This window comes from Polaribacter sp. ALD11 (assembly GCF_002831685.1).
Taxonomy (GTDB): Bacteria; Bacteroidota; Bacteroidia; order Flavobacteriales; family Flavobacteriaceae; genus Polaribacter.
In genome coordinates this window covers 554044-611714 of the sequence record NZ_CP025119.1, presented here as the reverse complement: position 1 = coordinate 611714, position 57671 = coordinate 554044, and the positions used below count along the sequence as shown (strand labels likewise).

The window sequence follows — 57671 nt, the reverse complement described above, 5'->3', positions numbered from 1 at the left end:
ATAGTGTAGAAAACAACAAAGAGGGATCTCTTAAAGGGTCCCCAATTATTTTTTGTTCCTTGTTTTTAAAAATTGAAGCTCCTGGTAAAAAACGTTGCAATTCTAACGATTTAAAATCGAGGTATTTTTGAGCTGCAGGATAAGCTGTTAATAAAACCTGAAAGCCATGATCTAATTGAAATCCGTTAACAATATCGGTTTTCACTCTTCCCCCAACAGTATCTGTAGCTTCTATAATAACTGATGAAAACCCATTATTTTCTAAAACTCTAGCAGCTACAAGTCCGCTAACACCAGCACCAATTATATGTATTCTATGCTCTTTATTCGTCATTCTTTTTCTTTTGACAATTTAGAAATAGTCAGTATTTTCTTTACTTTTAATTACCTGTAAAACAAACGTTAAACACCTCGAAAAAGAAACTACAATACCCCCATCATTCCTTCTTTTACAATAGCAATGTTTCTTTCTTTATTCGAATTTGTACTTTTTTCTTGGTCTTTAATCATTGTTCTCATTAAGTTGATAACCACTTTATCGAAACTAAATTTTTTGTACTGATTTCCTTTCGCAACCATGTCTAGAACCAAATTCTGAATAGCTTCTATGTTATTACTCTTAGAAATCATTTTAAAAGCTTTTTCATACAATACTTTTGTAGTATCATCTCCGGCTAAAAACATTCCTGAAACTACACTTTTAGCAATAAAAGGCAGTTCTGTTTCGTCATTAGATTCTATAAAAATCTTAGTTAATGGTGTAGCTAAAATTTTTCTTACTTCGTCTGGTAGTTCTTTTGAATTTTTCAAGGCCAAATCTTTGTCTATATAATACATTGCAACTAAAGACTTTCCTAAAACAGCATAGGATTCACTTTTTAAACCTTTTAGAAATATTTGTTTTAATTCTGGGTCTGTTAATTTACCTAAAGTTTCAATTGCAGCAGCTTGTACCAATGTTTTCTTATCTAAATTTGCTACTTGCATTATTTTTTGAATGGCATCTTTCTTAGAAAATTTATTAATTAAATCGATCTTTTCAAGTGCTAAAATTCTAATTTCATGCGAAGAATCATCTAAAGCACTTACAACTGCGTTAAAAGCATCTTTATCATCTTGTTTTTTTGAAACTTCTAACAAAGCCTCTCTTCTATGTGCATAGTTTTGGGCATTTTTCAATTGAAAAATATAATCGCTTAAGACTTTGTTTTCATTGATTTCACACAATAAAACGCCGTCTGCATTTATTTGAATTAATGTAGGCTGAGTTTTAAAATCAAACGTAAAAGAAGCATCATTATTTTCGATAAATACAGTTTCTCTCCTTCGTTTATTTCCTTCAAAAATATCTAAAGTTAAAGGAAACTGAAAATTTTGTGCTTGTAATTGTTGAATATTTACAGTTACCGTTTTTCTTAATTTATTATAATCGTAAGAAACATCTAATTTTGGATGATTTGCGCCAAAGTACCACTGATTGAAAAACCAGTTTAAATCTTTGCCTGTTACTTTTTCAAAAACCAAACGCAATTGATGTGCTTCTGCAGCTTGGTATTTGTATTCATTTAGATACATTTTTAGACTTGTAAAAAAAGCTTCATCGCCTACATAACTCCGCAACATGTGTAAAATAGCGCCTCCTTTATTATAGCTCACTAAATCGAACATGTCTTCTTTGTCTAGGTAATTAAAACGGACCAACTTTTTGTCAGCTTCTTGTCCGTCTAAATAAAGTTTTTTATTTCCAAACATGTGCATTTCAGCTGCTTCTTGTCCGTATTTATATTCTTGCCATAAATATTCGCTGTAGTTTGCGAAAGACTCATTTAAAGTAAGATTAGACCAACTTTCTGAAGTTACTAAATCTCCAAACCAATGATGAAAAAGTTCATGGGCAATCGTGTTTTCATGTTTGTTTCCATCAATTAATTGCCCTTTTGTTTGGTAGGCTTGTTCTCCATGAACCACGGCTGTCGTATTTTCCATTGCACCAGAAACATAGTCTCTTACTACAATCTGACTATATTTATTCCAAGGGAATGCTACCCCTAACTTCTCTGAGAAAAACTGCATCATTTCTGGTGTGTTTCCAAAAATATCTTTGGCATATTTTGCATATTCCTTTTCTACATAATAATCTACATCAATGTTTTTATATTTGTCTTTTATAATTTCAAACTCACCAACTCCTAAAAAGAATAAATAAGGTGCGTGTTTTAGATCCATTTTCCAGTAATCTGTTCTGTTTCCTCCGTTTTTAGTCTGACTAATTAATTCTCCATTAGAAAGTGTTATATATTTATTAGGAACAGTAATGTAAATTTCTTGCGTTGTTTTCTGGTTCGGAGCATCAATTGTAGGAAACCAACAGCTACTTCCTTCGGTTTCTCCTTGCGTCCATATTTGTGTCGGCTTATTTTTATCTGTGCCATCTGCGTTTATAAAGTACAAACCTTTTGCTGCAGTAATTGCAGCACTCCCCTTCTCTTTTACTTTTTCGGGTCTTGCTGTGTATTTTATATAAATGGTAAATTCTTCTTCTTTGGTATATTTCTTCGGAAGTTTTACTGTAATTTCATAATCGTCATAATCATAGTCTAATTTTTTGCCATTCAACGAAACTTCATGAATCAACATTGCTTTTGCATCTAAAACAAACTGATTGCTTGCGTAAAAATGAGGCTTTGCAGTAACCCAAGCCTCTCCATTTAATTGTTTTTCTACAAAATTGAAATCAACTTTTAATTTTGTGTGAATTAAATTGTATGTTTTTTCTCTTTCAGCTTTATAAATTGAGTTGTTTTGAGAAAAACCAATGGAGGTAATTGCGATAAAAATAATTAGGAACCAATATTTAATCTTCATAAGTAATATTTTCTTCTGACTTCAAAAATACTAAATATGAAGATAGAACGTGTTAATGAGCAGTTAAAAATAGTTAACAGTATTTAGTGGCAGTTTTATGGGTATTGTTTTTATTAAAATAAGATAATTTTAATAAAAAAAGCCTCAATTTCTTTTAGAGTTGAGGCTTCTTATAGGTGAAAAAATGAATGTATTACTACTTGTTAAACATTTTAGATAACTGCTTTAAAGAAGCACTATCTCCATCAACATCTACATTATTTAACATTTGTATTATTTGTGCAGGATTCATGTTTTCTCCTAATAACCTTGCAACTCCTACTCCTGCTTCATCTCCATATCCAAAAGCAATAACTTCATCTATAGCGTCTGTATCTCCAGAATAAAAAACTTTTACATTCATTCCTTTTGCTTTCATAGACATTAAACTCTTGTAGGTATTGTTGTCTGCAAAAATATTTTTAAGTTTCGCTTTTTCTAATTCATAAACAGCTGTGTTTTCTGCTGTTTTAGGTAAAAAAGCGACATTTATTTTCTTAATACTTTTAATGGTTTTCTTTACTTCTTCAGAAACATCTGCTTTTGCAGAAAGTACAGAACTTACTGGCAAATCGCCCGTATAAAAACCTTCTTTACCACTGGTATCTACTAAATAGCTTTGTAATGATTTTTCGTTTTTACACGAAGTTATCATTAAAACTAAAGTTAATATCGAAAGTATTTTGGTTATATTTTTCATTTGAATGGTTTTAAAAAAGTAAAGTCAGGTTTTTAAAAGCCTGACTTTACACGTTATACTTATTATTTTTTGGTAAAAGTATCTGCTAAATCAGACATTTTATTAATGTCGATATTCCCTGTTAAAGAAACAATCATAGCTTCAGACATTCCGTTTGTTCTTTTATCAATTCCTTTGATAAACATTAAAACTTCACTTACAAAATCTTTGTTTTTTGTAGATTTTACATAGATCTTAACACGCGTATCATCTTCTTTAATTCGCATTAATTGTGTTAAGTTTTGTTTTTTTATAGAAGAACTTACCATGGTCTCCATTTTGTCTGCTATTGCTTTGTCTTCCGTAGAAAACATTTTAAATTCTTTTAAATCTTTTACCATTTCAAAGACTTTCATTTCTTCGCTATCTTTAAATTTTTCTGGACTAAATTTAGATAATAATTCGAAGGCATCTTTGGTAACAACTACCATATCTACGCCATCTAAATCTTCTAAAGAATCGAATAAAGACTGTGCGCTAGTTACCATCGGAGCAACAATAAACGCTATTAATAGGATTATTTTTTTCATAATTTCTTTGTTTACTTGGTTTTACTATTTTTTACTTGGTTTTATTTTAATATCTTATTTACTGTGTTTTCATAAGTATATAAAGTGGCTACAGCCAGTTCTCCTTTTTTTAAGTTTTTAGACAACAATTCTAAGCCTTTACTTACTTGCGCATAAATTCTTTGCGCTTCTTTTCTTTGTTGATTTTTATCATATTGCTGTTTACCAACAAATACGCTTAACAACAACACTACCGATGCTGCTACAGACAACCATTTAAAGTTTCTCTTTTTAGATTTCTTAGGTTCTAACTTTAAGGTTTTTGTAAACGTTTCATCTTTAGCAATAGTAAAATAATTAAACATACTTTCATATTCTTGCAAATGTGGTGCAACATTACCTTCTGTGAAATAGTTTTTCAAGGTTGTTTCTTCTTGCAAAGAAGTTTCTGCGTTTAAATATTTTTCTACTAATTTTTCTATGTTAGCTAACTCCATAGTTGTGTTTTTTAGTTAATTCTTCTCTTATTGTTTTTCTTGCTCTAGATAATGCAACTCTTACTGCTGTTGGTTTCATATCTACCATTTTACAGATTTCTTCAAAATCATATTGTTCAATATCTCTTAATTGAATAATAATTTTTTGTTGCTCTGGCAGCTTTTCAATCAATTGGTGTACTTGGTTTACACTGTCTCGATATTCAAGCTTCTTGTCTAAAGACGTTTCTTTTTCTTGATAATTACTGTGTACTAATGTTAAATTACTTGCTTGCTTCGATTTTAATCTGTCATAACAATAATTTTTAGTCATTGTCATTGCAAATGCTTCCACATTTTTATAATCAGCAATTTTTTCTTTGCTTCTCCACAATTTAAAAATCAGTTCTTGAGTAGCATCTTCAGCTTCCTCTGTAGAAACTAATAATCTTTTTGCTAATCTAAAGACCTTATCTTTAAATGGTAAAACAACTTTTAAAAAGTCTGACTGGTTCATTTAGGTTTGGTTGATTAATTGTAAACCTCTTAATTATAACCTATATATTATCGGGTTTACATCTTTACGACGAGTTACAATTTAATTTGTTACACAAGAATTTAAAAATAATACTAATTCTATTTATATTGCGTTAGATTTACGAAACAATTTATATTCTTTTTAAATGAAAAACCTTTTAAAAGCTACTTATTTATTAATAATTACTATTTTTTTTACGCAATGCTCTAAAGAATACCAATTACCAGAAAATTTGGTTGTACAAGATTTTGTTTGGAAAGGATTAAACGCATACTACTTGCACCAAGATGAAATTGCAGATTTATCTGACAGACGTTTTAGTTCAGATCAAGAGTTAAACGCATATCTAAGTGGTTTTACAGATTATAATACTTTATTTTCTAGCTTATTAATTACTGCGGATGCAAAATCGTCTTTATTAGAAAATTATTCAGACTTAAATATCGAAATACCTAGAAGTGGTTTTTTAAATGGAATGGAGTTTGGCATTATTGAAGAACCTAATAATACCGAAAATGTAATCGGTTATGTAACTCATACTTTACCAAGTTCTGATGCGGCAACAAAAAATATACTTCGTGGTGAATTTTTTAATGCTGTGGATGGTATTCAATTAACACAAACAAATTTTGAAAGTTTATTAATAAATGGTGCAGACACTTTTAATCTAACAATGGTAAATTTTGATGGAGTAACAGTAACTCCAAATGGTAATATTATTGCTTTACAAAAACAAAATTACGACTATGATACGGTATTTTTAGAAAAAAACTTTACCATTGGCACAGATAATATTGGTTATTTAATGTATAATAATGGCTTTTCTAAAAATTCAATAAACGATCTAAATAACACCTTTTTAAACTTTAAAAATCAAGCTACTAACAAACTTGTTTTAGATTTACGTTATAATATTTCTGGCGGTAGTTTTGCTAAAAACATCACCAACTTAGCAACCATGATTACTGGGCAATTTGCAAACAAAGTTTTTATAAAAGAACAGTGGAATTCGAAAGCACAAACTTGGTTTGAAGCAAATCAACCAGACTCTTTATTAACTAAGTTTCCTGCTAAATTAAATTCCACAACAGCATTTAATAGTTTAGAAGTAACAGATCTTTATATTATTTTAAATGGAGAACATTTTTCTGGCTCTTCTGCTATCGAATTATTCATTAACAGTTTAAATCCGCATATAAACGTACATATTATTGGTACAGAAACTGCTGGTAATAATACGGGAGCGATTACTCTATATAATTCTGAAGATTATGATTTTCCTTTAAGAAATGAAACACATACAGTAGCTTTACAGCCAGTTGTGTTAAGTTTCTTAAATAAAGACGACCAAACCTATAAAAACGGATTTACACCAAACATTACACTTTGTGCTAATGAAGATATTATAAATTTAGGAGAATTAGGAACACGCTCAGAACCTATTTTAGATCGAGTTTTAGAATATGTTTCTACAGGAAATACTGGTACAAATGTTGTATGTAACTCTAATAATTTAACATTCTTATACAATTCTATCGATTCTCAAAGAGAAATTGATAAAGGCGTATTTATAAAACAAGATTTACCTAACACTAATTAATATGAAGAAATATATTTTAGCAAGTTTACTTTCAATCTTATTTTTAACAGTTTCTTGTGCTAAAGAAGAAGATGGTCTAAGTGAAGAATTTGAAGTTACTACAGGTGATGAAATTAATGATTTTATATGGAAAGGTCTCAATCTTTATTATTTATGGCAAGAAGATGTACCCAATTTAGCTGATAATAGATTTAGTAATTTAGAAGAAATTTATACTTTTTTTAGAAGAAATGAAACGCCAGATGATACTTTTAACAGTTTATTAAATCAGCCAGGTACAATAGATCGTTTTTCTTGGATTGTTGATGATTATGTAGCTTTAGAAAATTCTTTTCAAGGAATCAATTTAAGCACTGGAATGGAGTTTGGCTTGGTAAGATATACAAAAAGTAATACTAATATTTATGGTTATGTACGCTATGTAATACCTAATTCTAGCGCAGCAACACTAGGTATTACACGAGGAATGTACTTTAATTCTGTAAACGGAACACAACTTACAGATTCTAATTATAGAACTTTATTATTTAGTAACGCGACTTCTTTTTCAATAGGACTAGCAGATTATAATTTTGGAAACCCGACTGCAAATAATACAACAGTTTCTTTAGACAAAACAGAAATTCAAGAAAATCCAATTGCAGATTCTAGAGTAATTGAAGATGGTACAAAGAAAATAGGTTATTTAATGTACAATCAATTTGCAAGTTCTTATGACCAAGATTTAAATGCCGTTTTTAATACTTTTAAGTCAGCAGCTGTAGACGATTTAATTATCGATTTACGATACAACGGAGGTGGCTCTACAAATACCGCAGGTTTTTTAGGAAGCATGGTAACGGGGCAGTTTTCAGATGAAATATATTCTAAAGAAATTTGGAACAAAAAATATACAAATGCTTTTCCTGCAGATAACTTTATCAATAATTTTCCTACAAGAATTAGAAAAACAGATCGTAATAATAACGTGGTTGTAGATGAAGCTATTAATAGTTTAAATTTACAAAGAGTCTATTTTATCGTTACAGGAAGTTCTGCTTCAGCATCTGAATTGGTTATTAATGCTCTAGATGCACATATAGAAGTAAAAGTAATTGGTACCACAACTGTTGGTAAACAAGTTGGTTCTGTTACCTTATATGATTCAGACAATTTACAAAGAAACGGAGCAAATTTAAACTCTAAACATACCTATGCAATGCAACCACTGGTCTTAGAAATTAAAAATAAAGATGATAAAAATTACCCAAACGGAATTATTCCTGGAACAAACTTCACAGGAATTAACTTAGCTGAAAATATTGGTAATTTAGGTGTTTTGGGAGAACGTTCAGATCCTTTGCTAGATAGAACTCTAAAGTATATTTCTACAGGATCTAAAACATTTTCTAAAAAAGACAATTTTGTAAAAACAGAAGAAGTTTTCAATTCTAAATTAGCGACTCCTGCTGGTAATAATATGTATTCTGATTTAACTAAATATTAAGAAGAATAAGATATTCTTGTGGTTTCAATTAAAAATTGATTTCAAATTGTATTTTTACGTGAGCAATCACAAGAAAGATGCAGAAAGTAATAACCCTACATAAGTTGTGAATTGATTTCAAATTGTATTTTTACGTGAGCAATCACAAGACAATTGTTTCTTCTGGAGATGATGAATTTGTTGTGAATTGATTTCAAATTGTATTTTTACGTGAGCAATCACAAGTGCATTAAAAAATTTGTTAGAATTGCGTTAGTTGTGAATTGATTTCAAATTGTATTTTTACGTGAGCAATCACAAGGTTTCGGGTAAAACAGAAGCAGCGAAATGGGTTGTGAATTGATTTCAAATTGTATTTTTACGTGAGCAATCACAAGTTTAACACCATTAACATCAACAACAGTAGAGTTGTGAATTGATTTCAAATTGTATTTTTACGTGAGCAATCACAAGAGACATATTACTCTTATGAACTTCATCGTAGTTGTGAATTGATTTCAAATTGTATTTTTACGTGAGCAATCACAAGTTACAGACGCTACTGGTAAGCCTTTAAATAGTTGTGAATTGATTTCAAATTGTATTTTTACGTGAGCAATCACAAGTAATATTTGTTTTTAATTATACTTCAAAGAGTTGTGAATTGATTTCAAATTGTATTTTTACGTGAGCAATCACAAGTTTAAAAACAATTGGGTTTCTGTTAAATCTGTTGTGAATTGATTTCAAATTGTATTTTTACGTGAGCAATCACAAGTTTTTCTTTTGAATTTACAGGTAGAAGATTGTTGTGAATTGATTTCAAATTGTATTTTTACGTGAGCAATCACAAGTTCTGAATCTTCTTTAAATAAAGACGTATTGTTGTGAATTGATTTCAAATTGTATTTTTACGTGAGCAATCACAAGAACAACACTGTTTAAAGAAAATAACTCATTGTTGTGAATTGATTTCAAATTGTATTTTTACGTGAGCAATCACAAGAAATGGAAAGTTTTAAATGGTGGTATATACGTTGTGAATTGATTTCAAATTGTATTTTTACGTGAGCAATCACAAGGCTATTACGTCTTGCATTTCTGCGGTTGTCGTTGTGAATTGATTTCAAATTGTATTTTTACGTGAGCAATCACAAGTTATCTTCAATGGATAGTTATTTTATAGGTGTTGTGAATTGATTTCAAATTGTATTTTTACGTGAGCAATCACAAGGACATCTCCTCAAGGGGTTGACAAGTATTTGTTGTGAATTGATTTCAAATTGTATTTTTACGTGAGCAATCACAAGCATATAAATATTTTGGTATTTCTTCAAACTGTTGTGAATTGATTTCAAATTGTATTTTTACGTGAGCAATCACAAGCTGACATTATAGCAACTTAACAATATAACAGTTGTGAATTGATTTCAAATTGTATTTTTACGTGAGCAATCACAAGTTTAAAGTAGACGCAAAGTGAAAATATTCCGTTGTGAATTGATTTCAAATTGTATTTTTACGTGAGCAATCACAAGTTATGTCCTTGTTTACTTTTGGTTCGTACCGTTGTGAATTGATTTCAAATTGTATTTTTACGTGAGCAATCACAAGCTGTTAATTTTTTATCATTAACTCTAATAAGTTGTGAATTGATTTCAAATTGTATTTTTACGTGAGCAATCACAAGATAGGGTTAATATCTAAAGATGCAGGGATAGTTGTGAATTGATTTCAAATTGTATTTTTACGTGAGCAATCACAAGAACTAAAGGTGTTGCTACAAACAAAAAAACGTTGTGAATTGATTTCAAATTGTATTTTTACGTGAGCAATCACAAGGAACGATTTTCAACTCCTTTTATCTCCCATGTTGTGAATTGATTTCAAATTGTATTTTTACGTGAGCAATCACAAGAAAGATGGAATATATATTCCTTTAAACTTGTTGTGAATTGATTTCAAATTGTATTTTTACGTGAGCAATCACAAGAAATGCTTTTTGAGCAGTTCTGGCATTGGTGTTGTGAATTGATTTCAAATTGTATTTTTACGTGAGCAATCACAAGAAAACCACCGGCATCTTCTCCTGCTCCTTTGTTGTGAATTGATTTCAAATTGTATTTTTACGTGAGCAATCACAAGTCAACACCAAAACGAGCCCAACGTTCCGCCGTTGTGAATTGATTTCAAATTGTATTTTTACGTGAGCAATCACAAGTAAAGGTGATGGTAATGCCAGGGGTCATATGTTGTGAATTGATTTCAAATTGTATTTTTACGTGAGCAATCACAAGATTATGAGATAACAAATACTTACCCGCTACGTTGTGAATTGATTTCAAATTGTATTTTTACGTGAGCAATCACAAGTGGAGATACTCCAAGATTTATAGATTTACCGTTGTGAATTGATTTCAAATTGTATTTTTACGTGAGCAATCACAAGTGTGAGCACATCTCGCCCAGAATCCATCTTGTTGTGAATTGATTTCAAATTGTATTTTTACGTGAGCAATCACAAGTTAACTTTGCAGTTTGATTACCTGTTGATCGTTGTGAATTGATTTCAAATTGTATTTTTACGTGAGCAATCACAAGCTTCTTCATCGTCACCTTCATGCATATTGCGTTGTGAATTGATTTCAAATTGTATTTTTACGTGAGCAATCACAAGGAAATAAAAGAAACAATTAAGCTTAGAGATGTTGTGAATTGATTTCAAATTGTATTTTTACGTGAGCAATCACAAGTCCTGATAAATTCGAATGCTTGCATCAGGGGTTGTGAATTGATTTCAAATTGTATTTTTACGTGAGCAATCACAAGTTCTAAAGATTCAAGTGTTTTTACTCTTTTGTTGTGAATTGATTTCAAATTGTATTTTTACGTGAGCAATCACAAGTTTAATCCTAGCTTCTGCTTGCAGTGTTGCGTTGTGAATTGATTTCAAATTGTATTTTTACGTGAGCAATCACAAGAAGCGTCAACTACGTCCATTGTTTCTAATAGTTGTGAATTGATTTCAAATTGTATTTTTACGTGAGCAATCACAAGAATTCTATTATTTTTAATGAATACTTCTATGTTGTGAATTGATTTCAAATTGTATTTTTACGTGAGCAATCACAAGTGCAGACTCAAAATGCATAAGTCTAACTAAGTTGTGAATTGATTTCAAATTGTATTTTTACGTGAGCAATCACAAGTGAATTGAGTAGAATATGGAGTTCCATATCGTTGTGAATTGATTTCAAATTGTATTTTTACGTGAGCAATCACAAGTTAACTTTGCAGTTTGATTACCTGTTGATCGTTGTGAATTGATTTCAAATTGTATTTTTACGTGAGCAATCACAAGTACCAATCTAACGATTCCTTCTGCATCTGTGTTGTGAATTGATTTCAAATTGTATTTTTACGTGAGCAATCACAAGGTCAATCCCAAAATGTTGAGTAAAATCAATACTTTGGGATTCCTTTTTTGAATTAGAAAAACCTATTTTTTGAAGTGAATAAATTTATTTTACCAATACTTTTTAAATCCTACTTTAAAATAATTGCAATTGCTGTGTAGGTTGCGGTAAGTCCATTTCTTTTATTCCATGAAACAATTCCATATTGCCAAATTGCTTATCTGTAATTTCTAAAATACAGACTTTACCATGTTTTGGTAAACTCATTTTCACTCTTTTGGTATGTACTTTCGCATTTTCTCTGCTCGGGCAATGTCTCAAATAGATAGAAAATTGAAACATTGTATAACCATCATCTATTAATTTTTTACGAAAGAGACCTGCAGCTTTTCGTTCTTTCTTAGTTTCTGTTGGTAAATCAAAAAATACTAAAACCCACATAATTCTATAAGCGCTATATCTGTTAGCTGACATTTAATCTAATTCAGGGTATTTTATGTGCCTCAACTCTCCTGTAAAGCATTTGTACAAACTTGATGTTGTTGTGGTAACAGCAACAAATAAAGGTCTAATAAGTCCGTCAATAAAAACATCTTGCGTGGCAATTGTTAATATATGTGCTTTTGCCTCTTTATTCAACTCATGATTATAGTTACGCATCACATAATTATAAACTAATTTGTCTACAAAAGGCCTGTAAGGTTCCATAATATCATCTGCCAAACAATACGCATTGTATTTATTTCTATGAAAAATCCCTAAAACGGGTAACAATCCACTACTTACCAAAGCTCTAGCAACAATACTCCTTAAAACAGCATATCCAAAATTCAGTAAATTATTTGGTTCCGACCCAAAACGTTCTCTAGAAAAATTTTCAAACAAGTGTTTCCAATAAAATTGAGCTGCCATTCCTTCCCTATTGGAAGTATCTCCGCTTTTTACGTTTAATTTATATTCGGCTAAAGGTTCTGAAACTTTGTTATTTAAATTTAATAATGCTTTTTGATTTTCTTTTTTTTGTTCAACGGTTTGTTTCCAAAGTTGTTTTTTCAAAGGTTCTGATGCTGCTAATTGATATTTAATCCTCTCAGAATATTCTGAATGACCATACAATGGCAACATCATACCAAAAGGCAAATGATGTTCATCGCAACTAACTACAGCCACATTATTTCCTTGTAATTTAATTAAAAGTTGATTAGAAATTGTTATTTGGTAATGATCTAACATTAGCAAAGCAATATCTTCTATGGGCACTGTTCCTTTAATTTCTTTGGTTTCTGGTTCTTGTACTACGAGTTGCTTTTGCTTTAATTTTAAATAGGATGGATTTCCAATATAAATGGTTCTTTTTATCATAGCGTCCTTTTTTAATATTCTCCTACATGAACTATTTTACCAATATGGTTTATTCTAATTTTAATAATATTTCTTAAAGGCTCTGTACTTCTAACTGAGCGGTAAGTAACTTCCGAAAGTTGTTTTTTATTCTTCAAAGACTCACTACCAACAACTTGAGTCTCTAAATGATGACTAAACATATAGTTTTTAGTTGCTATTTTTTGAACACGAAACAAATGTTTACTTATTAAATTATTATTATTTTCATTTAGTAAATCCGTTTCTAACGGATTAAATTCTTTTGAAGGAAAAAGAAACATTTCATTCTGTTTCATAGTAAATAAAAACAGCCAACCAATATTAGAATTATATTCTTTATCTATAATTGTTAAATTAGCATTTACTCTTGCCACAGCCTCATAAAAAGAAACAACTTTTTCTTGAAGCTTATCATTTTTATCTTTATAAATTGCAACATGATGATTGTTTCCAGTGCTAACAAAATCACTTTTTTGTTCTTTACCTTTTTCATCTAAAATATCATTCCCAAAATGGTCTTTTTTAACGTGTAAGTTTTCTGCATTTTTAATTCCACTAATTAAAACTCTTTTGATTGATATTCCTTTTTCTCTATTTAGCCAAATAGGTTTTTTATCTAAATCGGAAAAAGCTTCTTTTGCTTTACCTTTAAAATCTTCTAATCTTTTCTCTAAAATTCTTCTTACACCAACATCAATTACTTTTTGAAGTGATTTTAGATTACTGAAATTATCAGGATTAACTTCTTTTCTAATCGTGTAAATATAATTTTGAGTTTTTGTTTTTACTTGTTCTGGTACTAATTTATCAGAATCTGTGTAGAGAGGATTTTTTAACAATGTATTATTACCCGAAAAAGCTTTTTTAGCATCATCATTAAACTCCTCTAAACGTTTTAAAAGAGCTTCTCTATATGCTGGTCTTGTTACTTCAAGTATTTTTTCTCTTGTAAATTTTGCATTTACTTTTTCAACTTTTATTATATCTTCTTTTATTCTACCATAAATAGTTTCTTTATGTAATTGACCTCTTGGTGTCAACTGTTGCTTAATTAAATAGTTATCCTTTCCTCCTATTTTTGTTTTATTCTTGTTTTTGGTGACTACTTTATTTTTTGCTTTAAAGGAAATTAAAATATTTTCTATATGTTCTTTAGCTTCAGCTCTAAAATTTTCTGAAGGTGGTGTAAATTTTCTTTTTCTTCTTCCTTTCTTGTCTTTATATATTTTTGTTACTTTTTCTTTAATTCCGAGTAAATAACTTTTATCAAGGTTCTTTTTATCTTTAAAACTACTGTTTATTGCTGCTAAATTATTCAAATATTGAATATGACTAATCTTTGTAAAAGCGACTGTCAAAGCATCCATTGCATGATGTCTGTGGTCGTTTCTTTTTGTCCAATCAATAATTTGTTCAACTTTTTTATCGTATTTACGTTCTTCCCATTTTGTTAAACCTAGTGCTTTATATTTTGGAAGGTTTAATTCTTTCATTACATTTATTAGGTCCCAATCCTCTCTTAATTTGTCAGTAATGTTTCCTATTGTTGGAGTTACTTTTCTAAATACTTCTTCTAAAAGTTGTTTTGCTTTTTTTGCAATATATTGGCTATTCCTTAAATCTCTATCTATAAATCCATCAGGTAAATCTTTTTCTGAAAGTAATAATTTTTTATATTTCCCTGTTTTTATACTTCCAGATTTATATAGACTTTCAACACGTTGTTTGTAGTCTTCTAAACCTGAATTATATGTATTAGAAATGAAATCTATTGCTAAAGAATCTGCTTTTGCTAAATTTACATTTCTAAAAGCTAGCGTTTTGTTTGAAAAAGAATCATCAAATAACTTTGCTTTCGGGATTATATGCTCAATATCTATTTCTTTTGAAAATAGTTTTTCTGCAGGAATATATGTGTCAGTAAATAAAGTTCTATAACCATTATTTTCTAGCTCTTTATATAACTTATAACGAACAACATCATTCCTTGTAGGGTTTTTAATCTTAAATTCTGTTTTTAAAATTGTTCTAACTTTCTCATTATCTAAAGTAGCTTTATTAATATATTCAGTTGCACTTGCTCTTTCTTTTGCTGATTTTTTCAACTCTCGAGCCAGTTCTATTCTAATTTCATCAGGTTTTCCATATTCATCAACAATTTGATTGATGACATTTATCATTTGATTTAGAATTTTTTCTACAACAGGATTCCGTAAACTGTTTTTTTGTAATAATTCTAATTTATCTTTTAAAATTCTATTTCCCTGTTCTTCCCTTGTTAATGAATTAGAATGATTGTATTTCGCTAATTTACAAGCTTCAGGATAGTTGTGTCCTTCAGCCAAAAAAGGTATTATTTTTTTTATTGCTCTTGCAGACAAGCCTCCATAATCTTGTTGCAAAGAAACATTTGCTAACATATTAGCATACACTGGTTGAAAACCATATTTAAAATGAAGTTTCTTTTTTAATGAAACATTAGAATTGCCGTATATAATTTTATCTTCTTGAGAAATTTTATCATCATCTTGAGCAGAATATAATAAATGCCAAAATTGATAACTCTTTTGTTTGTCAAAATCATTTCCATCTAAATTAGTGTCAAAATATAGAATCTCTGATTGTACTCCAATTGATGAGAAAACTGCTTTTAATTCCTCTTTAATTTCGGAAGCTGTTTTTTTATCCCAATTTTCTCCATAACCTTCATTCTCTGCTATTTTATGATATACTTCATACAGTTTTTCATTTGTTTTATTGCCTTCAATACCTTCAGGAAAATTAGATTTCCATACTTTATTACTCAAACCCACAAATTTTAACAGCTCTTTTTCAGATAATTTTTTAGAGATATTTAATTCATCAAATAATTCTTGCCTAATTTCGTCTCCTAAAATTTGTTTTTCTTTTGTTTCCTTGTTCTCAAATTCTAGAATATTTAAAATAGCCCATATTTTAGATTCTTGAAAAAGAAGAGAAGACTTAGGCACTGCTTTATGGTATTTCTCAAACTGACAATTAGATATTAAATGTTTTTGAGATTTTAGCTTACGTTGATAAAAGATAACTATATCACGAATTTCTTCTTTCAATTCTGATGTTAATTCTTGATGAAATTCTGCTTGTGTTTCCCAAATTTTCTCAAATTCATCTAAATAATCTTGTCTATAAAAAACTTGATTTCTTAAAGAAGTATGTTTGTTTTCTTTTATTTGACTGTATAAATTCTGCCCAACAGTTTCGTTATTAAAGTATAGTTCTTTACTTCTATCACTAATTGCACCTAAATAACCACTAGAATTATTTAGGTTGTTGTTAATTTCAACCAAAACATAAGCAACTTCTTCAATCTTTAGTTGTTTAGAAATTGCTTCACTTCTCCATTTATAATGTTGTTTTTTTGTTTTATCTCTTTTGCCTTTATTTTCAGCGGTATAAATTCCTTTGATAGCTAAAAAACGTTTTCTAGAGTTTTGCTGTCCTTGATCTTCTAACTTCTGATACAATTCATCATCTAAAATATCTGAATAAAACTGCTTTTGAAAATTCCAAACTTTGTCAAATTCTATTTTTAAATCAGACCTATAAAAATCAGGAATAAATTTCTTTCCTTTTTCTAATAAATTATAGATATATTGTCCAACTGTAAGATTATTGTCATACAATTCTTTAGCAATCGCCATTCCATCAATTAAAGTACCTTCTTCTTCATTTTTAGCTTTTCTACTACTTTTATAGCCTCGTTTTTTATTTATAGCTAATAAAACGCGAGCAAATTCTTCTATTTCAATTTTTTCTGAAGCCGATTTTGCACGCAAACTTAAAGTTTGATGCGTTGTAGATTCTCCAACTTCTGTTAAAGCTGTATTTTTTGAAATTATTTTAGATTTCGTTAAAATCTCAATAAGGTTTTCTCTACGAAGTTTAAAACGTTGTAAATTTCTCCTTGCACCTCTTTTTAAAGTTCTATCTGCATTTGTAGTAATAGGTCTTCCCTTCTCAAAATTAGTTTGTTCATCTACAGTTAGCGGATTCACACGAACACCTAATTTTATAATTTCTGAGTTTTCATTTGTAGTTTCAGCTTCATTAACTATAGCCCAACCAATTGATGTAGTTCCTAAATCTAAACCTAAAATCTTTTTCATATTCAATAATTTATTATATTTTCTAAATATAAAATAAAAGAATAGTTAAAGATTATGGAAACCCGTAAAAAAGTTTATTTTATTTAATATATATTTGTAGAACAATTTGAAATCAATTCACAATAAGGATTATTCCGTTGTGAAAACATTTAAAGCGGCATCATAGAAATTATGATGTCGCTTTCTCTTTCTTAAATTTTTAAGTCAAGAAAAAATTACAACAAACTCATTTGTCCGTTAGAAGAATCTGCCTCTTTTTCATTCGGAATTTTCAAATCTAAACCAAACTCAGCATTTAGATTTTTAATAAAATAGGCAGCTAATAAAGGTGATGCTTCTTCTAAATTCTGATGAATAAAGAAATTAATGTTTTGTAAACCAGCATCTGTCCAATCTTTTAGCTTTAAAATCCAATCATCTAACCTATCATAATCTGTCGGGTGATTTGCGCCAACATACCTAATAAAAGCTTCATTATTGGTCAATCTCATGTGCAGCATATCTCTTCTACCAGCAGTATCTACCAAAACATTTGCAATGTTATTTTCTTCTAGTAATAAACAAAAATCATTTGCAATCAATGCATCAGAAAACCAATCTTTGTGCCGTACTTCTACAGCCAAAGGAAGATTTTTAGGCCAACTTTCGATAAAATTTTGAAGCAAATTAAAATTCTTAGTCCCAAAATTAGTGTGTAACTGTAAAAATATAGTTCCTAATTTTTCTTGCAGGTTGCTAAAATGATCAATATAAGAATTGGTAATTTCTGCTACTCCATTCAAGCGTTTCCAATGACTAATTTCCTGCCCTAGTTTTGGGAAAAATTTAAAATTAGCAGGAGTTTTAGCGTGCCATTTTTCAAATTGTTGCGCAGGGAAATTTCTATAAAAAGTGGCGTTCAATTCGATAGCATTAAACTGATTTGAATAATATACTAACTCGTCTTTGGTTCCTCTTGGGTAAAACCCTTTTAAATCTGCACGATTCCATTTTGCACAACCAACAAAAACGGTTGGTTTTTCTGGTTTTTGATAAGCACTTAAAACTTTAAATGTATTTGAGTTTGTGTTGGGTAAGGTAAAATCAATATTTTCAGGATGCGCTACTTTTCCGAATTTCATAGTATTAGTACGTTCTTAAATGTTTAAGTTTTCTACATCTTCCGCAGAATCTTCCATTTCTTGGTCGGTAAGAACATCTGGTCTAAACTCACTCATTTTTTCTTCGTCTTTAGATTTCGCATAATTAAAACCAGACTTCCACCATTTTTTCATTAATTTCTGATCAAAAACCAAAGAATTTGTTGTTAAAACAGTTGGTGTATAATATAAATTTAGTTTAATATCTTTATTCGAAGCCGCTAATTTACCAATAGTAATATTATGTCTTTCTACATGTGTTAACATAAAATCGAACACATCAAACAATAAAGAAAACGGATTTGTAGCTGGCAATCTGTTAATCTGTGTAACCTCAGTTTCTAAAATAATGGCATCAATTTCTGTTGCGCCTCTTAAAATAGCTTCTCTAATTGGTACTAAAGAACCAAAACCACCGTCTGCATATTGGCAGTGGTTTTTTTCAAGCAAACTCATAAACGGTACATAATTACAAGAACCCCAAATCCAATCACAGAAATCGTCATAGGTACAATCTGTTATAGATTTATATTCTATTTGATTTGCTGTTATATTAGAAACCGTAACCACTACTTCTTTGTTTGCTGCTCTAATTTTAACATACATTTCTTTTGTAATGTTCCTTTTAATTAAAGAACGTAAATTTTTGCTCTCTCCAAACGTTTTTCTACCGTTTAAAAAGTTCCAGAAAGTATTTAAATGATTAATAGTGATCACTTTTTCTCCAGCAATTTTCTTAATTTTAAAAGGATTGTTACTAAAAATAGTTTCTTGGTTTACATTGGTATATAATTCTTTTAATTCGTCTAACATACCCAGTGCCAGGTGAGAAACCATTAAACTTCCTGTAGAAGTTCCTAAAAACAAATCATATTTTTTATTTTCGTTTTTCATTAAGTATTGTGCAACCCCGCCTGCAAATGCGCCTTTACTTCCACCTCCAGAAATTACCAATGCTTTTTTCATTATCTATTATGATTTGTTTACTTTAGTGGCATAAAAATATCAAAAATGAACAGAATAATCGTACTTATTTTTACTTTCCTTTTTTTTATGGCGTGTAAACAAGAATACAAACCAAGAAACATCGAAAAAGTGACTATTAAGGCCTTTGAAATAGACAGTTCTAGTATTAGAGCAATTCAAGTAGTAGATAATGAAACCATATTTTATGCAGGCTCAAATGGTGATGTTGGTTTTACAACAGATAATGGTGCACTTTGGAATGTTTTAAATATTCGGTACCAAGATTCTATTATTCCGCATTTTAGAAGTTTAGCTTTTAATGGTTCAGATTACTTTGCATTATCTATCGGAAACCCTGCTTTACTATATAAAATTTCTGAAGGTGAAGCAACTTTGCAATATACAGAAGAAGATAAAAAGGTTTTTTATGATGCACTTACTTTTTTTGATGATAATTTACACGGAATTGCAGTTGGCGACCCTACAGAAGAATGTGCTTCTATAATTCTTACAGAAGATGGAGGTGAAACTTGGAATAAAATTCCTTGTGAAAATTTACCAGAAATTATTGAAGGGGAAGCTTTTTTTGCTGCAAGTAATACCAATATAAAAACAATTGGTAATACCGTTTGGATTGCTTCTGGAGGAAACAAAGCAAGAATTTTAAAGTCTACAAATTTCGGGAAAACTTGGCAGGTTTTTGAAACTCCAATAATTCAAGGAAATGGACCTCAAGGAATTTATTCGATCGATTTCTTTGATGAAAATAACGGAATTATAATTGGTGGAGATTACTCTAAACCTCTAGAAAACAAAGCAAATAAAGCAATTACTAAAGATGGAGGTAAAACTTGGACTTTAGTGGCTAACAACCAAAGCCCCAATTATAAAAGTTGCGTACAATATGTACCAAACACAGCAGGTAAAGAAGTTTTTGCAGTTGGTAAAACAGGCATTTCTTTTTCTAATGATGGTGGAATAACTTGGAAAGATGTTTCTAAAGAAGGTTATTATGCAATTCAGTTTATAGATGAAAATACAGCTTGGTTAAGCGGAGATAAAAAAATAGGAAAACTTGAGTTATAGCAAAATAATAGGTAGTATAACAGTTCTTTTTTTCGCTTCACTCCTATTGTATGCATGTAATCAGCAATCAGTATTAAAAGAAGATTTTAATTGTAAAGAAATATTCTTTAATAATTTAGAAGTCATAAAAGATATAAAAGGAACTTTTTCTGTAGAATTTCCAACAAGTTGGAAAACTAGCGTATACACAGATGAGGTTCAGTCTTCAATATATGCTGCAGATACAACCAAACAACTTACAGAAGCAATACTTTTAGATGTAAATTACATTTATAATTCCATAACTATTAGTGATATTTTCAAACTAAAAATTGAACATGAAAATTTATCAAATAAACTAATTCAGAAAACAGCAAAAGAATTTTCTTTTTTAGATAAACCAAGTTATTACGTAGTTTCTATCGGTAAAAAAGGAAAGTACAAATACAAATCGCTGCAAATTTTCGTGCATATAAATAAGGAGAAATCTTTAGTTGTAAAAGCAGAAATTTATGGAGATTCTTTAGTAAACCAAAGACTTTGTAAAGCAATAACGTTAATAGAAAAAATAAAACTAGAACAATAAAAATGATTGAGAAAAAACATATAACAGACCGATTTATAAAATATGTAACTGTAGATACCGAATCAGATCCTAACAATCCTGCTTTTCCTAGCACAGAAAAACAATGGAATTTAGCTAATATTTTAGTTGAAGATTTAAAAAATATAGGAATGCAAGATGTTGAGCTAGATGAAAACTGCTACATCATGGCAACTTTACCAAGCAATATAGAGCATAGAGTACCAACCATTGGTTTTGTTGCACACATAGATACAAGTCCAGATTTTACAGGAAAAAATGTAAAACCACAAATTGTAGAAAACTATCAAGGAAATGACATTATTCTAAATGAAGAAAAAAAGATTATACTTTCTCCAAATTATTTTGAAGATTTGTTGCAATACAAAGGGCAAACACTAATAACAACAGATGGTACAACGCTTTTAGGAGCAGATGACAAAGCAGGTGTTACAGAAATTGTAACAGCCATGGAGTATTTAATTCAGCATCCAGAATTAAAACATGGTAAAATTAGAATTTGTTTTACACCAGATGAAGAAGTTGGTAAAGGAGCTCATAAGTTTGACGTTAATAAGTTTGATGTAGAATGGGCCTATACCATGGATGGAAGCCAGATAGGAGAATTAGAATATGAAAATTTTAATGCCGCTAGCGCAATAGTTACTATTACAGGAAAAATTGTGCATCCTGGTTATGCAAAAGGAAAAATGATTAACTCCATGCACATTGCAAATGAATTTATAGCTTCTCTCCCTCCGGAAGAAGTTCCAGAGAAAACGACAGATTATGAAGGATTTTTTCATTTACATGATATGTCTGGGAATGTAGAAAAAACAGTTTTAGAATATATTATTAGAGATCATGATTTTGATTTATTTGAGCAAAGAAAATATTTAATGCAAAGAATTGCGTTTGATTTTAATGAAAGATTAGAACAAGATTTAATTGAGATTGAAATTAAAAATCAATATTTTAATATGAAGGAAAAAATTGTTCCTGTAATGCATATTGTAGATTTGGTAGAAGAAGTAATGAAAGAAATAGGAATTACACCAGTTATTAAACCAATTCGTGGCGGAACAGATGGTTCTCAATTATCTTTTAAAGGTTTACCTTGTCCTAATATTTTTGCTGGCGGACATAATTTTCATGGTCGTTTCGAATATGTTCCAGTAGAGTCTATGATAAAAGCAACTGAAGTAATTGTTGGTATTGCTCAAAAAGTTGTTGAAAAAAGTACATAAAAAAAAGCCTCCAGTAAACTGAAGGCTCGTTTCATAGCATATGCTATTTTGTAAATTTCTAAATAATAAAGCCCCTAATCTCTATCAAAAATTATTTACGACTACAAATTTAGTTTTTTTTTTTGATAAATACTATAATTTTATGATAATTCAGGTTTTTTACCTCTAATATTCTTGAAAAATACTTTGAAGTTTTTAAAATCTTCTTCCAAATCATTAGTGATATAATAAGGTTCTGATATTTTTACCTTTTTGTTTTCAAAATCTAAAGTAGCCATTACAATAGGTACATTTGCTCCTTTTGCTATGTAATAGAATCCTGTTTTCCATTTTTCTACTTTTTTTCTAGTTCCTTCAGGAGACAAACCTAGCCGAAACTCTTCTTTAGAATTAAATATTTCAATTACAGCATCTACTAAATTATTATTTTTACTTCTATCTACAGGTGTACCACCCAAAGCTTTAAAAAAATAACCAAAAGGCCATTTAAAAAGAGATCCTTTACCTATAAAATGAACCATTGTACCTTGACTCATTCTTGTTAGCATAGCAATAGGAAAATCTACCCAACTTGTATGTGGAGCAGCAATAACAATGTATTTCTTAGGTTCTTGCGGAAAACCATTTTCAACTTTCCACCCTAAAAGGGTGTGTAAAATAAATTTAGCGAGTATTTTCAAAATTTCTTTTAATTGATTGTTTACAAAAACCGAATATAAAGATTTTATCTTATTATTTAAAGTGATAAATTTAAGGACTTAAATTGATATGATGCCTGAAATAATTATATACTTATTAATAGCTATAATATTTGCCTTAATTGGTTTATTTATAGGAAAGTTACTTTCTAAATTAAACTTCGAAAAAGAGAGAACTATTGTAGAAAAGGAAAAGTCTACACTAGAAGAACGTGTTATTTTGCTGCAATTATCTAAAGATATCACAGAAAATAATTTTATTGAATCTCAAAAAGAGCTAAAAGATAATCAACAAGAAAAGGAAAAATTAATTACTTCAAATACAAGGCAAGAATCAGAAATAAATAATTTACAGTTAAAGCTAGCCGAAAATAAAGGAGAAGTAGAAAAGTTAAATGAAAAATTTACAAAAGAATTTGAAAATTTAGCAAATAGAATTTTAGATGAAAAATCATCAAAATTTACGCAACAAAACAAAGAAAATATAAAAAATATTTTAAGTCCACTACAAGAAAAAATAAAGGGATTTGAAGATAAAGTAGAAAAAACACACAAAGAAAGTATCGATTATCATGCCGCTTTACGTCAGCAAATTTTAGGTTTAAAAGAACTAAATCTACAAATGAGTAAAGAAACTATCAACCTAACAAAAGCTTTAAAGGGTGATAATAAAATGCAAGGTAATTGGGGCGAATTGGTTTTAGAACGTGTTTTAGAAAAGTCTGGTTTAGAGAAAGATAGAGAGTATTTTGTACAGCAAAGCTTTACCAATGATGAAGGCAAACGCGTATTACCAGATGTTGTAATTCATTTACCAGATAACAAAAAAATGATTGTAGATTCTAAGGTTTCTTTAGTTGCTTATGAACAATATATTAATGAAGAAGATGATGCTTTAAAAGAACGTTTCTTAAAAGAACACGTTGCTTCTCTAAAAAGGCACGTAGATCAATTAAGTGATAAAAAATATGAAGATATCTATAAAATAGAATCTCCAGATTTTGTCTTATTATTTATTCCAATTGAACCTGCGTTTGCCGTTGCTTTAAATTCTGACACCTATTTATACAACAAAGCATTTGAAAAAAACATTGTCATTGTAACTCCTTCTACCCTTTTGGCAACATTGCGCACCATTGATACGATGTGGAATAACGAAAAACAGCAAAGAAATGCCTTAGAAATTGCAAGACAAGCAGGTGCTTTATATGATAAATTTCAAGGTCTTTTAAGTGATTTAATAGGAATTGGGAAAAGAATTGATGATAGCAAAAAAGAATATTCTAACGCAATGAACAAACTAATTGATGGTAGAGGAAATATAATTACAAGTGTAGAAAAGTTAAAGAAAATGGGCGCAAAAGCTAAAAAATCGCTACCAGAAAATATTATTGATCGTGCTAGTTCTAATAACTAAAATTCTTTTGAGTTCTTATTTATATTGATATGGTTAATTAAATAGTACTCTAATTTTTATTTTTGATGTAATTAATATTCATTTAAAATATAATTATGGCAAAGAAAGATAAACCTAGTACAGAAAACGTAACAAAAGGAAATTCAGGAGACGAACTTGAAAGAGGTTTACACCCTTTAAAAGGAACTGTTAAAAAAGGATATAAAGATAAAGATAGCAGTAAAGATAGATTGAAAGGAGAAGATAAAGAGAAGCTAAAAGATCAAGTACATAGTGCAACTGAAGATGCTGATAAAGTTGCAGACAAAATTCAAAATTCTGAAAAAAAATAATTTTATCAAATGAGTTAGTATTTTAATTGATAGGATTAATTGATGAAGTAGTTTCCTATTAAATTTGTAGTATTATTAACAAGTACTATTTAAGTACACAAAAAAAAAGAATATGAATTCAGACACAAACGAAGGAAATTGGAAACAAATTAAAGGAGAATTTAAAGAACAGTTTGGGAAAGTGACCAACGACAAGTCTATGGAAGCAGAAGGTTCTTTTGACAAACTAGTTGGAAAAATTCAGGAAAAATACGGGAAGACTCGTGAAGAAATTGAAAAAGAAGTTAAAAGTTGGTAATCAACTTTTAGACCTTATAGCTAAAGAAAAAAGCATCAAGTTTAAACTTGATGCTTTTTTTTATATTTACTCACCTCAGTGAGATCTTTGAAACCACTACGTGGTTATTACATAACGAATAATCTTCTTGCACTCATCATTTCAGAGACACGTTCTCCTATTTCATGCAAAGCTTCTTCATTTTCTGCATTCTGAATTGCTTCATCAATAAAATCTACAACAGCTTTCATGTCTTCAACTTTTAAACCACGCGTTGTAATTGCAGGAGTTCCAATTCTAATACCAGAAGTTACAAACGGAGATTTATCATCAAAAGGAACCATGTTTTTATTAACTGTAATGTCTGCTTTACCCAAAGCTATTTCTGCATCTTTACCAGAAATATCTTTATTACGCAAGTCAATTAACATACAGTGATTATCTGTACCTCCAGAAATAATATTATATCCTTTTGCTACAAATTCTTTTGCCATTGCAGCAGCATTTTCTTTTACTTGAATTTGGTACTCTAAAAACTCATCTGTTAAAGCTTCTCCAAAAGCAATTGCTTTTGCAGCAATAACGTGCTCTAAAGGTCCACCTTGGTTTCCAGGAAAAACAGCTGAATTTATTAAAGTTGACATCTTTTTAGGTTTACCACTCTTTAAAGTTTCTCCAAAAGGATTATCGAAATCTTTACCAATCATAATCATTCCTCCTCTTGGTCCACGTAACGTTTTATGAGTTGTAGTAGTTACAATATGACAATGAGGTAACGGGTCATTTAAAATTCCTTTGGCAATTAAACCAGCAGGATGCGAAATATCTGCCATTAAAATAGCACCAACAGAGTCTGCAATTTCTCTAAACTTCTCAAAATCAATATCTCTAGAATACGCAGAAGCACCAGCAATAATCAATTTAGGTTTATGCTCTTTTGCCTGTTGCGCTACATGATCATAATCAATAATACCTGTTTCCTTATCAACACCATAAAAAGTTGGGTTGTATAGTTTACCAGAAAAATTTACAGAAGAACCATGTGTTAAATGGCCACCATGAGATAAATCGAATCCTAAAATAGTATCTCCAGGTTTTAAACATGCTGCAAAAACTGCTGTATTTGCCTGAGAACCAGAATGTGGCTGCACGTTTACATATTCGGCACCAAATAATTCTTTTGCTCTATCAATAGCTATTTGCTCTACAATATCAACAATTTCACAACCTCCGTAATACCTTTTTCCAGGATATCCTTCGGCGTATTTATTGGTTAAAATAGAACCTTGGGCTTGCATTACTTGGTCACTTACAAAGTTTTCTGAAGCGATTAATTCCAAACCATTTAATTGTCTTTCTTTTTCTTCCTGAATAAGGTCAAAAATTTGATTGTCTAATTGCATTGTTGTTGTTTTGAGTAAGAACCAAAAGTAATAAAAAACCAAATTCTTTTAAATAACTTTTTCGTATATTTTCAAGAACTTATTAAGATTTGTATATTTCAAAAAAAAGCAATGTTAAAAATAAGTTATTCGTGGAATTTCATTTTAAAAATGAGAAAAAATTCCATAGATTTGAACAAAATAAAGAATTTATAGAATGATCATAACAGCAAATAATCCGAATAGAAAATCATGGTTAAAAGTAGAGGAAGATTCAGATTTTCCAGTACAAAATATTCCATTCGGTGTTTTTATTACAAGAGATGATATAATTACAATAGGAAGTAGAATTGGTGATTTTGCCATAGATTTAGGTGCTTTTCATCAATTAGGGTACTTTGAAGGGATTCCTTTAACAGATGATATATTTTTACAAGATAACTTAAACGACTTTATTGCAGATGGTAGAAAAACTTGGCGATTGGTAAGAAATAGAATTGCAGAAGTTTTTGATGTTACTAATGGATCTTTGCGCGACAATGCAGACCATAAAGATAAAATTATCTTTAGAATGGACGAAGTTGAAATGTTATTGCCAGTTTCTGTAGGAGACTATACAGATTTTTATGCAAGTAAAGAGCATGCAACAAATGTGGGGTCTTTATTTAGAGATCCAGAAAATGCATTACTGCCAAACTGGTTACACATACCAATAGGTTATCACGGTAGAAGTTCTTCGATTATACCTTCTGGAGTGCCCGTTAGAAGGCCAATGGGACAATCTAAACCCGCAGACGGAAGTAATACCCCTGGTTTCGGACCTTCAAAATTATTAGACTTTGAATTGGAAATGGCGTTTATTACGACAGATGCAAATGTTATCGGTGATCGAATTCCTATTGAAGAAGCAGAAGAATATATTTTTGGTTTGGTACAATTTAACGATTGGTCTGCAAGAGATATTCAAGCTTGGGAATATGTGCCTTTAGGTCCGTTTTTAGGGAAAAGTTTTGCGTCAACAATTTCACCTTGGATTGTAACCTTAGATGCTTTAGAGCCTTTTAGAACAGACAACCCAAAACAAGTTCACGAGCCACTACCCTATTTAAAACAAGAAGGAAAAGGAAGTTATGATATTCATTTACAAGTAGGTATTCAACCAGAAAACGGAGAAGAAACAGTAGTTGCAAACTCGAATTTTAAATACATGTATTGGACCATGGCACAACAATTGGCACATCATACCGTAAATGGTTGCCCTGTTGAAGCTGGAGACATGATGGGTTCTGGTACAATTTCTGGACCAACGAAAGATAGTTTTGGTTCGATGCTAGAATTAACTTGGCGTGGACAAAACCCTATTACTTTAAAAGATGGCACAACACGTAAATTTATTAATGATAATGATACTGTAATTATGCGTGCGCATTGTAAAAATGACACGGTACGTATCGGTTTTGGTGAATGCGTTGGTAAAGTTTTACCTGCAAAATAGATAAGTCGATCATTCCTAAGAAGACAGGAATCTATAATATTTTAATTGAAACCTCACGCCTTTTTTAAGGTTGTGAGGTTTTTTACTTATCATACGTTTAAATTTCACACAAGAAACAATATTCATTTATATAAAACCAATTAAAGCAACCTTCTAAGAGAATACTTCATCCGATTATCCTAACTTTACAATTAAATTTTAATCACTTGAAAGAAAAAATAAAACAACTAGAATTATTTCTGAAAAGATCTAACTTTGATCGAGGAATTCGACTCGGAGTAGGAATTCTTGTCCCTTTTGCTTTGCTGTATCTTTTAGGATACGCGGAGTATGCACCAGCTATTGTAGTGGGTGCTTTTTTAAATGCACCTGGTGACATTCCTGGAAGTGTTAAACGTAAGGTTAATGCTATTTTAATAAGCATAGGATTAACGATGGTTATTACAACTATTATCCTATTTTCAAAACCTTTTCTCCCGCTTTTATTATTAGCACTTACAGTGATTTCATTTGTGGTTTCACTGATTTCTGTATATGGTTTTAGGGCATCTTTGGTCTCTTTTTCTGGATTGTTGGCAATGGTAATAGCATTTGCAATTCAAAAAGAAACTGCAAACGAGATTTTAGTTCAAGTGACCTTAATGGGAATTGGTGGTCTTTGGTATTTGGTATTATCTCTTCTTTTTCAAAAATTGGCGCCTAAAAAAGATCAGAATCAACTATTGTCAGACACCCTCTTACTTATTGGTGAATATTTAAAATTGCGAGCAAAATTATTAACAAAGAAAACAAAGCGAGAAGAACTACTTAAGCAGACTTTTATCCTTCAAAATCAGATAAACGACAAACACGAAACACTTCGAGAAGCATTGCTTACCGCTCGAAAACGTTCTGGTCGTTCGCGTTATGAAGAAAAACAATTACTTATTTTCGTCTCTACTATTCAAATTTTTGAATTGATAGAAGCCAAACATTTAGATTATAAAATGATCGATAGTATTTTTGGCGAACGTAAAGGCTTCTTAAAAGCTTCAAAAAAACTAAACAAAGTTATGGGAAACCATCTCATACTTTTGTCTGAATTATTAATTCAAAATGATAAAATTCCTAACAAAGAAGTTTTATTAAAAGCCCTGTCAGAGGCAAATGAATCTATTACAAAGTATATTGATACTGTTAAATTACCTGAAGCACGTGAAGGTGCTTTGGTTTTAAAAAACTTGTACGATTATCAAGAACATCTGCTTCAAGAAATTAGAGCGATTAGACGTGTTATGGCAAATGTTCAAGACGCCTCTAAAGTATCTCTAAAGAGAGAAGATTCGAGTCAGTTTTTAACACTTCAAGAATACCGATTAAATGTTCTTATTCAAAATTTTAGTTTAAGTTCTACAATGTTTAGACACTCCTTTCGTCTTACCATCTCGATTGTGTTTGCGTATCTTTTAGGTTTTATTTTTGAAATACAAAACGCCTATTGGATTTTGCTGACCATTATTGTAATTATGCGACCAAGCTATGGTTTAACTAAAGAGCGTTCAAAAGACCGTATTATAGGTACACTTATTGGAGCTATTATTGCTGTTGGTATTGTACTTATTACTCAAAATGTAATTATTTATTCTGTACTGGCTTTTATTTCTTTAATATTGGCATTTTCATTAATTCAGCAGAATTACAAGTCTGCTGCTGCGTTAATTACCATTAGCATTATTTTTGTCTATTCTTTAATGAACCCTAACTCCTTTGAATTGATTCAATATCGTGTTATCGACACCATTATTGGAGCTACTATTGCTGTGGTTGCCAATTATATTATTTTACCTAGTTGGGAGGCTAATAATCTAAAAAAGATACTATTGAATGCTTTAAATATGAACAAAAAATATCTTTTAGCAACTCAAAAATTATATCAGGCCCCAGCAGCCCACAAACTTTCTTATAATTTGGCTAGAAAAGAAGCATTTCTTGCCATCAGTAATTTAAATGCATCCTTTCAAAGATTAACACAAGATCCTAAATCGAAACAAAGGGAATTTCAACTGATTTATGAAATCGTAACGCTTAACCAGACAATGATTTCGGCAATTGCATCTATCGGAAATTTCATCATCAACCATAAAACGACTCCTGCTTCCGAAGATTTTAACGTATTGATCAATAAAATTTCAAATACACTACAAATATCTTGTGATAGTTTAGCATATTCAAAAGTAAAAAAAGAAGTCCTTGAAGAAACTGTTGAAAATGCACAAGAAAAATTGTTTGAGAAATATCATCAATTATCGAATTTGCGAGATGAAAACATTAAAAAAGGGAATACAGAATTAGATACTGAAACACTTCATGGCCTTCAGGAAGCTTATCTGATCTCTAACCATATGAACTGGCTAAAATCCCTTTCAGAAAGCTTAAAAAAAGCTACCGAACGCTACTGCTCATCTACCGTGATTCGTCAGTAATCTTTTTTCTTAATAAAGCAGTTAACAAAAATAAATCTCCCTATATACTTCTACTTGATTTACAGTTATCTATATTGGAATTAGATATAAAAAACAACCACGAAAATATTTTTTTATTTTTTAAAAACAATCATTTTTTTATTTAATTTTGTTATCATAATATATGGTCTATTTTAAAAAACCATAACAAATAAAATGATAAAAAATATAGAAAATATTGAGCTTCATTATTTAACATTAACTGATTATAAACAGTTTAAAGAAGCAATGATTCAGGCATATTCAAGTATGCCAGGTTCTTATTGGAGTGAAAATCAAATTAAATCTTTAATAGAAAAGTTTCCAGAAGGACAGGTTATTATAAAGATAAATGGTGATCTGGCAGGTTGTGCCCTTTCTATTAAATTAGATTATGATAGTTTTGATGACCAACACACCTATGAAGATATTACAGGTAATTATACTTTTGATACACATGATGAAAGTGGTGATGTTTTATACGGAATAGACGTTTTTATAAAAAAAGAATACAGAGGTTTACGCCTAGGTAGAAGGTTGTATGACTATAGAAAAGAATTAGCAGAAAAACTGAATTTAAGAGGAATTGCTTTTGGAGGTAGAATTCCGAATTATCATAAATTTGCTGCTACTTTATCGCCTAAAGAATATATAGAAAAAGTAAAACGTAAAGAAATTCACGATCCTGTTTTAAACTTTCAGATCTCAAATGATTTTCATCCATCAAAAATTTTAAATGGGTATTTAGAAGGTGATGAAAATTCGGGTGAATTTGCTGTTTTATTAGAATGGGACAATATTTATTACACAAAGAAATCAAAAAAAGCAGCAAGAAAGAAAACAGTTGTTCGTTTAGGATTGATTCAGTGGCAAATGCGTTTGTATAAAGATATGGAAGAATTAATGCAACAAGCAGAATATTTTGTGGATGCTGTTTCTGCATACCGTTCTGACTTTGCGCTATTTCCAGAATTTTTTAACGCGCCTTTAATGGCAGACAATAATCATTTACCAGAATCTGAAGCAATTAGAGAATTGGCAAAATATACGCCAGAGATTGTTCAGAAATTTTCTGAATTAGCTATAAGTTACAACATCAATATAATTACTGGTAGTATGCCAGAAATAAAAGATGGCTTATTATATAATGTAGGTTACATCTGTAAAAGAGATGGTTCTACAGATCGTTATGAAAAACTACATGTAACACCAGATGAAGCCAAAGTTTGGGGAATGCAAGGTGGAAATCAATTAAAAACATTTGATACCGATTGTGGTAAAATTGGTGTGTTAATTTGTTATGATTCTGAATTCCCAGAATTAAGTAGGTTATTAGCTGATGAAGGAATGGATATTTTGTTTATTCCGTTTTTAACAGACACACAAAATGGTTATTCTAGAGTGCGTCATTGTGCACAAGCGAGAGCCATAGAAAATGAATGTTATGTTGCCATTGCCGGTAGTGTTGGTAATTTACCAAAAGTAAATAATATGGACATTCAGTATGCACAATCGATGGTTTTTACACCGTGTGATTTTTCTTTTCCTGCAAACGGAATTAAAGCAGAAGCAACCACAAATACAGAAATGATTTTAATTGCTGATGTTGATTTAGATTTATTGAAGGATTTAAATAAATTTGGATCTGTAAGGAACTTAAAAGATAGAAGAAAAGATCTTTTTGAGTTGCGTAAAAAATAATTTAATTCTATTACAAAGTAAAAAAAGCTCCGAATTTCGGAGCTTTTTTTACTTTATTTAATCTTCATCTTCTAGGTCGTCTAGGTCTAAATCTTCGTCTTCATCAAAAGAATCTTCATCTTCTGCGTAATCTTCCATAGTTTGCTCTAATTTCGAACTAATTTTTACTAAATAAATAGTAGTTTCAGTTCTAACTTCTACCGCTTTTATGGTCTCTCCTTTTGCATTTTTAAAGGAAATAATATCTGAATAATCATATCCATCAGGATATTTTTCAACTAACATATCTAAAATATCGGTTGTTAGTTTTGTATAGTCTACAATTACTCTGTTCATCTTTTTAAATCTTTATAAATATGTCTGTTTTGAGCATAGTAGAGACAAAAAAACTACCTTTCGACTACACTCAAGAAGACATTGTTCATAATTTACATTTCTAACAAGTAAGCAAAAATCAAAGGAGCAACAATAGTTGCATCACTTTCTATGATAAATTTTGGCGTATCGATATCTAGTTTACCCCAAGTAATTTTCTCATTTGGCACTGCGCCTGAATACGAACCATAACTTGTTGTAGAATCAGAAATCTGACAGAAATAACTCCAAAAAGGAGTATCTGTTCTTTCCATATCTTGGTATAACATTGGTACCACACAGATAGGGAAATCTCCTGCAATTCCTCCTCCTATTTGGAAAAATCCAATTCCGTTATTTGAATTATTTGTATACCAATCTGCAAGAAAAGTCATGTATTCGATACCAGATTTTACCGTAGACGCTTTTAATTCACCTTTCATTACATAAGAAGCAAAGATATTTCCCATCGTAGAATCTTCCCAACCTGGACAAATTATAGGTAGGTTTTTCTCTGCAGCAGCATACATCCAAGAATCTTTTATATCAATTTCGTAATATTGCTCTAAAACGCCAGATAACAATAACTTGTACATGTATTCATGAGGTAAAAAACGCTCACCATTAGCTTCTGCATCCTTCCATATTTTTACAATATGCTCTTGAATTCTTCTAAAAGCCTCCTCTTCAGGAATACACGTATCTGTAACTCTATTTAAACCTTGCTCTAACAAATCCCATTCGTCTTGTGGTGTTAAATCTCTATAATTAGGTACGCGTTTGTAATGAGAATGTGCTACTAAATTCATAACATCTTCCTCTAAATTGGCACCTGTACAAGAAATAATATGCACTTTATCTTGACGAATCATTTCTGCAAAAATCTTACCTAATTCAGCTGTACTCATTGCACCAGCTAAAGAAACTAACATTTTATTCCCTTTATTTAATTGTTCTTCGTACCCTTTTGCAGCATCTACTAGAGAAGCAGCGTTAAAGTGTAAAAAATATTTTTCTATGAATTCTGAAATTGGTTTTTGATTAGTATTCATCTTCATCATTTTTAAATTTAGCTAATTTACTAAAAGAGTTTTCTTTATTGTTTTCTTCACCAGTATCATAAGAATCTTCATTAGAAGCAAACTTATAGCTTAACATTTTGTAGAATAATTTAGCCGCTAGAAAATCAGACGATTTTTCATTTTTGTTCGGACATAATTCAACCATATCAAAACCAACCACATTTTTCTCTTTGAAAACTTGTTTTAAGAACTCTAATGTTTCATAATACAACAAGCCACCAGGTTCTGGTGTTCCTGTAGAAGGCATAATTGAAGGATCTAACGCATCTAAATCAAACGTAATAAACACATTTTCAGTTAGCTGATCTACAACATCTTCCATCCAATCTTCATTCACAGCCATGTCATGTGCAAAAAAGACTTTATCAGTATTCATATTTCTTTTCTCAGAAATATCCATACTTCTAATACCTACTTGCACCAAGTTTGTATTCAGGTTCGCTTCATAAACAGCACAAGCATGGTTGCATTTAGAACCTTCGTACTCTTTTCTTAAATCTGCATGTGCATCTATATGTAATACTGTTAGATTATTAAAACGCTCACTAAAAGCTCTAATAGTACCAATAGAAATAGAGTGTTCTCCACCAAAAACAGTAACAAATTTATTTCTATTAATATATTTTTTAGTAATTTGATGTACTTCTTCTACCATTGCTTCTGGTGAAGAGTTTTCTGTAATTGCATCCGCTAAATAAATACCTTCTTTATAAACTTCAGAATCTGTCTCTATATCATACAATTCCATGTTTTCAGAGGCGTCTAAAAAAGCTTGTGGTCCTTTGTCGGCTCCTTTTTGCCATGTGCTTGTTCCGTCATAAGGAACAGGAATAATTACAATTTTAGATGTTGATAGATTTCCAAATTCTTCTGGAATTCCTGCGTATGTTTTCTTTGTGTTCATTTTATTTTTTGTGTTTTAAAAACACTATTTTTTATTAATCAGATTATTTAATACCCTAAGATTGACAGTAATTCGCTACTTTTTTGTTGTTCTTTAAAAACATTAAAAGTTAGTTCTCCGTTTTGATCTCTATCTATTAGTAAATGCTTTGGGTGCGGAATTAAACAATGCTGCAATCCACCAAAACCACCTATAGATTCTTGATATGCTCCCGTATTGAAAAACCCAATATACAATGGATTATTTTTCTCGTAAACAGGTAAATAAATTCCGTTTATGTGTTGTTCAGAGTTATAATAATCATCACTATCACAAGTTAATCCTCCTAATAAAACACGTTCATATTGTTTGTTCCATTTATTAAGTGGTAACATTATAAAACGCTTGTTTATTGCCCAGGAATCTGGTAATGTAGTTATAAATGAAGAGTTTATCATATTCCAAAGCTCTCTGTCATTTTGTTTTTTCTGGTATAAAATCTCATAAATTGCGGCTCCAGATTCGCCAACAGTAAAACTTCCAAATTCTGTGAAAATATTTGGAACATCTACTCCTGCCTCATCACACGCTTGCTTAATTTGATTGATAATTTCATCAATCATATACTGATAATCATATTCAAAAGCCAATGAGTTTTTAATAGGAAATCCGCCACCGATATTTAAACTATCTAAAGTAGGACACACTTTTTTAAGGTTGATGTAAACGTTTAAACATTTCATCAATTCATTCCAATAATAAGCATTGTCTCTAATACCAGTATTGATGAAAAAATGCAGCATTTTTAAATCAACCTGTTTATTATCTGCTATTTCACGTTCATAAAAAGAAACAATATTTTTATAACCAATACCTAATCTAGAGGTATAAAACTCAAACTTCGGTTCTTCTTCGGAAGCAATTCTAATACCAACTTTAAAAGGTTTAGACGTTTCTTTTTGAAGTAAAGGAAGTTCTTCATAATTATCTATAATAGGAATTACATTTTTATGTCCAGAATTAATCAAGTCACCAATATTTTTTATGTATTGATCGCGTTTAAATCCGTTACAGATAACAAATGTATTGTCTTTTATTTTCCCCTCTTTCTTTAAGTTATTTACAATATCAATATCAAAAGCAGAAGAAGTTTCTATATGGATATCATTTTTTAAAGCTTCATTTAAAACATGTTTAAAATGAGAACTTTTTGTACAATAACTATAAAAATAATCTCCTTTATAGTTATGTTTTTCCATACTATTTTGAAACCATTCTTTAGCTTTATTGATGTTTTCTGATATTTTTGGCAAATAGGTAAACTTTAAAGGAGCGCCATATTTAGCGGTTAATTCCATTAAATTAATTCCATGCCAAAACAATTTGTTGTTTTCTGTTTTGAATTCTTCTTGAGGGAAATCGAACGTTTGCTCGATTAAATCTATGTATTTTGTGTTCACTTTGTTTTTTAAATTATTAGTATGATAAATTTGTTTAAACTAAAACACTATCAATGTTTTAGGGTAAATAAAGTCCTTATAAAATAGGGGTTTATCACTGTAATATTTGCAAGTAAACAACATGCAACTTTGAGAAAAGCTGCAATTCTGGAAGAATTGAAAACGGAGATACCTTAATTTTTTCGTTGCATTTCCAAAATGCTATATAACGCTCGTGCTCCGATAGAGAGTTAATTCCGAAATAAGAAAAACTATACATTTTACTTAAATAAGTTAAACAAATGTATATTATTTTTGAATATAAAAAACAAAAGTTAAAAAAAAATGAAAATTATTTTTGTCTTATTTTTTTCTTTTAAACATAGGCTTTAACTGCTTTTTAATTAAATTCTTTAAGAAATAAGTCTACTATAGGCTATAATTAAATATGTAATTCTCTCTAAAATTAATTTTTATCTTATAAATAAAAGATATAATTATATGAATAAAAAAAAGCCCTGAAAATTCAGGGCTTTTTTATTTATATTTTATTCCTCAATTGGTGGATGTCCATGAATTTCTTCATAATCTTCATCAAAATTAGAACGTAAGTAAGCATTTAATTTTTTTCGATAATCATCTTTTAACCAAGTAACAAAGTTGTGTGTACTTTTAGAAATACATTTAGCATACCTGTTAATTCTATCATCAATCTCCTCACCTATCATTTTTGCTAAAATTAAAGCATCAAAAACATCTTCACTGTTTTCAATACACATTTTTGCATGATGTATAATCGATTTCTCTAAAACTCTTTTAGAAGATTCTCCTGTTTTAATAGTATCTATATACACTTTTTTCATATCGAAATAGGTGTCTGTAGATTTTGAAAATTCTTTTTTAACATCTGCTGGAAGCTCATATCTAAACGTGCTTTCTATTTCTTCATCTGAAAGAATAGCATCTAAATAATAATCTGGCGCTCTAAACATTTTTTGCCAATCTAAATCTGCTCCCCAAGGACCAAATCTATGAAAGTTGTTTCCTAGATCAATTACCTCAAAAGTATTGTTATTACCAAAAACACGAGAACCACGCCCAATCATCTGGTAATATAGCGTCAACGATTTTGTTGCTCTGTTTAAAATAATAGCTTCAATACTTGGTTCATCAAAACCAGTTGTTAAAATACTTACAGAACTAATAATTGCGTTTGGTGTTTTGTGAAACCATTTTAAAATAAGTTCACGCTCTTTTTTAGTATTAGTATTGTCTAAATGTGCAATAGGATATCCTGCCTTTTTAAACGCATGAAACACTTGAATAGACGTATTAATTCCGTTATTAAAAATTAGTGTTTTTTTACCTTTTGCTGTTTCTTCATATGCACTTACTAGTTTTGATAGCATATCTGTATTCATATACAAATCTTCAGAAGATTTTACTGTATAATCTCCATTTGCACCAACTTCTAAAGAAGTTAACCCAACATTATAAGAATACATATTAGCTTGTGCTAAATAACCGCTTTCTATTAAATGGTGAATTGGTTCTCCAACAAATAATTCTTGATAGTTCTCATACATTGGTAATTTAATGTTAGAGCTTAAGGGAGTTGCTGTTACTCCTAAAATAAAAGCATCATCAAAAAATTTAAAAATTTTGGTAAAAGAATTGTAATGTGCCTCATCTACAATGACCAAACCGATATCTGAAATATCTAATTTTTCATCTGTTAGCCTATTTTTTAGGGTTTCTACCATTGCAACAAAACAATTGTAGTCTTCTTGATCATCTAATTGCGCAGTACTATTGATGATTTTATTATTTACACCAAATTCGTCTAGCATTTTAGACGTTTGTTTACTAAGCTCAATTCTGTGCGTTAATACTAAAACTTTCTTCTTAAAAGTTTCTATGTAACGTCTCACAATTTCAGAAAATATAACTGTCTTCCCACCTCCTGTTGGTAATTGATATAGTAGGTGATAATCTTTAGGTGCCGTTTCAAAGCGATTAAAAATCTCTTGAAGTGCATCTTTCTGATATCCGTATAATTCTTTACCTACTTTTACTTGTGAAGTGTTTGTTTCTGTCAAAAGGTTAAAATTTTTAAGCTACAAAAGTAAGACTTAAAATAGGTTATTCCCAAATTAAACTATATAAATCTCGATAAATTGGTTTGTGTAATGTCATAATGTGCAGCATCATACACCGAAACACCATTTTTAATCACAATAAGTTGTGGCGATTGGTGCATCAATTGAAAGGTATACCCCACTTCATCTGAAACACTTCTGTAGTTTAATAAATCTAAATAATAAACTTTTAAATTCTCATGCTCCTCTGTAAAAAGTTTTTCAAACTGTTTGATAACCATACTACTAATTCCGCATCTTGTAGAGTGCTTAAAGATAAGAACAGCCTCTGAATTAGATTCTTTTTTAATAACTTCTAATTGCTCTAAAGATGTTAATGGATTCCAATTTAAGTGTGACTTTCTTTCTAGTTTTGTTTCTTTATCACTTTTTCCTCCAAACATCTTGTTAAGTATACCCATTTCGTGCTTTTTATTCTTTAAGTTGCAAATATAAGGAACTTTTAACAGTCAAAAAGTCAGTTAAAACAATATTTTTATAGACAAAATGACTTATTTAATCACTATTTTTTAATTGGTACTAAGTTTGTACTTATGAAAGAAAATAAAAAAAACGAAAATGAATTTTAACAACTACACCACAAAATCGCAAGAGACCATACAATTGGCGCAACAGATTGCGCAAGGTTTTGGTCATAATCAAATAGAAAATGAACACATTTTTAAAGCATTAACGCAGGTTGATGAGAATGTTTTGCCTTTTTTGTTGAAGAAATTAAATATAAATATTGATGTTGTCGACCAGATTTTAGACAAACAACTAGAAAGTTTACCTAAAGTTACTGGTGCGGAATTAATGCTTTCTAGAGAAGCTAGTAAAACGCTAACAGAAGCAGCCGTTATTGCTAAAAAAATGAAAGATGACTATGTTTCTATAGAACATTTAATTCTAGCTATTTTTAAATCTAAAAGTAATATTGCTCAAGTTCTAAAAGACCAAGGAGTTACAGAAAAGCATTTGCAAGCTGCTATTGATGAATTAAGAAAAGGAGAAAGAGTAACTTCTCAGAGTCAGGAAGAAACCTATAATTCTTTAAATAAATATGCTAAAAATTTAAACAAATTAGCAGAAGATGGCAAGTTAGATCCCGTAATTGGTAGAGATGAAGAAATTAGACGTTTGCTTCAGATTTTATCTAGAAGAACTAAAAACAATCCGCTTTTAGTTGGAGAGCCAGGAACAGGAAAAACAGCAATTGCAGAAGGGCTAGCACATAGAATTGTAGATGGAGATGTGCCCGAGAACTTAAAAGATAAATTAATTTTTTCTTTAGATATGGGAGCTTTAATTGCTGGTGCTAAATATAAAGGAGAGTTTGAAGAACGTTTAAAAGCAGTAATTAAGGAAGTAACAAGTTCAGACGGAGATATTGTACTTTTTATTGATGAAATTCACACATTAGTTGGTGCTGGAGGCGGAAATGGAGCCATGGACGCAGCAAATATTTTAAAACCAGCTTTAGCACGTGGAGAATTGCGTGCAATTGGAGCAACAACGTTAGATGAATATCAAAAATATTTTGAAAAAGACAAAGCTCTAGAAAGACGTTTTCAGAAAGTTGTTGTAAATGAACCAGATACAGAAAGTGCCATTTCTATTTTAAGAGGAATTAAAGACAAATATGAAACACACCATAAAGTTCGCATTAAAGATGAAGCTATAATTGGTGCCGTAGAATTATCTCAACGTTATATTACCAATCGTTTTTTACCAGATAAAGCCATTGATTTGATGGATGAAGCGATGGCGAAACTACGTATGGAAATTAATTCTAAACCAGAAGAATTAGATGTTTTAGATAGAAAAGTAATGCAGCTAGAAATTGAAATTGAAGCAATTAAGCGTGAAAAAGATGAAACGAAGTTGAAATCTTTACGATCTGATTTAGCAAATCTAAAAGAAGAGCGTAATGAGATGAATGCAAAATGGAAATCTGAAAAAGAAGTTGTAGATAATATTCAGAATGCAAAAGCAGCTATTGAAGATTTTAAAATTGAAGCTGAAAAAGCAGAACGTGATGGCGATTATGGTAAGGTTGCTGAAATTAGATATGGAAAAATTAAAGAAGCTCAAAGTAATTTAGAAGCATTACAAAAAGCTTTAGAAGAAAATAAGTCTGAAACTTCTCTTATAAAAGAAGAAGTAACGTATGATGATATTGCTGAAGTTGTTGCAAAATGGACGGGAGTTCCTGTAACAAAAATGATTCAGTCTGAACGTGAGAAATTACTTAAATTAGAAGATCAATTACACAAACGTGTTGTTGGACAAGAAGAAGCAATTGTTGCTGTTTCAGACGCTGTAAGACGTTCTAGAGCAGGTTTGCAAAACCCGAATAAACCAATTGGTAGTTTCTTGTTTTTAGGAACTACGGGAGTAGGGAAAACGGAGTTAGCAAAAGCATTGGCAGAATATCTATTTGATGATGAAAATGCCATGACTAGAATTGATATGAGTGAATATCAAGAAAAACATGCCGTAAGTAGATTGGTTGGAGCGCCTCCGGGATATGTTGGGTACGATGAAGGTGGTCAATTAACAGAAGCTGTTAGAAGAAGACCATATTCAGTAGTGCTTTTAGATGAAATAGAAAAAGCGCACCCAGATACTTTTAATGTATTGTTGCAAGTTTTAGATGAAGGTAGATTGACTGATAATAAAGGGCGTGTTGCAGATTTTAAAAACACCATTATTATTATGACCTCTAATATGGGAAGTCATATTATTCAAGAAAAGTTTAGAGAGCCAAAAGCAGATATAGATGCAGTTACAGAGTTGGCAAAAATTGAGGTTTTAGCATTGTTAAAACAATCTGTAAGACCAGAATTTTTAAACCGAATAGATGATGTAATTATGTTTACACCTTTAAAAGAAAGCGATATTTTTAAAATAGTAAAGCTACAAATAGATCTTTTGAAGAAAATGATTGGCAAACAAGAAATTACTTTAGATGCAACAGATGAAGCAATAACATATTTAGCTAAAAAAGGATATCAGCCAGAATTTGGTGCAAGACCTGTAAAAAGAGTCATTCAGAAAGAAGTTTTAAATCAACTTTCTAAAGAAATCTTATCTGGTAAAATTACAACAGATAGTATTATTTTAATTGATGCTTTTGATGATAAATTGGTTTTTAGAAATCAGTCTGATTTAGAAGAAAATTCATAAATATTAGCGTTATTGTGAGGAACGAAGCAATCTCTTTTTAATAAGCAGATTGTTTCGTTATTCTTCCTCGCAATAACGTTTTTAAATACTTTTTCTTTTTTGTTTATATTCGTACTATAAATCTCTCATTATGAAAAAATTTCTTTTAGTATTTGTATTTATTTTAGGTATGTTAAGTTCTTGTACTTCAAATGAAACAACAACCTATTATCTAATTCGTCATGCGGAAAAAGACAGAACAGATGAGACAAATAGAAATCCTGATTTAAATGAAAACGGATTGAAAAGAGCAGAAAATTGGGCAAAGTATTTTGATAAAATTGACATAGATGCTGTGTATTCTACAGATTATAACAGAACACAACAGACGGCAAAACCTACTGCTGAAAGTAAAGAATTAAACATTATAAATTACGATCCTAAAAAAATGAATGATTCCATTTTTGAACAAGCAACTAAAGGAAAAACTGTTTTAGTTGTTGGACATAGTAATACAACTCCGGCTTTTGTAAATAGCCTTTTGGGAGAGAAAAAGTATGAAGATATGGACGACCATAATAATGCTAGCTTGTATATTGTAACTATTATTGGTGATAAAAAAACAAGTATTGTAGAGAAAATAGATTCACACTAATTCTCGAAAGTTATTAAATTAGCAAACTAGTTTAGCCCTGATTGAAACATTTGTTTGAGCTCTTTTTTATTCTTTTTCTGAATAAAAAAAGCGAGTGTTGAAAGCAGGAAATAGCTTCAAAAAAATAAATTTATTGTTAGCTTATAGTCAACATTTTTAGATAGACTATTAGTTGTTTTTAATTAGAGTTATTACTCATTAAGAATAACAGAATTAGTCTAATATTTTAACTTTAATGTCTTTTAAAATAATTTCAGATACTTTTTTAAGTTCATTATTTTCAAACGCTTTGTCAATATTATTTAAAGAAATATCTTTGGTTAAAGACTTGTAATTATGGTAATCTACAAATCGAATTCCTTTTATAATACATTGTTCTTTTAGCACTCTAAAGCGTTTTCCGCCTCCGTTTGTATGGTAAGAATAGGCCAAGTAATCGATTAAAAAATCTTCTTTACCGATCCAATAGATAAAAACATCTTCAAAATCTTCTCCTCCTCCATTTTCAGAAAAAGTAACTTCAATTTTGTAGTATTCTTTTCCTTTTATAGTAACAGGTTTTAGTAACTTTTTATTAACGGCTTTATCATTTAGCCCATAAGGTAAAACGGAAAAATAGTGAACAGAGTTTACAGAATTGGAATATTTATTTTTCATTGAATCTGCCACAGAAAATTCATGTGCATTTAATTCTCTTTTAAAGCCATTATTTGTAACAATATCAGATATCGTTCCATAATTTTCTTTTCTATGATTTCTAATTAAAACAAACTTTCCATTCGTTTTTCTAAGCGCAATATATTCTTTGTCTCTAAATTGAAAGCTTATTTGAGAATTTGCAACTTTATCTGCACCAGAATAAACAATTGTTTTATCTATAATTTGTTGTGCAGTTAACTTTGTTTCAGAAGATTTGCAAGAAAATAAAAAAGCGGATAATAAAATTAACAAATATTTCATTTAGTTTTGTTTCGTTTTAAATAGAAATTCAAAATTACGTTTCTTTCCCGAATGTAAAAATGTATCTTTGTTAAAATTAAAAAATGATTATTGATGGTTCAAAAAAACATCAACATAAAAAATAAAAAAGCACGTTTCGAATTTGAAATTCTAGACAAGTACGTTGCTGGAATTCAATTAACGGGAACAGAAATTAAATCTATTAGACTAAGTCAGGCTAGAATTACAGAAAGCTTTTGTGAATTTAATGACCGTGGAGAATTGTTTATTGTAAATATGTACATACAAGAATATTTGTTTGGGCATCATTTTAATCACAAGCCTAAGAGTGAACGTAGGTTGTTAATGAATAAACGAGAATTACGTAGTTTAAAAAAGGATGTTGAAGCAAAAGGAAATACAATTGTTCCTTTAAGATTGTTTATTAATGATAGGGGTTTTGCCAAATTAGAAATTGCGCTAGCAAAGGGGAAACAAACGCATGATAAACGAGAAGTAATGAAAGACAGAGATAACAAACGAGATTTAGCTCGAATAAAAAAGAACTTTAATTAAGATGATTTCTTTCTTAAAGCTAATTCGTTATAAAAACCTTTTTATGGTTTTATTAACGATGGTTTTAACGAAGTATGCGTTGTTAAACTCAATGCTTTTTAGTAATATTAGTTTTAAAAACTATACTTTAATTCACACCACTTATTCAGGTATTAATTCAACTCATTATCAATTTATTACACTCACCTTTAGCATCTTACTTATTACTGCTGGTGGTTATATTGTTAATGATATTTTTGATATTGAAGCAGATAAAATTAATAAACCGACAAAGGTTATTATTGGAAAATCTATTTCTACAAAAAGTGCATGGTTTCTTTACTATTCAACAAGTTTTTTAGGCTTATTTTTAGGCTGTTATTTATCTTTTACTATTAAGAATAATGGATATTGTTTCATCTTTTTAGGAACAATATTGCTTTTATTTCTATATTCAAAATTCTTAAAAAAAACACTTCTAATTGGTAACCTATTAGTTGCAGTTCTTTTAGGATTGGTTATTTTTACAACAGTATTATTTAATGAGCCTAAATCTAATAGCAATACTATTTTTGAAGTAATAAGTAACTTTGGTACTAGTATATCTTTGTTGCTAACAACAATAACTTATATTGTTTTTTCTTTATTAACAACTTTTATTAGAGAGATTGTAAAAGATATTGAAGATGTTAATGGTGATTTAAAAATAAAAGCAAAGACTTTACCTATTTTGTTTGGAAGAAAAAGAGCATCTAAAGTCGCTTTTTTCTTTAGTGCAATTCTTTTAGTCTTCCTCTTAATTGTTCTTCAATCTCTAAAGGAAAAGTATCTTTTTTTAATTTATGGAATTGTATGTTTATTATTTCCTCTACTCTATTTTATGCATAAATTATGGTCTTCGGAAACTAAAAAAGATTTTTCTACATTAAGTAACCTGATGAAAACAATTATGTTTTTTGGTATTTTATCTATGTTACTTTTTATCATATAAAAAGTAATCTCGATATTATTATTTATGGCTTAATTGATTCTTCTGCCGCAACCTTTGCAATTCTTTTACGTGAAGTAATAAAATATACACCAGATAGCAATACAATAGATGCAATAATAGATTGTGTTGTTAACACTTCGTCTAAAAAATACCACCCCAAAAGCATCGCAACTATTGGATTCACATAAGTAGATGTTGATACTTTTTCTGTTGAAACCACTTTTAATAAAAAGTTAAAAGCTGTAAAAGCAATAATACTACCAAATATTACTAGCACAACCATAGAAAGTTGCACTTTTTGAGACCACTCTAAAGGAGATATCATGGTTTCTTTAAAAGTTAAACTCATTAACAATAATAAAATACCTGCAAACAACATTTGATACCCTGTAGTGATAAAGAAGTTTTTAGGTAAATCTGCTTTAGACACAAATACACCTCCATAAGCCCAACTTAATACACAAGTTAGAACCATAAAAATACCTAATAAACTGCCTTCCGATGCTGTAATAGATTGCTGACTTACCAATAAATACATACCTACAAGTCCTAAACCAATACCAATTATAGATTGTTTCTGCATTGGTTTTCTATCTATTAACCTTAATAGAATTAACACAAATAAAGGTTGTGTAGAAGCTAATAACGCCGCAAAACCAGTATCTAAATATTTTAAAGCCCAAACAAAAACACCATTACCATAAACCAAAAAGAAAAAACCAGATACAAAACAATTAATCAATTGTTTCTTGGTAACCCTAAGGTTTAATTTCATAATTTTTGCAATAATCATTATTAGAAATCCTGCAGTAAAAAAACGTACTGACGCCATAAAAAATGCAGGTAAAGCAGTTACTGCAATTTTATTGAATAAATAAGTAGAACCCCAAACAATGTATATTGTAAAGAATGATAAGGCTATGAGTGATTTTGAATTTTTCAAGATGTATAATTTGATATTCAAAGATAGATTAGAAAAAATTATTTCACAATAGTGTTTATCAAATTAATTTAAAATAAAAAAAACTAGAAGGATTGATTATAATCTTATAACGAAACAATTAGCGATCATAATTAAATTGAGAATGCTTGTTTTTTTTTAAAAAAAAAGACCAAATAATCATCTTATTTAGTCCTTTTTTAGCTTCAACAAATAGTTGAATTTATTTTTGTCTCTGTTTCAATTCAGCTTCAATATCTTTTAGTGTAAAACCTTTTGCTTGCAACAACATTAAATAATGGAATAACAAATCAGCAGATTCATACAAGAATAACTCATCATTATCATCCATTGCTTCAATAACCGTTTCTACTGCCTCCTCACCTACTTTCTGCGCTATTTTATTAATTCCCTTGTCAAATAAACTTGCTACATAAGATTTTTGAGTGTCTTTATTGGCAACTCTTTCTTCTATAACATTTTCTAAAGTAGAAAAGAAACCAAAGCTTGAGTTATTTTCTTCATTCCAACACGTATCTGAACCTTTATGGCACGTTGGCCCATTCGGATTTACAGAAATAAGTAAAGTATCATTATCACAATCTAGTTTTATATCAACTAAATTCAATACATTTCCGCTTTCTTCTCCTTTAGTCCATAAACGTTTTTTAGTTCTAGAAAAGAACGTAACTAACTTTGTTGCTTGTGTTTTTTTTAATGCATCTTCATTCATATACCCCAACATCAATACATTTTTTGTGGTGGCATCTTGAATGATTGCTGGTACTAATCCGTCGTTATTTTTATTGAAATCTATTGTCATTATTTTAATTTTAACTCCATTTTTACATCAGCAGATTCAAAATGAGCATCTACTACTTCAACATGTTTAAAACCTAACTTTTCGTATAATTTTAAAGCACTTTCTAATTTACTACTCGATTCTAACGTAATTATTTCTATCTTTTTTTCGATACAAATGTCAATACAAATTTGCATTAATTTCTTTCCAATTCCTAAACCTTTGTATCCCTCAACTACACCTAATTTCAATATTTCGAAGTTAGTATCATTAACCGGAATTAAACTAATTGTTCCAACAATTTTAGAATCTAAATATGCTAAAAAAATAAAACCTCCTTTGTCTAAATACTTTTGAGGATTGTCTAATAAATCATCATCTGCTTTTTCATACAAATGATGTGCATGCAACCAATTTAAAGAAATCTCTTTAAATTGTTCATGGTATTTATCTTCGTAAGGTAAAATTTGTAATTTCTTCATTGTTTATATTCTTTAAAACTAAAGTCTAACAGGAATATTCTTATTTTTTAACTCTTTCTTCAATTCTAAAATAGGTATTTCTCCAAAATGAAAAACACTTGCTGCCAATGCTGCGTCAGATTTTCCGATTTCGAAAGTATCTATAAAATGTTGTACAGTTCCTGCTCCACCAGAAGCAATAATAGGAATATTTAATTCGGTTGATAGTTTAGCCAAAGCTTCATTCGCAAAACCAGCTTTTGTACCATCATTATTCATAGAAGTAAACAAGATTTCTCCCGCGCCACGTTTTTCGACTTCTTTTGCCCAATCGAATAAATTTAATTTAGTAGGTATTGTTCCTCCTGCTAAATGTACAATCCATTCTCCATCAATTTGTTTTGCATCAATAGCAACAACCACACATTGATTTCCGAATTTTTCTGCCAATTCATTTACCAAATCTGGTCTTTTTATGGCAGATGAGTTTATAGAAACTTTATCTGCTCCAGATTTTAACAACAAATCTACATCTGCAATAGATGAAATGCCACCACCAACCGTAAACGGAATATTAACTTGCTCTGCAACTTTTAAAACCATCTCTAACATGGTTTTTCTCCCTTCTAATGTTGCAGAAATATCTAGAAACACCAATTCATCGGCACCTAAATCTGCATACTGTTTTGCTAAAACCACAGGATCTCCTGCGTCTATTAAATTCACGAAATTGACACCTTTTACAGTTCTTCCATTTTTAATATCTAAACAAGGTATTATTCTTTTTGTTAACATTTTAGTTTGTCTTCGTCATTGCGAGGCACGAAGCAATCTCTTTATGAATAGCAGATTGCTTCGTGCCTCGCAATGACATTTAGTTATTAATAATAAATTGCTCCAACTGTTTTAAGTTAATTTTATTTTCATAAATCGCTTTTCCAATAATAACACCTTCACAACCATTTTCTGCTAATTTAGGCAATTCATCAAAGGTCGAAATTCCTCCAGAAGCAATTAGTTTTACGTTTTTTACTTCGGATAAAATTTGCTTATAAATATCAAAACTAGGCCCTTGCAACATGCCGTCTTTAGAAATATCGGTACAAATTACATACTGAATTCCTTTTTGCTGATAATCAGAAATAAAAGGAATCAATTCTAACGTACTTTCTTCTTGCCAACCATTTGTAGCAATTTTCCCTCCTGAATTATCAGGATAAAAATCTGCTCCTAAAATAATTTTTTGGGATCCATATTTAGCAATCCAACTTTCGAAAATTTCGCTATTTTTTACAGAAATACTTCCTCCAGTAATCTGATTAGCACCAGAATTAAAAGCAATTTCTAAATCTTTATCCGATTTTAAACCACCACCAAAATCAATTTTCAAATTAGTCTTAGAAGCAATTTGCTCTAACACTTTATGATTGATTATTTTACTCGCTTTTGCACCATCTAAATCTACAACATGTAAATATTCAATACCTGCAGCTTCAAATTCTTTGGCAACTTCTAACGGATTTTCATTATAAATTTTCTTTGTGTTATAATCGCCTTTTGTTAAACGAACACACTTTCCGTCGATTATATCTATTGCTGGTATTATTCTCATAATTATAAATTTAGAAAGTTTTGTAAAATTTTTGCGCCTTCTACCCCACTTTTTTCAGGATGAAACTGAACTCCGTAAAAATTATTTTTTTGTAAAGCTGAAGCATATTCAAATTCATAATCTGTCGTTGCAATTGCTTCAACACATTTTTCAGCATAAAAACTATGTACCAAATACATAAATTCTTTTTCTTTAATTCCTTTAAATAAATCTGATTTCAAATTAGTAATTACATTCCAACCCATTTGCGGAACTTTTACAGCATTCGAAAACTTCTTTATAGCTACATTAAAAATCCCCAATCCTTTTGTATTTCCTTCTTCAGATGAACTACACATTAATTGCATTCCTAGGCAAATACCCAAGACTGGTTGTTTTAAAGTAGGAATTACACTATATAAACCGCTTTCTTTTAACATTTTCATTGCAGAGCTTGCTTCACCAACCCCAGGGAAAATTATTTTATCCGCAGTTTTTATTTCATCAATATTATTTGATAAAACAGCATTTACACCTAAGCGTTTAAAAGCAAACTGAATGCTTTTAATATTACCTGCTCCGTAGTCTATAATTACTAATTTCATTTATAACACTCCCTTTGTAGATGGTAAAAACATCTTATTCGCATCTCTTTTTACAGCCATTTTCATTGCTTTTGCAAAAGCTTTGAAGATTCCTTCAATTTTATGATGCTCGTTTGTTCCTTCTGCTTTAATATTTAAATTACATTTTGCACCATCTGTAAACGATTTAAATAAGTGGAAAAACATCTCTGTTGGCATATCTCCAATTTTTTCTCGTTTAAAATCTGCTTCCCATTCTAACCAATTTCTTCCACCAAAATCTACGGCAACTTGTGCCAAACAATCATCCATTGGTAAGCAAAAACCATAACGCTCTATACCTAATTTATTCCCTAGCGCTTTATTGAATAATTCCCCAAAAGCAATCATGGTATCTTCTATGGTGTGGTGTTCATCAACTTCCAAATCACCATCAACTTTAATCGTCAAATCCATGTTTCCATGTCTACCTATCTGGTCTAACATGTGATCGAAAAATGATAAACCTGTAACAATATCATTTTTACCAGAACCGTCTAAATTTAATTTGATATAAATCTTCGTCTCGTTGGTATTTCTTGTAATTTCTACAACTCTATCTTCTAATTTTAAGAACTGATAAATTTCAGACCAATCTGTACTAGTTAAAGCAATACAGTCTAAAATTTCTTGCTTAGATGTTTCTATTTCATCTGCACCTAATTCTGGGTCTTCAGATAAAAAGATGCCTTTTGCTCCTAAATTTTTTGCCAATTCCATGTCTGTAATTCTATCTCCTAAAACAAACGAATTTTCTAAATCATATTCATCAGAAAAATACTTCGTTAACAAACCTGTTCTTGGCTTGCGGGTTTCTGCATTTTCATGCGGAAATGTTTTATCGATATAAACATCTGTAAAAACTACTCCTTCTTTTTCGAAAGCAGAGATTACTTTATCTTGAGCTGGCCAAAAAGTGTTTTCTGGAAAACTATCTGTTCCTAATCCATCTTGATTGGTAACCATCACCAATTCATACTCCAATTCTGAAGCAATTTTTGCCATGTATTGAAATACTTTCGGATAGAATTCTAATTTTTCTAAACTGTCTAATTGATAATCTACTGGCGGTTCTAAAACTAACGTTCCGTCTCTATCTATAAATAATACTTTTTTGCTCATGATTTTATTTTATAGACCTCACAAGTTTTAAAAACCTGTGAGGTTTTTTTATTATATTATTGAATGGCTGTTAAAACTGAAATTAATCTCTTATTTTCGATTTGTGTTCCAATTGTAAAACGCAAACAATTTTCACATAAAGGTTGTGTTGTTCTGTTTCTAATAACAATTCCCTGTTCAATTAATTGATTGTAACGTTTAGTTGCATCATCTACTTTTACCAAAACGAAATTACAATCTGTTGGATAAATTGTATTGATAAAATTAATTTGTTTTAATTTTTCTAAAAGCTGATTTCTTTCTCCTTTAATTTTGATGATTTCTTCTTGTACTTCTTCCACTTTTTGTAAACGATCAACGGCTCTTTGTTGTGTTAATTCGTTTACGTTATAAGGTGGTTTTATTTTATTTAAAATATTGATTATTTCTTGTGATGCATAACAAACTCCTAAACGAATACCTGCCAAACCATAGGCTTTCGATAAGGTTTGTGTGATAATTAAATTTGGAAACTCTTCTAATCTTTCTAACCAACTTTTTTCTTCTGAAAAATCGATATACGCCTCATCTATAACAACTAAACCATTAAATCTATTCAATAATTTTTCAACACTCTTTCTAGAAAAACTATTTCCTGAAGGATTGTTTGGTGAACATAAAAATAAAACCATACTATTAACATCAACCTTATCTAAAATTTCTTCAACTTTTGGTTGAAAATTTTCGGTTAATAAAACAGTTCTATTTTCTATGGCATTTATTTTGGCAAGAACATCATACATGCCATACGTTGGAGGTAAAGTGATTACATTGTCTTTATTTGGCTCACAAAAAGCTCTAAAAATTAAATCTAAAACTTCATCACTTCCGTTTCCTAAAAGAATATTTTTTTTATCTACTTTCTTAATTTTTGATAATAAATCTTTTACAGCGTTTTGTTGTGGATCGGGATACCTATTTACGCCATTTTCGAACGGATTTTCATTGGCATCCAAGAAAATCATATCGTCTGAAGTTGCGTCTTTATATTCATCTCTTGCAGAAGAATATGGTTTTAGAGATTTGATGTTTTCTCTAACTAAATTATTTATGTTGAAATTTGTCTTCATAATAAAAGCTCTCTAATAAGTTCGAGGAGACATTTAGTTTATTTTAAATCATTTAATCTTAAAGTTACTGCATTTTTGTGTGCTTGTAAACCTTCTGCTGCTGCCATTAATTCAATAGATTTCCCTATTGTTTTAATTCCTTCTTTAGATATTTTCTGAAAAGTAATACTCTTAGTAAAACTATCTAAATTTACACCAGAATACGATTTAGAAAATCCGTTTGTTGGTAATGTATGGTTGGTTCCTGAAGCATAATCTCCTGCACTTTCTGGTGTGTAATTTCCAATAAAAACAGAGCCTGCATTTTCTATATTGTCTATATAAAAGTCATTATTATTTGTACAAACAATAAAATGTTCTGGGCCATATTCATTAATCAACTCTAAAGCTATCTCATCGTTTTCTACAAAAATAGATTTTGAATTATTTATTGCTTTTTGAGCAATTTCTAGTCTTGGTAATTCTAAAATTTGTTTTTGTATCTCACTCGAAACTTTATCTATAAGTGCTTTAGAAGTTGAAACCAAAATGACCTGACTATCGGCACCATGTTCTGCCTGACTTAATAAATCTGATGCAACATAACTTGCATTTGCAGAGTTATCTGCAACCACTAATAATTCACTTGGGCCTGCAGGCATATCAATTGCTACTCCGTATTTTGTTGACAATTGTTTTGCAACTGTTACAAATTGGTTTCCGGGACCAAATATTTTATAGACTTTCGGAATAGTTTCTGTACCAAACGTATAACTCGCAATTGCTTGAATTCCGCCAACTTTAATAATTTTTGTAACGCCACATAAATGTGCAGCATACAAAATTGCTGGGTGAATTTTTCCTTCTTTATTTGGTGGAGAACACAATACAATCTCTTTACAACCTGCAATCTGAGCAGGAATTGCCAACATTAAAACAGTAGAAAACAAAGGTGCTGTTCCTCCAGGAATGTACAAACCCACTTTTTGAATAGGTCTTTTTTCTTGCCAACAAGAAACTCCCTTTGTTGTTTCTACAAAAACTTTCTTCGTTTTTTGCGCTACATGAAACTTCGTAATATTTTCTTTTGCAAGTTGAATTGCTTCTTTTAATTCTGAAGGAACCAAGGTTATCGCTTCTTTAATTTCATCTTCTAAAACTAAATTGCTTTCTAAAGAAACACCATCAAATTTTTGAGTATATTTATTTACAGCAACATCACCGTTTTTTTGAATATCAGAAAAAACTTCATTTACTATATCTTCGATATCATCAACCGTTTTGGTTGGTCTTTCTAATATTTTATTCCAATCTTTTTTCGATGGATTATTTATGATTTTCATAATTTACTATCTCTTATAAATTTGCTCTAGCGTTAGGGATTGTAGCATTTGTTTGAGCTCTTTTTTCTTTTTCAGAAAAAAAGCGAGTGCGAAAAGCCCGTTAAAACGCCCAAATTAAAATATTTACTTTTTGGATACAGAAACAAGTTCTGTATGTTTTGTTTTTTATTTACAAAAAACTAAAGCACCATTTTCTCAATAGGACACACTAAAATACCTTCTGCTCCATTTGCCTTTAACCCATCAATAATTTCCCAAAACTGATTTTTAGAAATTACTGCGTGTACAGAGCTCCAACCTTTTTCTGCCAAAGGTAAAACGGTAGGGCTTCTCATTCCTGGCAACAAACTTAAAATAGCTTCTAATTTGTGGTTTGGTGCGTTTAACAATACATATTTAGAATCTTGTCCTTTTAAAACAGATTGAATTCTAAACTGAATCTTATCTAAAATGGCTTTTCTTTCTTGGAAAATTTTTGGAGAAACAGCTAGAACTGCTTCCGATTTTAAGAGCACTTCAATCTCTTTTAAACCGTTTTTAAACAAAGTTGAACCACTTGAAACGATATCACAAATTCCGTCTGCCAAACCAATATTAGGTGCAATTTCTACAGAACCACTAATGGTGTGCAATTGTGCATCTATGTTTTGTTCTTTTAAAAACTTTTTTACAGTTTCTGGATATGAAGTTGCAATTCTTTTTCCTGCTAAATCTTTTAAAGAACTCGCTTTTGAACCCTTAGGAACAGCGATAGAAACTTTACATTTAGAAAAGCCTAAGCGTTCTATAAATTCTAAATCGCTTCCTTTTTCTATTAAAATATTCTCACCAATAATGGCTGCATCTACAACTCCGTCTCTTAAATATTGTGGAATATCTCCGTTTCTTAAATAGAACACTTCAACAGGGAAGTTTCTCGCAGATGCTTTTAATTGATCTTTACCGTTATCTATAGAAATACCAATGTCTTTTAAGATTCTCATTGAATCTTCATTTAATCTACCTGACTTTTGTACTGCAATTCTTAAATTACTCATTTTTATTTTATTAAATGCTTGAGCAAATACGGTTTTAAATAAAAAAAACCCGTTTGATTTGCTCAAACGGGTTTCTATAAATTTTTGATTTTATTCAATACATTTTTAGATCGCTTGATTGCAATTGTAAAAATGATGATGATGAAATTGAATAAAAGTCATGTCTTTATTTATTATATGCAAATATCTAATTTTTATTTTATGTAATCCAAATATTTTAGATAAAATTTTTAAATAAGCTTAAATTTTATCAATTTCTTAATATTTGTTAGATTTTACCTTTTTAAAACAAAAAACCGAACATAAATGTTCGGTTTTCAAAATTATAAATATATGTAGAGATTACATCATAGAAGTTGCAATCTTTTTATAGGTTCCGTTTTCTAACAATTCTCTAATTGCAGTAAAAGCGGTAATTGTTTCATCTATATCTTCTTGTGTATGCGTTGCTGTTGGTATTAATCTTAAAATAATCAATCCTTTAGGAATTACGGGATATACCACAATAGAACAGAAAATACCGTGGTTTTCACGTAAATCATTTACCATTGCCATCGCTTCAGGAATCTCTCCTTTTAAGAATACAGGCGTAATACACGTTTGCGTTGTTCCTAAATCGAAACCAGCATTTCGTAAACCAGATTGTAAAGCATTTGTGTTCTCCCACAACTTCTCTTTTAATTCTGGCATTGTTCTAATCATGTCTAAACGTTTTAGAGCACCTTTTACCATTGCCATTGGTAAAGATTTTGCAAACATTTGAGAACGTAAATTATATTGTAAGTATTGAATTACATCTTTATTACCTGCTAAGAAAGCACCAATACCTGCCATAGATTTGGCGAACGTTGCAAAATAAATATCAATATCATCTTGTACACCTTGTTCAAAACCAGTTCCTCTTCCATCTTTTCCTAAAGTTCCGAAACCATGCGCATCGTCTACCAAGAATCTAAAATTATATTCTTTTTTAAAGGCTATAATTTCTTTTAAACGACCTTGTTCTCCTCGCATTCCAAAAACTCCTTCAGAAATCACTAAAATTCCACCACCAGTTTTTTCTGCCATTTTAGCGGCACGTTTAATGTTTTTCTCAAAACTCTCCATATCGTTATGTCGATATACAAAACGCTTTCCAGAATGTAAACGAACACCGTCTATAATACAAGCATGAGTGTCCATATCATACACAATAATATCATTTTTAGTAACCAAAGCGTCTATTGCAGACATAATTCCTTGATATCCAAAATTTAATAAATATGCTTTTTCTTTCGCTACAAATTCTGCACATTCCTCCTCTAGCTGTTCGTGCAAAGGTGTATGTCCAGACATCATTCTAGCACCCATTGGATACGCCATACCATGCTCTAAAGCAGCTTCTCCATCAACTTTTATAACTTCTGGGTGGTTTGCTAATCCTAAATAGTCATTAATACTCCAAGTAACTACTTTTTTTCCGTTGAAAGACATTCTATTAGAAATAGGACCTTCTAATTTAGGAAACACATAATATCCTTCTGCTTTATCTGCCCATTTACCTAAAGGACCTTTATCTTTTACAATTCTATCAAATAAATCTGTCGTCATATTCTCATCTGTTTTTACAGTTTGCAAAGTTAATGAATTTTAACAGTTTATACAATCCTGTCTGAGTTAGGAAATTTGTGTTTTTTTTAGTCTAAAAAACCTTGTTCTTGCATCCAAGAATCACTGTAGATTTTGTTCATATATCTCGAGCCATGGTCAGGGAAAATAACAACGACAAAACTGTCTTCATTAAAAAAACTCATAGCCGAATATTGTTTGGTAGCTTGTATTACAGCACCACTTGTATACCCGCAAAATAAGCCTTCTTTCTTTACAAGTTCTCTTGCTGCAAAGGCAGAATCCTTATCAGATACTTTTTCATAAACATCAATTATATCAAAGTCTGTTGCAGTTGGTATTAGGGTTTTCCCTAAGCCTTCAATTTTATACGGTTTAATTTCATTGCTATCAAACTCGCCAGTTTCATGGAATTTTTTAAGTACGGAACCAATTGCATCTACTCCTAAAATTTTTATGTTAGGATTTTGTTCTTTTAAGTATTTTCCAGTACCAGAAATAGTGCCACCTGTACCACTAGCAGCTACTAAATGGGTTATTTTACCTGCTGTTTGTTCCCAAATTTCTGGTCCCGTAGTTCTGTAATGTGCTTCAATATTTAATTCGTTAAAATATTGATTGATGTAAACAGAATTTTTTGTTTTTTTGTGAATTATTTTTGCTACTTCGTAATAAGATCTTGGGTCATCTGCTGCCACATTTGCTGGACAAACATGTACTTCTGCTCCCATTGTTTTTAACAAATCGATTTTATCTAGAGAAGTTTTATCGCTTACAGCTAAAATACATTTATAGCCTTTTACAAGACTAATCATTGCCAAACTAAAACCTGTATTACCAGAAGTAGTTTCTACAATTGTTGCCCCTTTCTTAAGAATTCCTTTCTTTTCTGCATCATTAATAATATGCAACGCAATCCGATCTTTTGAAGAGTGACCTGGATTAAAAGCCTCTACTTTGGCAAAATAAGAACCTCTTAAATTCTTAGTTATTTCATGAAGTTTAATAAGTGGTGTTTCTCCGACTAAATCTAAAATACTATTGGCAATTCCGTTATTTTTTGTCATTCTTCATTCATATATAAAACGTCATTACATGAGACATGACGAGTTAATCTTGTTTAAAAAAAAGATTGCTTCGTTACCTTTGTAATGACGCTTAATAGTCTTTTTATCGACTGCAAAAGTACATTTTCGTTTTGAATTATAAAATTGATTCTAAACCTTAATTCATTCTTTCTCTAATTTATTTTCTAAAGCGAATAAAAACGTATAGTCTTTTGCTGTTTCTTTTAAAGCATCAAAACGTCCAGAAGCACCACCGTGGCCAGCTTCCATATTTGTTCTTAACAATAATAAATTATTATCTGTTTTCAATTCACGTAGTTTAGCTACCCATTTTGCAGGTTCCCAATATTGTACTTGAGAATCGTGAAAACCAGTAGTTACTAATATATTTGGATACGCTTTAGGTACTACTTGATCATATGGTGAATATGACTTTATGTAGTCGTAATATTCTTTATCATTCGGATTTCCCCATTCGTCATATTCTCCTGTTGTTAAAGGAATAGAATCGTCTAACATGGTAGAAATTACGTCTACAAAAGGTACAGCTGCTATAATTCCGTTATATAATTCAGGATTCATATTTACAATTGCCCCCATTAATAAGCCTCCTGCAGAACCTCCCATTGCATACAAATGTTTAGAAGAAGTATAATTGTTTTCAATTAAGTATTTAGAACAATCTATAAAATCTGTAAACGTGTTCTTTTTATGTAACATTTTACCATCTTCATACCAATCTCTTCCTAAATATTCACTTCCACGAATGTGTGCCAAAGCATACACAAAACCTCTATCTAATAGACTTAGACGTGTTGTAGAGAAACCGTCTGGAATTGTATACCCATAAGAACCATACGCATATTGCAATAAAGGTGTGTTTTTATCTAACTTTGTATCTTTATGATACACCAAAGAAATAGCTACTTTTTTACCATCTCTTGCAGTTGCCCATACACGTTTACTTTTGTAGTTTTCTTTCTTGAACTTTCCGCCTTGAACTTCCTGTTCTTTTTTAACTTCTTTTGATTGATCACCCATGTTAAAATCTACCACAGAAGCAGGAGTTGTCATCGAATTATAGGCGTAACGAATTACATGTGTATCAAAATCGGGATTAGAATATACGCCAACAGAATACGTTTCTTCATCAAAAGGCAAGTAATAATCCGCAGAATTATCCCAACGTTTTATTCTAACTTTATTTAAGCCCTCTGTTCGTTCTTCTAAAACTAAATACTCTTTAAATATTGAAAAATCTTCTAATAAAGTGTCTTCTCTATGCGGAATTACATCTACCCAGTTTTCTTTTTCAGTATTAGAGATAGGTGTTTTCATCAATTTAAAATTGATGGCATTGTCTTTATTTGTAAGTATATAGAAATGATCTCCAAAATGAGAAACACTATATTCTAAATCTCTTTCTCGAGCTTGAAGCATTGTAAATTCGCCAGTAGGGTTGTCTGCATCTAAATACTGAGCTTCCGTAGAAACCGTACTATGAGAACCAATAAGAATGTATTTATCTGACTTTGATTTTGTAACGTAGGTTCCGAAAGTTTCATCTGTTTCATGAAAAACTTCAACATCTTCAGAAGTTGGTGTTCCTAAAACGTGTCTAAAAATCTTCTCACTTCTTAAAGTGTTTGGGTCTTTCTTCGTGTAAAAAATAGTCTTATTATCATTTGCCCAAACAGAACCACCTGTGGTATTTTCTATAATATCTTTATAAATTTCACCAGTTTCTAGGTTCTTAATTCTTAAAAAGTATTGTCTTCTACTTACTGTATCTGTTGCAAAAACAGCTAATTTATTATCATTAGAA

The 57671-nt window shown here is 30.2% G+C and carries 48 protein-coding genes and 2 CRISPR repeat arrays (2 of these 50 only partly in view); of the genes, 15 read left to right on the top strand and 33 right to left on the bottom strand.

Going from position 1 to position 57671, the window contains the following annotated elements; all coding sequences use genetic code 11:
* From CW731_RS02545 to CW731_RS02520, 6 genes are all read right to left on the bottom strand, one after another.
* Window positions 1-334, bottom strand: partial view of an NAD(P)/FAD-dependent oxidoreductase gene (locus CW731_RS02545; RefSeq protein WP_100945254.1) — the 5' portion only. 920 nt of this gene lie to the left of the window's left edge; 334 of the gene's 1254 nt are visible here — the first part of the coding sequence; the start codon lies at window positions 332-334; the stop codon falls past the left edge of the window.
* An 89-nt stretch (window positions 335-423) separates the two neighbouring features.
* The gene (locus CW731_RS02540) at window positions 424-2865 is read right to left on the bottom strand and encodes a M1 family metallopeptidase (RefSeq protein WP_100945253.1); all 2442 of its coding nucleotides are present in this window, start codon (window positions 2863-2865) and stop codon (window positions 424-426) included.
* A gap of 196 nt (window positions 2866-3061) precedes the next feature.
* On the bottom strand, window positions 3062-3604 hold the full coding sequence (locus tag CW731_RS02535; RefSeq protein WP_100945252.1) for a DUF4252 domain-containing protein: 543 nt from the start codon (window positions 3602-3604) through the stop codon (window positions 3062-3064).
* A 62-nt stretch (window positions 3605-3666) separates the two neighbouring features.
* Window positions 3667-4173: a DUF4252 domain-containing protein gene (locus tag CW731_RS02530; RefSeq protein ID WP_100945251.1), complete on the bottom strand. Its 507-nt coding sequence runs from the start codon at window positions 4171-4173 to the stop codon at window positions 3667-3669.
* A gap of 41 nt (window positions 4174-4214) precedes the next feature.
* Window positions 4215-4649: a hypothetical protein gene (locus CW731_RS02525; RefSeq protein ID WP_100945250.1), complete on the bottom strand. Its 435-nt coding sequence runs from the start codon at window positions 4647-4649 to the stop codon at window positions 4215-4217.
* Window positions 4636-5145, bottom strand: coding sequence for an RNA polymerase sigma factor (locus CW731_RS02520; protein WP_100945249.1), 510 nt, complete (start codon window positions 5143-5145; stop codon window positions 4636-4638). The genes CW731_RS02525 and CW731_RS02520 overlap by 14 nt, the downstream gene beginning before the upstream one ends.
* Window positions 5146-5311: 166 nt before the next feature.
* Between CW731_RS02520 and CW731_RS02515 the strand changes: the two genes are divergently transcribed.
* Entirely contained in the window at window positions 5312-6766 is a 1455-nt protein-coding gene (locus CW731_RS02515; RefSeq protein WP_100945248.1) for a S41 family peptidase, read from the top strand.
* Window position 6767: 1 nt separating this feature from the next.
* On the top strand, window positions 6768-8252 hold the full coding sequence (locus tag CW731_RS02510) for a S41 family peptidase (protein WP_100945247.1): 1485 nt from the start codon (window positions 6768-6770) through the stop codon (window positions 8250-8252).
* A gap of 103 nt (window positions 8253-8355) precedes the next feature.
* Window positions 8356-9009: a CRISPR direct-repeat array (repeat unit 46 nt; unit sequence GTTGTGAATTGATTTCAAATTGTATTTTTACGTGAGCAATCACAAG).
* Window positions 9010-9039: 30 nt separating this feature from the next.
* Window positions 9040-11668: direct repeats of the CRISPR family, unit length 46 nt; unit sequence GTTGTGAATTGATTTCAAATTGTATTTTTACGTGAGCAATCACAAG.
* 114 nt (window positions 11669-11782) lie between these two features.
* Here CW731_RS02510 and cas2 read toward each other — a convergent pair.
* The 5 genes from cas2 to CW731_RS02485 all read right to left on the bottom strand — a co-directional run bounded on the left by cas2 (window position 11783) and on the right by CW731_RS02485 (window position 19283).
* Window positions 11783-12121, bottom strand: coding sequence for a CRISPR-associated endonuclease Cas2 (gene cas2 / locus CW731_RS02505; protein WP_100945246.1), 339 nt, complete (start codon window positions 12119-12121; stop codon window positions 11783-11785).
* The gene (cas1, locus tag CW731_RS02500) at window positions 12122-13009 is read right to left on the bottom strand and encodes a type II CRISPR-associated endonuclease Cas1 (RefSeq protein ID WP_100945245.1); all 888 of its coding nucleotides are present in this window, start codon (window positions 13007-13009) and stop codon (window positions 12122-12124) included.
* Window positions 13010-13020: 11 nt separating this feature from the next.
* Entirely contained in the window at window positions 13021-17178 is a 4158-nt protein-coding gene (gene cas9, locus CW731_RS02495) for a type II CRISPR RNA-guided endonuclease Cas9 (protein ID WP_100945244.1), read from the bottom strand.
* A 215-nt stretch (window positions 17179-17393) separates the two neighbouring features.
* Complete coding sequence (locus tag CW731_RS02490; protein WP_100945243.1) at window positions 17394-18299, bottom strand: DUF72 domain-containing protein; 906 nt, start codon at window positions 18297-18299, stop codon at window positions 17394-17396.
* Between the two features lie 15 nt (window positions 18300-18314).
* Window positions 18315-19283 (bottom strand): patatin family protein, encoded by a 969-nt coding sequence (locus tag CW731_RS02485; protein ID WP_100945242.1) that lies wholly within the window; start codon window positions 19281-19283, stop codon window positions 18315-18317.
* A gap of 45 nt (window positions 19284-19328) precedes the next feature.
* Between CW731_RS02485 and CW731_RS02480 the strand changes: the two genes are divergently transcribed.
* From CW731_RS02480 to pepT, 3 genes are read left to right on the top strand one after another with little or no spacing between them, the layout of a single operon-like run.
* On the top strand, window positions 19329-20369 hold the full coding sequence (locus CW731_RS02480; protein ID WP_100945241.1) for an oxidoreductase: 1041 nt from the start codon (window positions 19329-19331) through the stop codon (window positions 20367-20369).
* Window positions 20359-20934 (top strand): hypothetical protein, encoded by a 576-nt coding sequence (locus tag CW731_RS02475; protein WP_157812170.1) that lies wholly within the window; start codon window positions 20359-20361, stop codon window positions 20932-20934. The genes CW731_RS02480 and CW731_RS02475 overlap by 11 nt, the downstream gene beginning before the upstream one ends.
* 2 nt (window positions 20935-20936) lie before the next feature.
* Complete coding sequence (pepT, locus tag CW731_RS02470) at window positions 20937-22178, top strand: peptidase T (RefSeq protein WP_100945239.1); 1242 nt, start codon at window positions 20937-20939, stop codon at window positions 22176-22178.
* Window positions 22179-22318: 140 nt separating this feature from the next.
* On the opposite strand, the gene CW731_RS02465 is transcribed toward pepT, so the two are convergent.
* A complete protein-coding gene (locus tag CW731_RS02465; protein ID WP_100945238.1) occupies window positions 22319-22858 on the bottom strand; it encodes a 1-acyl-sn-glycerol-3-phosphate acyltransferase in 540 nt (179 codons plus the stop codon).
* A 91-nt stretch (window positions 22859-22949) separates the two neighbouring features.
* Here CW731_RS02465 and rmuC point away from each other — a divergent pair, with 91 nt between their 5' ends.
* The 3 genes from rmuC (at window position 22950) to CW731_RS02450 (ending at window position 24923) form a co-directional block, all read left to right on the top strand.
* Window positions 22950-24293 carry a DNA recombination protein RmuC gene (gene rmuC / locus CW731_RS02460; protein WP_100947600.1) on the top strand — a complete coding sequence of 448 codons (1344 nt, stop codon included), beginning with the start codon at window positions 22950-22952 and terminating at the stop codon, window positions 24291-24293.
* Window positions 24294-24388: 95 nt separating this feature from the next.
* Window positions 24389-24625 (top strand): hypothetical protein, encoded by a 237-nt coding sequence (locus tag CW731_RS02455; protein ID WP_100945237.1) that lies wholly within the window; start codon window positions 24389-24391, stop codon window positions 24623-24625.
* A 112-nt stretch (window positions 24626-24737) separates the two neighbouring features.
* The gene (locus CW731_RS02450) at window positions 24738-24923 is read left to right on the top strand and encodes a CsbD family protein (RefSeq protein ID WP_100945236.1); all 186 of its coding nucleotides are present in this window, start codon (window positions 24738-24740) and stop codon (window positions 24921-24923) included.
* Window positions 24924-25030: 107 nt separating this feature from the next.
* Here CW731_RS02450 and glyA read toward each other — a convergent pair whose 3' ends face one another.
* Window positions 25031-26305: a serine hydroxymethyltransferase gene (glyA, locus tag CW731_RS02445; RefSeq protein WP_100945235.1), complete on the bottom strand. Its 1275-nt coding sequence runs from the start codon at window positions 26303-26305 to the stop codon at window positions 25031-25033.
* A gap of 196 nt (window positions 26306-26501) precedes the next feature.
* On the opposite strand from glyA, the gene fahA reads away from it, so the two are divergent.
* The 3 genes from fahA (at window position 26502) to CW731_RS02430 (ending at window position 31960) form a co-directional block, all read left to right on the top strand.
* A complete protein-coding gene (fahA, locus tag CW731_RS02440; RefSeq protein ID WP_100945234.1) occupies window positions 26502-27779 on the top strand; it encodes a fumarylacetoacetase in 1278 nt (425 codons plus the stop codon).
* A 206-nt stretch (window positions 27780-27985) separates the two neighbouring features.
* Window positions 27986-30241, top strand: coding sequence for an FUSC family membrane protein (locus tag CW731_RS02435; protein WP_100945233.1), 2256 nt, complete (start codon window positions 27986-27988; stop codon window positions 30239-30241).
* A 195-nt stretch (window positions 30242-30436) separates the two neighbouring features.
* On the top strand, window positions 30437-31960 hold the full coding sequence (locus tag CW731_RS02430; RefSeq protein WP_100945232.1) for a carbon-nitrogen hydrolase family protein: 1524 nt from the start codon (window positions 30437-30439) through the stop codon (window positions 31958-31960).
* Window positions 31961-32017: 57 nt separating this feature from the next.
* Here the strand turns inward: CW731_RS02430 and CW731_RS02425 are convergent, their stop codons facing one another.
* The 6 genes from CW731_RS02425 to ytxJ form a co-directional block, all read right to left on the bottom strand.
* Window positions 32018-32296, bottom strand: a complete 279-nt coding sequence (locus CW731_RS02425; protein ID WP_100945231.1) for a hypothetical protein — start codon at window positions 32294-32296, stop codon at window positions 32018-32020.
* Between the two features lie 92 nt (window positions 32297-32388).
* Entirely contained in the window at window positions 32389-33366 is a 978-nt protein-coding gene (locus CW731_RS02420; protein ID WP_100945230.1) for a deoxyhypusine synthase family protein, read from the bottom strand.
* Window positions 33356-34300, bottom strand: a complete 945-nt coding sequence (gene speB / locus CW731_RS02415) for an agmatinase (RefSeq protein ID WP_100945229.1) — start codon at window positions 34298-34300, stop codon at window positions 33356-33358. The genes CW731_RS02420 and speB overlap by 11 nt, the downstream gene beginning before the upstream one ends.
* A 47-nt stretch (window positions 34301-34347) precedes the next feature.
* Window positions 34348-35739, bottom strand: coding sequence for an arginine decarboxylase (locus CW731_RS02410; protein ID WP_100945228.1), 1392 nt, complete (start codon window positions 35737-35739; stop codon window positions 34348-34350).
* Window positions 35740-36266: 527 nt separating this feature from the next.
* On the bottom strand, window positions 36267-37817 hold the full coding sequence (locus tag CW731_RS02405; protein ID WP_100945227.1) for a DEAD/DEAH box helicase: 1551 nt from the start codon (window positions 37815-37817) through the stop codon (window positions 36267-36269).
* 59 nt (window positions 37818-37876) lie between these two features.
* Window positions 37877-38278 carry a bacillithiol system redox-active protein YtxJ gene (gene ytxJ / locus CW731_RS02400; protein WP_100945226.1) on the bottom strand — a complete coding sequence of 134 codons (402 nt, stop codon included), beginning with the start codon at window positions 38276-38278 and terminating at the stop codon, window positions 37877-37879.
* A gap of 157 nt (window positions 38279-38435) precedes the next feature.
* Here ytxJ and clpB point away from each other — a divergent pair, with 157 nt between their 5' ends.
* Window positions 38436-41045, top strand: a complete 2610-nt coding sequence (clpB, locus tag CW731_RS02395; RefSeq protein ID WP_100945225.1) for an ATP-dependent chaperone ClpB — start codon at window positions 38436-38438, stop codon at window positions 41043-41045.
* A gap of 130 nt (window positions 41046-41175) precedes the next feature.
* Window positions 41176-41679, top strand: coding sequence for a histidine phosphatase family protein (locus tag CW731_RS02390; RefSeq protein WP_100945224.1), 504 nt, complete (start codon window positions 41176-41178; stop codon window positions 41677-41679).
* A gap of 213 nt (window positions 41680-41892) precedes the next feature.
* On the opposite strand, the gene CW731_RS02385 is transcribed toward CW731_RS02390, so the two are convergent.
* Complete coding sequence (locus tag CW731_RS02385) at window positions 41893-42639, bottom strand: DUF6503 family protein (RefSeq protein WP_100945223.1); 747 nt, start codon at window positions 42637-42639, stop codon at window positions 41893-41895.
* 93 nt (window positions 42640-42732) lie between these two features.
* On the opposite strand from CW731_RS02385, the gene smpB reads away from it, so the two are divergent.
* Window positions 42733-43194, top strand: a complete 462-nt coding sequence (gene smpB / locus CW731_RS02380; RefSeq protein WP_100945222.1) for an SsrA-binding protein SmpB — start codon at window positions 42733-42735, stop codon at window positions 43192-43194.
* A gap of 1 nt (window position 43195) precedes the next feature.
* Window positions 43196-44164 carry a geranylgeranylglycerol-phosphate geranylgeranyltransferase gene (locus CW731_RS02375; RefSeq protein ID WP_100945221.1) on the top strand — a complete coding sequence of 323 codons (969 nt, stop codon included), beginning with the start codon at window positions 43196-43198 and terminating at the stop codon, window positions 44162-44164.
* Window positions 44165-44186: 22 nt separating this feature from the next.
* Here the strand turns inward: CW731_RS02375 and CW731_RS02370 are convergent, their stop codons facing one another.
* From CW731_RS02370 to CW731_RS02310, 13 genes are all read right to left on the bottom strand, one after another.
* On the bottom strand, window positions 44187-45107 hold the full coding sequence (locus tag CW731_RS02370; protein WP_100945220.1) for an EamA family transporter: 921 nt from the start codon (window positions 45105-45107) through the stop codon (window positions 44187-44189).
* Window positions 45108-45327: 220 nt separating this feature from the next.
* Window positions 45328-45927 (bottom strand): bifunctional phosphoribosyl-AMP cyclohydrolase/phosphoribosyl-ATP diphosphatase HisIE, encoded by a 600-nt coding sequence (hisIE, locus tag CW731_RS02365; protein ID WP_100945219.1) that lies wholly within the window; start codon window positions 45925-45927, stop codon window positions 45328-45330.
* On the bottom strand, window positions 45927-46388 hold the full coding sequence (locus CW731_RS02360; RefSeq protein ID WP_100945218.1) for a GNAT family N-acetyltransferase: 462 nt from the start codon (window positions 46386-46388) through the stop codon (window positions 45927-45929). The genes hisIE and CW731_RS02360 overlap by 1 nt, the downstream gene beginning before the upstream one ends.
* 18 nt (window positions 46389-46406) lie before the next feature.
* Window positions 46407-47162, bottom strand: coding sequence for an imidazole glycerol phosphate synthase subunit HisF (gene hisF / locus CW731_RS02355; RefSeq protein WP_100945217.1), 756 nt, complete (start codon window positions 47160-47162; stop codon window positions 46407-46409).
* Window positions 47163-47241: 79 nt separating this feature from the next.
* Window positions 47242-47979: a 1-(5-phosphoribosyl)-5-[(5-phosphoribosylamino)methylideneamino]imidazole-4-carboxamide isomerase gene (gene hisA / locus CW731_RS02350; RefSeq protein ID WP_100945216.1), complete on the bottom strand. Its 738-nt coding sequence runs from the start codon at window positions 47977-47979 to the stop codon at window positions 47242-47244.
* Between the two features lie 2 nt (window positions 47980-47981).
* The gene (hisH, locus tag CW731_RS02345) at window positions 47982-48563 is read right to left on the bottom strand and encodes an imidazole glycerol phosphate synthase subunit HisH (RefSeq protein WP_100945215.1); all 582 of its coding nucleotides are present in this window, start codon (window positions 48561-48563) and stop codon (window positions 47982-47984) included.
* Window positions 48564-49703, bottom strand: a complete 1140-nt coding sequence (gene hisB / locus CW731_RS02340) for a bifunctional histidinol-phosphatase/imidazoleglycerol-phosphate dehydratase HisB (protein WP_100945214.1) — start codon at window positions 49701-49703, stop codon at window positions 48564-48566.
* 56 nt (window positions 49704-49759) lie between these two features.
* The gene (gene hisC, locus CW731_RS02335) at window positions 49760-50812 is read right to left on the bottom strand and encodes a histidinol-phosphate transaminase (RefSeq protein WP_100945213.1); all 1053 of its coding nucleotides are present in this window, start codon (window positions 50810-50812) and stop codon (window positions 49760-49762) included.
* A gap of 38 nt (window positions 50813-50850) precedes the next feature.
* A complete protein-coding gene (hisD, locus tag CW731_RS02330) occupies window positions 50851-52134 on the bottom strand; it encodes a histidinol dehydrogenase (protein ID WP_100945212.1) in 1284 nt (427 codons plus the stop codon).
* A gap of 179 nt (window positions 52135-52313) precedes the next feature.
* Window positions 52314-53171, bottom strand: a complete 858-nt coding sequence (gene hisG / locus CW731_RS02325; protein ID WP_100945211.1) for an ATP phosphoribosyltransferase — start codon at window positions 53169-53171, stop codon at window positions 52314-52316.
* 342 nt (window positions 53172-53513) lie between these two features.
* Entirely contained in the window at window positions 53514-54761 is a 1248-nt protein-coding gene (locus CW731_RS02320; protein ID WP_100945210.1) for an aminotransferase class I/II-fold pyridoxal phosphate-dependent enzyme, read from the bottom strand.
* Window positions 54762-54847: 86 nt separating this feature from the next.
* Window positions 54848-55846 (bottom strand): PLP-dependent cysteine synthase family protein, encoded by a 999-nt coding sequence (locus CW731_RS02315; RefSeq protein WP_100945209.1) that lies wholly within the window; start codon window positions 55844-55846, stop codon window positions 54848-54850.
* A gap of 162 nt (window positions 55847-56008) precedes the next feature.
* Window positions 56009-57671 carry the 3' portion of a S9 family peptidase gene (locus CW731_RS02310; RefSeq protein ID WP_100947599.1) on the bottom strand. It continues 440 nt past the right edge of the window, so only the last 1663 of its 2103 coding nucleotides appear in the window; its start codon lies beyond the right edge, outside the window; its stop codon occupies window positions 56009-56011.

What these genes read in the sequence shown, in the direction of transcription:
- pepT (WP_100945239.1), top strand. Translation starts at nt 20,937, where the DNA reads ATGATTGAGAAAAAACATATAACAGACCGATTTATAAAATATGTAACT.
- CW731_RS02375 (WP_100945221.1), top strand. Translation starts at nt 43,196, where the DNA reads ATGATTTCTTTCTTAAAGCTAATTCGTTATAAAAACCTTTTTATGGTT.
- CW731_RS02525 (WP_100945250.1), bottom strand. Translation starts at nt 4,649, where the DNA reads ATGGAGTTAGCTAACATAGAAAAATTAGTAGAAAAATATTTAAACGCA.
- hisIE (WP_100945219.1), bottom strand. Translation starts at nt 45,927, where the DNA reads ATGACAATAGATTTCAATAAAAATAACGACGGATTAGTACCAGCAATC.
- CW731_RS02540 (WP_100945253.1), bottom strand. Translation starts at nt 2,865, where the DNA reads ATGAAGATTAAATATTGGTTCCTAATTATTTTTATCGCAATTACCTCC.
- CW731_RS02420 (WP_100945230.1), bottom strand. Translation starts at nt 33,366, where the DNA reads ATGAATACTAATCAAAAACCAATTTCAGAATTCATAGAAAAATATTTT.
- rmuC (WP_100947600.1), top strand. Translation starts at nt 22,950, where the DNA reads ATGCCTGAAATAATTATATACTTATTAATAGCTATAATATTTGCCTTA.
- CW731_RS02315 (WP_100945209.1), bottom strand. Translation starts at nt 55,846, where the DNA reads ATGACAAAAAATAACGGAATTGCCAATAGTATTTTAGATTTAGTCGGA.
- cas1 (WP_100945245.1), bottom strand. Translation starts at nt 13,009, where the DNA reads ATGATAAAAAGAACCATTTATATTGGAAATCCATCCTATTTAAAATTA.
- CW731_RS02510 (WP_100945247.1), top strand. Translation starts at nt 6,768, where the DNA reads ATGAAGAAATATATTTTAGCAAGTTTACTTTCAATCTTATTTTTAACA.
- CW731_RS02515 (WP_100945248.1), top strand. Translation starts at nt 5,312, where the DNA reads ATGAAAAACCTTTTAAAAGCTACTTATTTATTAATAATTACTATTTTT.
- CW731_RS02490 (WP_100945243.1), bottom strand. Translation starts at nt 18,299, where the DNA reads ATGAAATTCGGAAAAGTAGCGCATCCTGAAAATATTGATTTTACCTTA.
- CW731_RS02455 (WP_100945237.1), top strand. Translation starts at nt 24,389, where the DNA reads ATGGCAAAGAAAGATAAACCTAGTACAGAAAACGTAACAAAAGGAAAT.
- CW731_RS02385 (WP_100945223.1), bottom strand. Translation starts at nt 42,639, where the DNA reads ATGAAATATTTGTTAATTTTATTATCCGCTTTTTTATTTTCTTGCAAA.
- ytxJ (WP_100945226.1), bottom strand. Translation starts at nt 38,278, where the DNA reads ATGGGTATACTTAACAAGATGTTTGGAGGAAAAAGTGATAAAGAAACA.
- CW731_RS02480 (WP_100945241.1), top strand. Translation starts at nt 19,329, where the DNA reads ATGAACAGAATAATCGTACTTATTTTTACTTTCCTTTTTTTTATGGCG.
- cas2 (WP_100945246.1), bottom strand. Translation starts at nt 12,121, where the DNA reads ATGTCAGCTAACAGATATAGCGCTTATAGAATTATGTGGGTTTTAGTA.
- CW731_RS02520 (WP_100945249.1), bottom strand. Translation starts at nt 5,145, where the DNA reads ATGAACCAGTCAGACTTTTTAAAAGTTGTTTTACCATTTAAAGATAAG.
- speB (WP_100945229.1), bottom strand. Translation starts at nt 34,300, where the DNA reads ATGAACACAAAGAAAACATACGCAGGAATTCCAGAAGAATTTGGAAAT.
- CW731_RS02450 (WP_100945236.1), top strand. Translation starts at nt 24,738, where the DNA reads ATGAATTCAGACACAAACGAAGGAAATTGGAAACAAATTAAAGGAGAA.
- smpB (WP_100945222.1), top strand. Translation starts at nt 42,733, where the DNA reads ATGGTTCAAAAAAACATCAACATAAAAAATAAAAAAGCACGTTTCGAA.
- hisA (WP_100945216.1), bottom strand. Translation starts at nt 47,979, where the DNA reads ATGAGAATAATACCAGCAATAGATATAATCGACGGAAAGTGTGTTCGT.
- CW731_RS02430 (WP_100945232.1), top strand. Translation starts at nt 30,437, where the DNA reads ATGATAAAAAATATAGAAAATATTGAGCTTCATTATTTAACATTAACT.
- hisH (WP_100945215.1), bottom strand. Translation starts at nt 48,563, where the DNA reads ATGAAATTAGTAATTATAGACTACGGAGCAGGTAATATTAAAAGCATT.
- glyA (WP_100945235.1), bottom strand. Translation starts at nt 26,305, where the DNA reads ATGCAATTAGACAATCAAATTTTTGACCTTATTCAGGAAGAAAAAGAA.
- CW731_RS02390 (WP_100945224.1), top strand. Translation starts at nt 41,176, where the DNA reads ATGAAAAAATTTCTTTTAGTATTTGTATTTATTTTAGGTATGTTAAGT.
- fahA (WP_100945234.1), top strand. Translation starts at nt 26,502, where the DNA reads ATGATCATAACAGCAAATAATCCGAATAGAAAATCATGGTTAAAAGTA.
- CW731_RS02530 (WP_100945251.1), bottom strand. Translation starts at nt 4,173, where the DNA reads ATGAAAAAAATAATCCTATTAATAGCGTTTATTGTTGCTCCGATGGTA.
- CW731_RS02320 (WP_100945210.1), bottom strand. Translation starts at nt 54,761, where the DNA reads ATGACGACAGATTTATTTGATAGAATTGTAAAAGATAAAGGTCCTTTA.
- hisD (WP_100945212.1), bottom strand. Translation starts at nt 52,134, where the DNA reads ATGAAAATCATAAATAATCCATCGAAAAAAGATTGGAATAAAATATTA.
- hisB (WP_100945214.1), bottom strand. Translation starts at nt 49,703, where the DNA reads ATGAGCAAAAAAGTATTATTTATAGATAGAGACGGAACGTTAGTTTTA.
- hisG (WP_100945211.1), bottom strand. Translation starts at nt 53,171, where the DNA reads ATGAGTAATTTAAGAATTGCAGTACAAAAGTCAGGTAGATTAAATGAA.
- hisC (WP_100945213.1), bottom strand. Translation starts at nt 50,812, where the DNA reads ATGAAGACAAATTTCAACATAAATAATTTAGTTAGAGAAAACATCAAA.
- CW731_RS02535 (WP_100945252.1), bottom strand. Translation starts at nt 3,604, where the DNA reads ATGAAAAATATAACCAAAATACTTTCGATATTAACTTTAGTTTTAATG.
- cas9 (WP_100945244.1), bottom strand. Translation starts at nt 17,178, where the DNA reads ATGAAAAAGATTTTAGGTTTAGATTTAGGAACTACATCAATTGGTTGG.
- CW731_RS02360 (WP_100945218.1), bottom strand. Translation starts at nt 46,388, where the DNA reads ATGAAGAAATTACAAATTTTACCTTACGAAGATAAATACCATGAACAA.
- clpB (WP_100945225.1), top strand. Translation starts at nt 38,436, where the DNA reads ATGAATTTTAACAACTACACCACAAAATCGCAAGAGACCATACAATTG.
- CW731_RS02425 (WP_100945231.1), bottom strand. Translation starts at nt 32,296, where the DNA reads ATGAACAGAGTAATTGTAGACTATACAAAACTAACAACCGATATTTTA.
- CW731_RS02485 (WP_100945242.1), bottom strand. Translation starts at nt 19,283, where the DNA reads ATGAAAAAAGCATTGGTAATTTCTGGAGGTGGAAGTAAAGGCGCATTT.
- hisF (WP_100945217.1), bottom strand. Translation starts at nt 47,162, where the DNA reads ATGTTAACAAAAAGAATAATACCTTGTTTAGATATTAAAAATGGAAGA.